General features: G+C 70.9%; 53 protein-coding genes and 1 riboswitch (1 of these 54 cut by a window edge). Of the genes, 27 read left to right on the top strand and 26 right to left on the bottom strand.

Annotation, left to right across the window (positions count from 1 at the left end; all coding sequences use genetic code 11):
• The 3 genes in view from qcrC to qcrB are tightly spaced (each overlapping or abutting the next) and all read left to right on the top strand, a layout consistent with a single transcriptional unit that may run on beyond the window.
• A protein-coding gene (gene qcrC, locus IEY82_RS21210; RefSeq protein WP_189125924.1) for a cytochrome bc1 complex diheme cytochrome c subunit crosses the window boundary here: on the top strand, positions 1 to 649 show its 3' portion. It extends 161 nt beyond the left edge of the window; the window shows 649 of its 810 coding nt (coding positions 162–810); the start codon falls outside the window, past its left edge; its stop codon occupies positions 647 to 649.
• Entirely contained in the window at positions 646 to 1,758 is a 1,113-nt protein-coding gene (gene qcrA, locus IEY82_RS21205) for a cytochrome bc1 complex Rieske iron-sulfur subunit (RefSeq protein ID WP_189125923.1), read from the top strand. Before qcrC ends, qcrA begins: the two co-directional genes overlap by 4 nt.
• A complete protein-coding gene (qcrB, locus tag IEY82_RS21200) occupies positions 1,755 to 3,410 on the top strand; it encodes a cytochrome bc1 complex cytochrome b subunit (protein WP_189125922.1) in 1,656 nt (551 codons plus the stop codon). Before qcrA ends, qcrB begins: the two co-directional genes overlap by 4 nt.
• Positions 3,411 to 4,037: 627 nt before the next feature.
• Here qcrB and IEY82_RS21195 read toward each other — a convergent pair.
• The 5 genes from IEY82_RS21195 to IEY82_RS21175 all read right to left on the bottom strand — a co-directional run bounded on the left by IEY82_RS21195 (position 4,038) and on the right by IEY82_RS21175 (position 10,580).
• Positions 4,038 to 4,325 (bottom strand): Lrp/AsnC family transcriptional regulator, encoded by a 288-nt coding sequence (locus IEY82_RS21195; protein WP_189125921.1) that lies wholly within the window; start codon positions 4,323 to 4,325, stop codon positions 4,038 to 4,040.
• A 46-nt stretch (positions 4,326 to 4,371) separates the two neighbouring features.
• Positions 4,372 to 6,093, bottom strand: coding sequence for a DEDD exonuclease domain-containing protein (locus IEY82_RS21190; RefSeq protein WP_189125920.1), 1,722 nt, complete (start codon positions 6,091 to 6,093; stop codon positions 4,372 to 4,374).
• An 82-nt stretch (positions 6,094 to 6,175) separates the two neighbouring features.
• On the bottom strand, positions 6,176 to 9,130 hold the full coding sequence (locus IEY82_RS21185) for an FtsX-like permease family protein (protein WP_189125919.1): 2,955 nt from the start codon (positions 9,128 to 9,130) through the stop codon (positions 6,176 to 6,178).
• Positions 9,127 to 9,939 (bottom strand): ABC transporter ATP-binding protein, encoded by an 813-nt coding sequence (locus IEY82_RS21180; protein ID WP_189125918.1) that lies wholly within the window; start codon positions 9,937 to 9,939, stop codon positions 9,127 to 9,129. The genes IEY82_RS21185 and IEY82_RS21180 overlap by 4 nt, the downstream gene beginning before the upstream one ends.
• Positions 9,936 to 10,580, bottom strand: a complete 645-nt coding sequence (locus tag IEY82_RS21175) for an ATP-binding cassette domain-containing protein (RefSeq protein ID WP_225263574.1) — start codon at positions 10,578 to 10,580, stop codon at positions 9,936 to 9,938. The genes IEY82_RS21180 and IEY82_RS21175 overlap by 4 nt, the downstream gene beginning before the upstream one ends.
• 234 nt (positions 10,581 to 10,814) lie before the next feature.
• Here IEY82_RS21175 and IEY82_RS21170 point away from each other — a divergent pair, with 234 nt between their 5' ends.
• Positions 10,815 to 12,014 (top strand): sensor histidine kinase, encoded by a 1,200-nt coding sequence (locus IEY82_RS21170; protein WP_189125916.1) that lies wholly within the window; start codon positions 10,815 to 10,817, stop codon positions 12,012 to 12,014.
• Positions 12,011 to 12,661: a response regulator transcription factor gene (locus tag IEY82_RS21165; protein ID WP_189125915.1), complete on the top strand. Its 651-nt coding sequence runs from the start codon at positions 12,011 to 12,013 to the stop codon at positions 12,659 to 12,661. Before IEY82_RS21170 ends, IEY82_RS21165 begins: the two co-directional genes overlap by 4 nt.
• Here IEY82_RS21165 and IEY82_RS21160 read toward each other — a convergent pair.
• On the bottom strand, positions 12,651 to 13,712 hold the full coding sequence (locus IEY82_RS21160; RefSeq protein WP_225263577.1) for a phosphotransferase family protein: 1,062 nt from the start codon (positions 13,710 to 13,712) through the stop codon (positions 12,651 to 12,653). The genes IEY82_RS21165 and IEY82_RS21160 overlap by 11 nt on opposite strands.
• A gap of 142 nt (positions 13,713 to 13,854) precedes the next feature.
• Here IEY82_RS21160 and IEY82_RS21155 point away from each other — a divergent pair, with 142 nt between their 5' ends.
• Together IEY82_RS21155 and IEY82_RS21150 are read left to right on the top strand one after the other, a co-directional pair.
• The gene (locus IEY82_RS21155; protein WP_189125913.1) at positions 13,855 to 15,177 is read left to right on the top strand and encodes an NYN domain-containing protein; all 1,323 of its coding nucleotides are present in this window, start codon (positions 13,855 to 13,857) and stop codon (positions 15,175 to 15,177) included.
• Positions 15,178 to 15,283: 106 nt separating this feature from the next.
• A complete protein-coding gene (locus tag IEY82_RS21150) occupies positions 15,284 to 16,237 on the top strand; it encodes a C40 family peptidase (RefSeq protein ID WP_225263579.1) in 954 nt (317 codons plus the stop codon).
• A 7-nt stretch (positions 16,238 to 16,244) separates the two neighbouring features.
• On the opposite strand, the gene IEY82_RS21145 is transcribed toward IEY82_RS21150, so the two are convergent.
• The gene (locus tag IEY82_RS21145) at positions 16,245 to 17,123 is read right to left on the bottom strand and encodes a LysR family transcriptional regulator (protein WP_189125911.1); all 879 of its coding nucleotides are present in this window, start codon (positions 17,121 to 17,123) and stop codon (positions 16,245 to 16,247) included.
• A gap of 70 nt (positions 17,124 to 17,193) precedes the next feature.
• Between IEY82_RS21145 and IEY82_RS21140 the strand changes: the two genes are divergently transcribed.
• Together IEY82_RS21140 and IEY82_RS21135 are read left to right on the top strand one after the other, a co-directional pair.
• Positions 17,194 to 17,886 carry a class I SAM-dependent methyltransferase gene (locus tag IEY82_RS21140; protein WP_189125910.1) on the top strand — a complete coding sequence of 231 codons (693 nt, stop codon included), beginning with the start codon at positions 17,194 to 17,196 and terminating at the stop codon, positions 17,884 to 17,886.
• Between the two features lie 265 nt (positions 17,887 to 18,151).
• A riboswitch (cyclic di-AMP (ydaO/yuaA leader) is annotated at positions 18,152 to 18,307 on the top strand.
• A 58-nt stretch (positions 18,308 to 18,365) separates the two neighbouring features.
• A complete protein-coding gene (locus tag IEY82_RS21135) occupies positions 18,366 to 18,956 on the top strand; it encodes a C40 family peptidase (protein WP_225263581.1) in 591 nt (196 codons plus the stop codon).
• A gap of 163 nt (positions 18,957 to 19,119) precedes the next feature.
• On the opposite strand, the gene IEY82_RS21130 is transcribed toward IEY82_RS21135, so the two are convergent.
• The 3 genes from IEY82_RS21130 to IEY82_RS21120 form a co-directional block, all read right to left on the bottom strand.
• Positions 19,120 to 19,533: a DMT family transporter gene (locus tag IEY82_RS21130; RefSeq protein ID WP_189125909.1), complete on the bottom strand. Its 414-nt coding sequence runs from the start codon at positions 19,531 to 19,533 to the stop codon at positions 19,120 to 19,122.
• Between the two features lie 73 nt (positions 19,534 to 19,606).
• Positions 19,607 to 19,927, bottom strand: a complete 321-nt coding sequence (locus IEY82_RS21125) for a DMT family transporter (protein WP_189125908.1) — start codon at positions 19,925 to 19,927, stop codon at positions 19,607 to 19,609.
• Between the two features lie 86 nt (positions 19,928 to 20,013).
• Positions 20,014 to 20,457, bottom strand: a complete 444-nt coding sequence (locus IEY82_RS21120) for a MarR family winged helix-turn-helix transcriptional regulator (protein ID WP_225263583.1) — start codon at positions 20,455 to 20,457, stop codon at positions 20,014 to 20,016.
• A 124-nt stretch (positions 20,458 to 20,581) separates the two neighbouring features.
• Between IEY82_RS21120 and IEY82_RS21115 the strand changes: the two genes are divergently transcribed.
• The 4 genes from IEY82_RS21115 to IEY82_RS21100 all read left to right on the top strand — a co-directional run bounded on the left by IEY82_RS21115 (position 20,582) and on the right by IEY82_RS21100 (position 24,590).
• Positions 20,582 to 21,421 (top strand): gluzincin family metallopeptidase, encoded by an 840-nt coding sequence (locus IEY82_RS21115; RefSeq protein ID WP_189125906.1) that lies wholly within the window; start codon positions 20,582 to 20,584, stop codon positions 21,419 to 21,421.
• A gap of 12 nt (positions 21,422 to 21,433) precedes the next feature.
• Entirely contained in the window at positions 21,434 to 22,894 is a 1,461-nt protein-coding gene (locus IEY82_RS21110; RefSeq protein WP_189125905.1) for a M48 family metallopeptidase, read from the top strand.
• Positions 22,891 to 23,976: a glycosyltransferase family 4 protein gene (locus IEY82_RS21105; RefSeq protein WP_189125904.1), complete on the top strand. Its 1,086-nt coding sequence runs from the start codon at positions 22,891 to 22,893 to the stop codon at positions 23,974 to 23,976. Before IEY82_RS21110 ends, IEY82_RS21105 begins: the two co-directional genes overlap by 4 nt.
• Positions 23,977 to 24,251: 275 nt before the next feature.
• The gene (locus IEY82_RS21100) at positions 24,252 to 24,590 is read left to right on the top strand and encodes a hypothetical protein (protein WP_189125903.1); all 339 of its coding nucleotides are present in this window, start codon (positions 24,252 to 24,254) and stop codon (positions 24,588 to 24,590) included.
• Between the two features lie 168 nt (positions 24,591 to 24,758).
• Here the strand turns inward: IEY82_RS21100 and IEY82_RS21095 are convergent, their stop codons facing one another.
• From IEY82_RS21095 to IEY82_RS21085, 3 genes are read right to left on the bottom strand one after another with little or no spacing between them, the layout of a single operon-like run.
• Positions 24,759 to 25,676 (bottom strand): carbohydrate ABC transporter permease, encoded by a 918-nt coding sequence (locus IEY82_RS21095; RefSeq protein ID WP_189125902.1) that lies wholly within the window; start codon positions 25,674 to 25,676, stop codon positions 24,759 to 24,761.
• Positions 25,673 to 26,545, bottom strand: a complete 873-nt coding sequence (locus IEY82_RS21090; protein ID WP_189125901.1) for a carbohydrate ABC transporter permease — start codon at positions 26,543 to 26,545, stop codon at positions 25,673 to 25,675. The genes IEY82_RS21095 and IEY82_RS21090 overlap by 4 nt, the downstream gene beginning before the upstream one ends.
• Entirely contained in the window at positions 26,545 to 27,831 is a 1,287-nt protein-coding gene (locus IEY82_RS21085; protein WP_225263585.1) for an ABC transporter substrate-binding protein, read from the bottom strand. Before IEY82_RS21085 ends, IEY82_RS21090 begins: the two co-directional genes overlap by 1 nt.
• A gap of 265 nt (positions 27,832 to 28,096) precedes the next feature.
• Between IEY82_RS21085 and IEY82_RS21080 the strand changes: the two genes are divergently transcribed.
• Positions 28,097 to 28,864: a DeoR/GlpR family DNA-binding transcription regulator gene (locus tag IEY82_RS21080; RefSeq protein WP_189125900.1), complete on the top strand. Its 768-nt coding sequence runs from the start codon at positions 28,097 to 28,099 to the stop codon at positions 28,862 to 28,864.
• 30 nt (positions 28,865 to 28,894) lie between these two features.
• On the opposite strand, the gene IEY82_RS21075 is transcribed toward IEY82_RS21080, so the two are convergent.
• The gene (locus IEY82_RS21075) at positions 28,895 to 30,700 is read right to left on the bottom strand and encodes an AMP-dependent synthetase/ligase (protein ID WP_189125899.1); all 1,806 of its coding nucleotides are present in this window, start codon (positions 30,698 to 30,700) and stop codon (positions 28,895 to 28,897) included.
• 147 nt (positions 30,701 to 30,847) lie between these two features.
• Between IEY82_RS21075 and IEY82_RS21070 the strand changes: the two genes are divergently transcribed.
• The 7 genes from IEY82_RS21070 (at position 30,848) to IEY82_RS21040 (ending at position 36,614) form a co-directional block, all read left to right on the top strand.
• Positions 30,848 to 31,615, top strand: coding sequence for a metallophosphoesterase family protein (locus IEY82_RS21070; protein ID WP_189125898.1), 768 nt, complete (start codon positions 30,848 to 30,850; stop codon positions 31,613 to 31,615).
• Positions 31,616 to 31,683: 68 nt separating this feature from the next.
• On the top strand, positions 31,684 to 32,121 hold the full coding sequence (locus IEY82_RS21065) for an SRPBCC family protein (RefSeq protein WP_189125897.1): 438 nt from the start codon (positions 31,684 to 31,686) through the stop codon (positions 32,119 to 32,121).
• A 1-nt stretch (position 32,122) separates the two neighbouring features.
• On the top strand, positions 32,123 to 33,322 hold the full coding sequence (locus IEY82_RS21060; RefSeq protein WP_189125896.1) for an ArsA family ATPase: 1,200 nt from the start codon (positions 32,123 to 32,125) through the stop codon (positions 33,320 to 33,322).
• Between the two features lie 34 nt (positions 33,323 to 33,356).
• Positions 33,357 to 33,767, top strand: coding sequence for a DUF5304 family protein (locus IEY82_RS21055; RefSeq protein WP_189125895.1), 411 nt, complete (start codon positions 33,357 to 33,359; stop codon positions 33,765 to 33,767).
• Positions 33,768 to 33,780: 13 nt separating this feature from the next.
• The gene (locus IEY82_RS21050) at positions 33,781 to 34,713 is read left to right on the top strand and encodes an ROK family glucokinase (RefSeq protein WP_189125894.1); all 933 of its coding nucleotides are present in this window, start codon (positions 33,781 to 33,783) and stop codon (positions 34,711 to 34,713) included.
• Positions 34,714 to 34,731: 18 nt separating this feature from the next.
• Positions 34,732 to 35,427 (top strand): endonuclease/exonuclease/phosphatase family protein, encoded by a 696-nt coding sequence (locus tag IEY82_RS21045; protein ID WP_189125893.1) that lies wholly within the window; start codon positions 34,732 to 34,734, stop codon positions 35,425 to 35,427.
• 38 nt (positions 35,428 to 35,465) lie between these two features.
• Positions 35,466 to 36,614, top strand: a complete 1,149-nt coding sequence (locus IEY82_RS21040) for a hypothetical protein (protein WP_225263587.1) — start codon at positions 35,466 to 35,468, stop codon at positions 36,612 to 36,614.
• Positions 36,615 to 36,748: 134 nt separating this feature from the next.
• Here the strand turns inward: IEY82_RS21040 and IEY82_RS21035 are convergent, their stop codons facing one another.
• Both IEY82_RS21035 and IEY82_RS21030 read right to left on the bottom strand, forming a co-directional pair.
• Positions 36,749 to 38,074, bottom strand: coding sequence for a cytochrome P450 (locus IEY82_RS21035; protein WP_189125892.1), 1,326 nt, complete (start codon positions 38,072 to 38,074; stop codon positions 36,749 to 36,751).
• Between the two features lie 278 nt (positions 38,075 to 38,352).
• Positions 38,353 to 38,994 (bottom strand): MauE/DoxX family redox-associated membrane protein, encoded by a 642-nt coding sequence (locus IEY82_RS21030; protein WP_189125891.1) that lies wholly within the window; start codon positions 38,992 to 38,994, stop codon positions 38,353 to 38,355.
• 428 nt (positions 38,995 to 39,422) lie between these two features.
• Here IEY82_RS21030 and IEY82_RS21025 point away from each other — a divergent pair, with 428 nt between their 5' ends.
• From IEY82_RS21025 to IEY82_RS21015, 3 genes are all read left to right on the top strand, one after another.
• Positions 39,423 to 39,968 (top strand): TlpA family protein disulfide reductase, encoded by a 546-nt coding sequence (locus IEY82_RS21025; protein WP_189125890.1) that lies wholly within the window; start codon positions 39,423 to 39,425, stop codon positions 39,966 to 39,968.
• Positions 39,969 to 40,066: 98 nt separating this feature from the next.
• Positions 40,067 to 41,797: an ABC transporter ATP-binding protein gene (locus tag IEY82_RS21020; protein WP_225263589.1), complete on the top strand. Its 1,731-nt coding sequence runs from the start codon at positions 40,067 to 40,069 to the stop codon at positions 41,795 to 41,797.
• Positions 41,794 to 42,237 carry a S26 family signal peptidase gene (locus IEY82_RS21015; protein ID WP_189125888.1) on the top strand — a complete coding sequence of 148 codons (444 nt, stop codon included), beginning with the start codon at positions 41,794 to 41,796 and terminating at the stop codon, positions 42,235 to 42,237. Before IEY82_RS21020 ends, IEY82_RS21015 begins: the two co-directional genes overlap by 4 nt.
• Here IEY82_RS21015 and IEY82_RS21010 read toward each other — a convergent pair.
• The 4 genes from IEY82_RS21010 to IEY82_RS20995 all read right to left on the bottom strand — a co-directional run bounded on the left by IEY82_RS21010 (position 42,221) and on the right by IEY82_RS20995 (position 46,459).
• Complete coding sequence (locus tag IEY82_RS21010) at positions 42,221 to 43,984, bottom strand: AfsR/SARP family transcriptional regulator (RefSeq protein ID WP_189125887.1); 1,764 nt, start codon at positions 43,982 to 43,984, stop codon at positions 42,221 to 42,223. The genes IEY82_RS21015 and IEY82_RS21010 overlap by 17 nt on opposite strands.
• A gap of 870 nt (positions 43,985 to 44,854) precedes the next feature.
• A complete protein-coding gene (locus tag IEY82_RS39255; protein WP_268241131.1) occupies positions 44,855 to 45,022 on the bottom strand; it encodes a helix-turn-helix domain-containing protein in 168 nt (55 codons plus the stop codon).
• Positions 45,023 to 45,186: 164 nt separating this feature from the next.
• Entirely contained in the window at positions 45,187 to 45,654 is a 468-nt protein-coding gene (locus IEY82_RS21000) for a hypothetical protein (RefSeq protein ID WP_189125886.1), read from the bottom strand.
• A 46-nt stretch (positions 45,655 to 45,700) separates the two neighbouring features.
• A complete protein-coding gene (locus IEY82_RS20995; RefSeq protein ID WP_189125885.1) occupies positions 45,701 to 46,459 on the bottom strand; it encodes an alpha/beta hydrolase in 759 nt (252 codons plus the stop codon).
• A 147-nt stretch (positions 46,460 to 46,606) separates the two neighbouring features.
• Between IEY82_RS20995 and IEY82_RS20990 the strand changes: the two genes are divergently transcribed.
• Positions 46,607 to 47,308, top strand: a complete 702-nt coding sequence (locus tag IEY82_RS20990) for a lysophospholipid acyltransferase family protein (protein ID WP_189125884.1) — start codon at positions 46,607 to 46,609, stop codon at positions 47,306 to 47,308.
• A 14-nt stretch (positions 47,309 to 47,322) separates the two neighbouring features.
• On the opposite strand, the gene mmuM is transcribed toward IEY82_RS20990, so the two are convergent.
• The 4 genes from mmuM to IEY82_RS39250 form a co-directional block, all read right to left on the bottom strand.
• The gene (gene mmuM, locus IEY82_RS20985) at positions 47,323 to 48,189 is read right to left on the bottom strand and encodes a homocysteine S-methyltransferase (RefSeq protein ID WP_189125883.1); all 867 of its coding nucleotides are present in this window, start codon (positions 48,187 to 48,189) and stop codon (positions 47,323 to 47,325) included.
• A gap of 80 nt (positions 48,190 to 48,269) precedes the next feature.
• Complete coding sequence (locus IEY82_RS20980; protein WP_189125882.1) at positions 48,270 to 50,525, bottom strand: arylsulfatase; 2,256 nt, start codon at positions 50,523 to 50,525, stop codon at positions 48,270 to 48,272.
• A gap of 114 nt (positions 50,526 to 50,639) precedes the next feature.
• Entirely contained in the window at positions 50,640 to 53,027 is a 2,388-nt protein-coding gene (locus IEY82_RS20975) for a VIT domain-containing protein (protein ID WP_189125881.1), read from the bottom strand.
• Positions 53,024 to 53,761 (bottom strand): helix-turn-helix domain-containing protein, encoded by a 738-nt coding sequence (locus IEY82_RS39250; RefSeq protein WP_225263593.1) that lies wholly within the window; start codon positions 53,759 to 53,761, stop codon positions 53,024 to 53,026. The genes IEY82_RS20975 and IEY82_RS39250 overlap by 4 nt, the downstream gene beginning before the upstream one ends.
• 109 nt (positions 53,762 to 53,870) lie before the next feature.
• Between IEY82_RS39250 and IEY82_RS20965 the strand changes: the two genes are divergently transcribed.
• Both IEY82_RS20965 and IEY82_RS20960 read left to right on the top strand, forming a co-directional pair.
• Positions 53,871 to 54,338 (top strand): Dps family protein, encoded by a 468-nt coding sequence (locus IEY82_RS20965; protein WP_189125880.1) that lies wholly within the window; start codon positions 53,871 to 53,873, stop codon positions 54,336 to 54,338.
• A 128-nt stretch (positions 54,339 to 54,466) separates the two neighbouring features.
• The gene (locus IEY82_RS20960) at positions 54,467 to 54,808 is read left to right on the top strand and encodes a YbaB/EbfC family nucleoid-associated protein (RefSeq protein WP_189125879.1); all 342 of its coding nucleotides are present in this window, start codon (positions 54,467 to 54,469) and stop codon (positions 54,806 to 54,808) included.
• 27 nt (positions 54,809 to 54,835) lie between these two features.
• Here the strand turns inward: IEY82_RS20960 and IEY82_RS20955 are convergent, their stop codons facing one another.
• Together IEY82_RS20955 and IEY82_RS20950 are read right to left on the bottom strand one after the other, a co-directional pair.
• Positions 54,836 to 55,795 carry a WXG100-like domain-containing protein gene (locus tag IEY82_RS20955; RefSeq protein WP_189125878.1) on the bottom strand — a complete coding sequence of 320 codons (960 nt, stop codon included), beginning with the start codon at positions 55,793 to 55,795 and terminating at the stop codon, positions 54,836 to 54,838.
• A 15-nt stretch (positions 55,796 to 55,810) separates the two neighbouring features.
• Positions 55,811 to 56,209 (bottom strand): hypothetical protein, encoded by a 399-nt coding sequence (locus tag IEY82_RS20950; protein WP_189125877.1) that lies wholly within the window; start codon positions 56,207 to 56,209, stop codon positions 55,811 to 55,813.
• Positions 56,210 to 56,518 lie beyond the last annotated feature (309 nt).

The raw sequence follows: 56,518 nt of genomic DNA, 5'->3' as shown, positions 1-56,518 counted from the left end.
GAGGAGCCTGTTCCAGGCCCACTGTGCCAGCTGCCACGGACTCAACGCCCAGGGCACCTCCACCGGGCCCACGCTCATCGGCGTGGGCGCGGCGGCCGTCGACTTCCAGGTGAGCACCGGCCGCATGCCCGCGGCCAACCCGGGCGCCCAGGCGCCCCGCAAGCCTGTCGCGCCCTGGGTCAACGAGGAGAAGATCCGCCAGCTCGGCGCCTACGTGCAGTCGCTCGGCGGCGGCCCGCAGGTGCCCGGCAAGGAGCAGGTCGACCCGGCGAAGGGTGACGCGGGCAAGGGCGGTGAGCTGTTCCGCGCCAACTGCATCCAGTGCCACAACTGGGCGGGCGCGGGCGGCGCCCTGACCCAGGGCAAGTACGCGCCCAACCTGAACGAGTCCTCGCCCACGCAGATCTACGAGGCGATGATCACCGGTCCGCAGGCCATGCCGGTCTTCAACGACACGACGATCACCCCCGAAGAGAAGCGCAGCATGATCGCCTACATCACCCAGGTCCGCGAGCAGAAGGACCCCGGAGGCTTCGGCCTGGGGCGGATTGGCCCCGTGACCGAGGGTCTCGTAGGCTGGATCGCAGGCATCAGCGCCATGGTTCTCGCCGCCATCTGGATCACCGCGAAGAAGCGACAGAAGTCATGACAGACAACGAGCACGAGATCGAGCAGCCGGACGAACGCGTTCCCAAGCGCGTGATCGGCACTCCCGCGCCGGGCACCTCGATGCTCGGCGACGAAGTCCCCGTGGTGGAAGAGGGCGACGTCCCGGGCGTCACGTTCCAGGATGAGCAGAAGGCGCGCAAGGCCGAGAAGGTCGTGGCGCTCTGCTTCGCGGTCACCTTCCTCGCCGCGATCGCCTTCATCATCTTCTACGTGGTGATCCAGGTCGGCAGTCCTGAGGCGACCGGCATGTCCAACCTCGCGCTCGGCGGCACGCTGACGCTCGCGCTGCTGGGGCTGGCCTTCGGCATCGTGGTGTGGGTCCGCCAGATCATGCCGAAGTACTCCTTGATCCAGGAGCGCCACGAGATGGCCTCCGACGAGGACACCCGCGAGGTCGTCTCCGACACGTTCGTGCAGGGCGCGAGGGAGAGCGGGTTCGTCAAGCGCCCGCTGCTCCGCCGTACGCTGCTGCTCGCCGCCGCGCCGCTGGGCCTGGTCCCGCTGGTGCTGCTGCGTGACCTCGACAACTCCAAGATGCCCGCCTCCAAGTTCAGCGAGACGCTGCGCCACACCGTCTGGGGCGAGAAGACCAAGGAGGGCAAGCCACTCCGGCTCATCGTCGAGGGCACCGGCCAGCCCATCCGGGCGGCCGACTTCAACTCGCCCGGCGGCATCCTGTCGGTCGTGCCCGAGGGCTACGAGCACGACCTCAACGCACTCGCCAAGGCCACCCTGATCCTGATCAAGTTCAGGCCCGACGAGATCAAGTCGGGCACCAACCGCAACTGGACGCACGACGGCATCGTGGCCTATTCCAAGATCTGCACGCACGTGGGCTGCCCGGCGGCCCTCTACGAGCAGACCACCCACCACATCCTCTGCCCCTGCCACCAGTCGACGTTCGACGCCGCCGACGGCGCCAAGGTCATCTTCGGCCCGGCCGCCCGGCCGCTGCCGCAGCTGCCGATCTCGGTCGACGAGCAGGGATACCTCATCGCCCAGGGGGACTTCAACGTGCCGGTCGGCCCCAGCTACTGGGAGCGCGGCGACGCTGAGGCGGAGGCCAGGTCCAAGGGAGGCCACGCATGAGTGACCTGACAGCGGTCCCCAAGGCCATCGCGGGTCCGTCGAGCTACCTCGATGACCGACTCGGAGCAGGCAACTTCCTCAAGCGCAACCTGCGGAAGATCTTCCCGGACCACTGGTCCTTCCTGCTCGGTGAGATCGCCCTCTACTCCTTCATCATCCTGCTGCTGACCGGTACGTTCCTGACGTTCTGGTTCCAGCCCAGCATGACCGAGGTCGTCTACAACGGCTCCTACGCGCCGCTCAAGGGCGTCATGATGTCCCAGGCCTACGCGTCGGCGCTGGAGATCAGCTTCGACGTCCGCGGCGGCCTGCTGATGCGGCAGATGCACCACTGGGCCGCCCTGATGTTCGTGGCCGGCATGATGGTGCACATGCTCCGGGTGTTCTTCACCGGGGCCTACCGCAAGCCGCGCGAGCTCAACTGGGTCATCGGTGTCCTGCTGCTGACGCTGGCGCTGGCCGAGGGCCTGACCGGCTACTCCCTGCCCGACGACCTGCTCTCCGGCGCGGGAGCGCGGATCACCCAGGGAGTGATCGTCTCCCTGCCGCTGGTCGGCACCTACCTCTCGTTCTTCCTGTTCGGCGGCGAGTATCCGGGCACCGATATCATCCCCCGGTTCTACTCCCTGCACATCCTGCTCATCCCAGGCATCCTCCTGGCGCTCATCTCCGCCCACATGGTCCTCATGTGGGTGCAGAAGCACACGCAGATGCCCGGCAAGGGCCGCAACAACCGCAACGTGGTCGGCGCGCCGTTCTACCCGGCCTTCATGGCCAAGGCCGGCGCCTACTTCCTGTTCACCTTCGCGGCGGTCGCGGGCATGGCGACGTTCGCCCAGATCAACCCGATCTGGTTGTTCGGACCCTATACACCGGCGGACATCTCGGCGGGTTCGCAGCCCGACTTCTACATGGGCTTCCTCGAAGGCTCGCTGAGACTCATGCCGGCCTGGGAGATCAACCTCTTCGGCACCGCCCACGCGGGCACACTGCCACTGAGTGTGATCATCCCGGCCCTGGTGCCGATGGGCATCATCATGACGGGCCTGGCGCTCTATCCGTTCATCGAACAGTGGGTCACGGGCGACCGGCGTGAGCACCACGTCGTCGAGCGTCCCCGCAACAACCCGCACCGCACCTCGATCGGCATGGCCGCCATCACGTTCTACGGCGTGCTCTGGCTGCTCGGCGCCAACGACGAGATCTCGGCGTTCTTCCACGTCAGCCTCAACTGGACGACCTATGTCGGCCGGGTGCTGGTCTTCGTGGGGCCGGCGCTGGCCTACCTCATCACCTACCGCATGTGCCTGGGCCTGCAGCGTTCCGACGCCGCGGTCGTCTCGCACGGTGTGGAGTCCGGTGTGATCAAGCGCCTGCCGCACGGTGAGTTCATCGAGATCCACACGCCGCCCGCTGACGACATCGAGGCGCACCTGCGTGGCAAGGAGCCGGTGCCCATGCTGCCGGTCCGCGAGGACACCTCGGGCATCCCGCCCAAGGGGATGCGCGGTCCGCTCGGCAAGCTGCGTGCCCGTATGTCCAAGGCGTACGGGGGCGAGAAGATCCCCCTCGACGAGGGTCATCCTCACGAGGAGATCGAGGAGCACGCCGGCGTCGGCTCGGAGGGCGAGGACCGGTCGCTGACGCGCTGACGCGCTGAAGCGGCCTGTCCGGTCGCACCCTGATCGGTTTCACCAGCGCGGGCTCGGACATCATGTCCGGGCCCGCGCTGCGTCGTCTCCGGACCGTCGCGCCCGTATGCGCGGGGGCCTTGCCTACCACGGCCGGGGGCACCGCGGGCCTTGCCCTGCCACGGCCGGTGTGCGGAGGATCGCCATCCGCCGGAGATGGCGGCGGCGCCGGGATCGGGGATGGCGGCGGCGCCGAGATCAGGGATCGGTGACGTGCGCTCACGGACGACGGGTCGGTCTGCGGCGGAGCGACCGGGACTGTGCTGGTTACTCGATGGGGTGGCCGGGGCAGGGAGGATCGCCGCCTGCTGGGATGGCCGCCGGGTGGTCGATGCGATGTCAGGGGGACCGGACCAAGCGCCGGTGGTGCCGTGGCGCGGCCCGGTCAGAGAGCGGAGCTTTGCTGCGGCGCGCCCGGTCAGAGGGTGATCGCGTGCCGTGGCGCGCCCGGGTCTGAGAGAGGATCGCGTGCCGTGGCGCGCCCGGTCTGAGAGAGGATCGCGTGCCGTGGCGCGCCCGGTCAGAGGGTGGATTGTGTGTCGTGGCGCGGCCCGGTCAGAGAGGATCGCGTGCCGAGGGCGGCCCGGGTCAGTCTGACTCGGCGAGGCCGATGGAGAAGGCCGCGTCGAGGTCGTGCCTGGAGTAGGTGCGGAAGGCGATGTGCGTCTCGGTGTGCAGGACACCGGCCACCTTGTTGAGGCGGCCGGGGATGACCTCGGCGATCTGCTCGTAGGCGGCGACCCGGACCATGGCCAGCAGGTCGTACTCGCCGGTGATGGAGTAGACCTCGCTGACCCCGTCGATCTCGGCGATCGTCTGCGCGACCTCCGGAATCCGGTCGACTTCGGCCTTGATGTGAACGATAGCCGTGACCATGGCACAACCCTATCGGTTCGCCGAGGGCGCCGCCCATCTCGGTGGCTCAGCGAAGGGGACGGTGCTCTCGGGACCGGGAGGTGAGGGACCGGTAGGCGAGGTCGATGCGGGCCTTGTGGCGGGCCGCGCCGTGGGCGGGCAGGCTCCACTCGCCGTCGACCTCGACCAGCCGCACACCCGGTGACTCGAGCCAGCGCAGGATGCACTCGGTCTCCTCGGCGCTGGCCGCGTGGACGGGACCGGGGCCGGGGATGACGGTCTCGGCGGTGGCGACCAGGGACTCGACGTAGGGCGTGGGGTGGGCGCCCCTCGGCATGACACCGGCCGCGGTGAGCCGGCCGTATCGGACGACGTGGATGTCCCAGCCACCGTCGAAAGCGGGGCTGGCGGCAATGAGCTGCGGAATCCTGGTGATCGAGGTCAGCCGTTGCATGCGGGCCGCCGCGCGGACGAAGGCGGCCAGCCGGTCGCGGTCGACCGACGCCTCTTCGTAGCGCTGCTCCACCGACAGGCGCTCCATGCGGGCCGACACCGCCGAGAAGACCGGCGTGGCGTCGAGCGTCATGGCGCGGCGGGCGCTCTCGACGTGGATCGCGTAGTCGGTCTGACTCTCGCGGCCCTCGCACGGGGCCCCGCAGCTGCCCATCTCAAGCAGCACGCAGGCCGAGCGGCGGGTGCGCAGGGTGACGGGCTGGGTGCACTGGCGCAGCGGCACCGCCTCGTGCAGCGCGATGCGGGCCTCGTCGGCGGTGCGGCTGTTGCTGAACGGCCCGAGGTAGGCGGCGCCGTCGTCCTTGACCTCGCGGACGATCGACAGGCGGGGGAACGGCTCCTGGGTGAGCTTGAGCCAGACGACCTTCTCGGGGAAGCGGGACCTGCGGTTGTAGCGTGGCTTGGCGCCACCGATCAGGCGCAGCTCCCTGACCTCGGCCTCCAGCCCGGTGGAGCAGACGATGTGGCGGACGCGCTCGGCGATGCCGACCATCTCGCGGATGCGCGGCCGGGTCTCGCCGGCCGTGAAGTAGGAGCGGACCCGGTTGCGCAGGTTGGTGCTCTTGCCGATGTAGAGGACCTCGCCGTGCGCGTCCTCGAAGAGGTAGACCCCGGGGGAGTGGGGCACCGACTCGGCGAGGTGACGCTTGCGCTGCTGCTCGGGCGTCGGAGCGCGGACGAACGACTTGAGCTCCTCCAGCGTGTGGACCTCGAAGGAGCCCGCCCGCTCGATCAGCCCGTGGAGCACGTCGACGGTCGCCCGGGCGTCCTGCAGGGCGCGGTGGCACGGCTCGGTCGCGCTGCGGAAGAACCTGGCCAGGGTGGCGAGCTTGCTGTTGGGCGTCTCGTCACGGGTGAGCACGCGGCGGGACAGGTCGACGGTGTCGACCACCGGGTTGGCCGGCGGCGGATAGCCGTGGGCGGCACAGGCCGCCTTGACGAAGCGGGTGTCGAAGCCCGCGTTGTGGGCGACCAGCGTGGTGCCGTGGATGAACTCCAGGAAGCTCGGCAGCACCGACTCGATCCGGGGCGCGGCCACGACCATGGCGTCGGTGATGCCGGTGAGCACGGAGATGAACGGCGGGATCGGCCCGCCGGGGTCGACCAGCGTGGAGAACTCGCCCAGCACCTCGCCGCCCCGCACCTTGACCGCGCCGATTTCGGTGATCATGTGCTCGGCCGGCGACCCACCGGTCGTCTCGAGGTCGAACACCACGAACGTGACGTCACTCAGCGGGGTGCCGAGCTCGTCGAGTGTGCCTTGAACCGCGTCCACGAACCAAGACCCTAGAGAGAAGGACCGACAGTTGCGCCTTCCGCCCCCATGACCGGTGCCCGCCGAGCCGCGGCGCCGGCTCTCAGGACTGGGCGTCGCGCAGGCGCTCGACCTTGACCCCGCGCAGCAGCGACTCGGAGACGACGGCCGCCGCGAGCAGGCTGGCCAGCAGCGCGGCGCCGATGACGAGCGCGACCGGGCCGGGCGCGATCTCGTGCGGCAGCGGCGGGGTGAGCGGCGGTCGCGCGAACTGCGGCACCCGCGACAGCGCGACCCGGGCCGCGAGCAGCCCGGCCGCCAGCCCGGCCAGCGTGCCCGCCGCCATCGTGATGACCTGCTCCAGCATCAGGGACAGACGCAGCGCCGCCACGCGCGCGCCGGACGCCTCAAGCGCGGCCAGCTCGTAGCCGCGCCGCCGGGCCGCCGTGTGCAGCGCGAGGACGGTCCGGCCGAGCGCCAGCGCCGCCGCGGCCAGGGCGGACACCAGCAGCAGCGTGAGCGCCAGCCCTGGCCCCTCGCCGGCGTAGCCCGCCACGAGATCGTCCACCGTCCGCGCCGACACGACGGTGACGCCCTGCTCGCGCAGCGCCCGCTCCAGCGCGGTCGGGTCGGCCGCGGTCGTCCAGATCTCGTACGTCGCTCCGGCGTGCACGCCGTAGGCGATCCGGTCGGCCTCCTCCAGGTCGACCAGGACGCCCGGGCCGTCGAGACCGGGGGCCGCGACGGCGTTGGCGACCCGTTCGGAGGGTACGGCGAACAACTGGTCGAGCCCCGGCGACAGCCGCCCGTCCGTCGCGCCGACCACGATCGCGGGCAGCACGCCGCCGTGTGTGGCCGGGCGCAGGGTCTGGTTGTCGATCGTGGAGGCGGTGAAACCGCCGTCGGTCCGTGCCGGGTCGCCGTCCACGGTCCAGGCCGGTGGGTCCAGGGTGGTCCAGCCGCCCGCGTCGCGTACGGCCAGCCCGGTGACCTGGAGCTGCAGGAAGGGGCTCGCCTCCTGGTCCGGCGGGCCGATCAGTTCCACGTGCACGGCGCGCAGCTCGCACGGGGAGTCGGCGCAGGCGGGAGGCAGGTTCCAGGCGTAGTCGCCGCCCTTCGCCCCGCGCAGCAGCCCCAGGGGGACCGCCACCGGCTCCGCCTCACCGGGGATCCGCAGGGTGACGCGCAGTCGCGAGGTGTAGCCATCGGGCGGCCGGTCGTGGCGCAGGCTCACGCGTAACCGGTGGCCGCGCAGCCACACGCGCGGAGATCGGGTGCCGGTCAGCGCGGCGGCGGCCTTGGCCAGCGAGGTGCCGCCGGCCAGCTCGGGGTCCCAGTGGCCGACCATCGCCAGTCGTACGGGGTCGGTCGCGACCAGCTGCGGCGGGCCGGGCAGCTTGATCACGGGCGCGGCCAGCGTGGCGGTCGGGTCGGCCTTGTCGAGGGCAGCGGTCAGCGCGCGCGGCTCCATCGGGCGGATGGTCAGGGCCGTGGGGGCGCCGTTGTGGAACGCCGCGACCTGGCGGTAGTCGCCCTGCGTGGCCGTCCAGGCCGACACGGCGAAGGTGGCCAGCCCGAACGCGCTGCCGAGCACGATCACACTGCCCGCGGTGACCGGGCCCCGGGCGACCTGCCGCAGCGCGAGGAACGGCCCGATCCCGCCGTACCGCCTGGTCAGTCCGAACAGCCGCCGGCTCAGCAACGGCAGCGCCCGCCCGGCGAGCAGCCCCGTCCCGAGCGCGAGCAGGCCGGGCACGGCCAGCGCGCTCGAACTCTGGCCGGACACGTCCGTGATCACCCCGGCCGCCAGCAGCTCGACCAGCCCGACCGCGGCGACCGCCAGCACGACGGCGTCCAGCACCCACCCCCGGGCGCTCCCGCGCGGGGTGCGGCGCCACTCCTCGGTGACCGGGCGCGTGGCCGTGCGGTAGGCCGCGAACGCGGCGGCGAGCACGCCGCCCAGCGTGGCGGCGATGCCGGCCGCGAACGTCTCGGGCGGAAGGTCGACCGGGATGTCCCGGGGGAGCAGGGCGCCGATCATCAGCCCCGCCGCCACCCGTCCGAGCACGAGGCCCAGCGGAACCGCCGTGGCCAGCAGCAGCAGCGGCTCCGCCAGCGCGAACAGCCAGACCCGCAGCCTGCCGTGACCGCGCAACCGGGCCAGCGCGATCTCCGGGCCCCGCGCTCTCACCAGGTCGCCCACGGTCTGGAACAGCAGCAGCCAGCCCAGGCCCACCAGCTGGGCGACGACCAGCAACGCCGGCACGTCCAGCGCGTCGGTCTGCGCGGTCATCGCCTTCAGGGTGTCGGCCATGCGCGAGAAGACGATGTCGTCGGTGTCGCGGCCCGCCGCCTCGGCGGCGGCCTGCATGCGCGCCAGCGTGCCGAGGTCGGCGCCGGTGAGCCGGCGCGGGTCGGCGTAGACGATGCCGTAGTCGGTCCAGCGGGAGCCGAGCGCGTGGGTGTCGAAGCGGGTCTGCGGCACGGTGAACAGCGCGTCGGTCCGTCCGGTGCCGAACAGTGTCCGGCCGAACCAGTACGTGTCGTCCGCCGGGCCGGGCCGGTAGAGGCCCACCACGCGCAGGGGGGCGGGCACGAGCTTGCCGGTGTCGGGGTCGCTGGTGACGATCGACGACAGCAGCACCTCGTCGCCCACCTTGAACCCGGACGCCTCGGAGGCCAGCACCTCCCCGCTCGCCGCGGGGCAGCGGCCGACGGCCCTCGGCAGGTGCTCGCACTGGCCTTCCTGCCACATCAGCGGGAGGACGCGCTCGTCACCGGGACGGCCGCTGGTGGTCTCCATGCCGAACACGGGCGGGGTGGTGAAGCCGGCGCCCGCCACGAACGCGGCCACGCTGCCCTTCACATCGAGGCCGGTGGTGGCGTAGCGCCAGCCGCGTCCCTCGGCGGGCGCGGTGTCGATCGCGTTCCGGACGATCGTGGTGCGCGCGGCGGCCGTGTAGACGGGCCCGACGGCGGCCGTCGCGATCGGCACGACGGCGATGAGCAGGACGATCAACGCGAGCGCCCGGCGCTCCCACAGGCCGCGCAGGATCACGTGTCGGTCCTCCGCAGCACGACGCCGTCCTCGATCGGCTCGATTCTGGCCATCGAGCCGGGCGGCAGCAGGTGATGGTACTCGGGCGGCACCTGCACCGCGCCCTCCCGGCCCACGACCACGAAGTCCTCGCCGCGTCTGCCCTCCGCGCCGACCCGGCCGTCCCTGATGGTCACGGTACGGCTCAGAGCCTCGCTGACCGCGACGTCGTGGGTGACCACCACGGCGGTCGTGCCGTCCCGCTCCGCCGCGTCCTTGATCAGGTCGATCACCCGCGCGCCCGAGCCGGCGTCGAGCTGGCTGGTGGGCTCGTCGGCCAGCAGCAGCCGGGGCGCGTTGGCCAGGGCGACGGCCACGGCCAGGCGCTGCTGCTCGCCGCCCGACATGCGCCCGGCCGGCCGGGCGCCCATGTCGCCGAGGCCCACCCTGGTCAGCAGGTCGCGCACCCTGCGCCGGTCGGTCCTGACCGCGCGCTGGGCGAACGCGACGTTCTGGGCGGCCGACAGGTAGCCGATCACATTGCGGGCGGGGTTCTGCAGGACCATGCCGATGTGCGTGGAGCGCAGCCGGTCGAGCCTGCGCTGGTCGAGGCGGCCCACCTCGACGCCGTCGAGCCAGAGTCGCCCGGCGCTCGGCCGCAGCAGCCCGGCCAGCAGCCACAGCAGGGTCGACTTGCCCGCGCCGGACGGGCCGAGCAGCGCCACCGTCTCGCCCGGATCGATGACCAGGTCCACGTCGCGCAGCGCGACGACCTCGACGTCCTGGGCCGTGTAGATCTGCACGATGCCGTCGCAGCGCACCGCGCTCATCGGCGCGCCGTCTCGCGCAGCTCGATCACCCGGTCGCAGCGCCCGGCCACCTCGGGGTCGTGCGTGGCGATCACCAGCGTGGTGCCGTCGCCGGTCACCGCGAGCAGCTCGTCGAGCACGGCCGCACGGTGCGTGGGGTCCTGCTCGGCCGTCGGCTCGTCGGCCAGCAGCACCTGGGGGCGCAGCGCCAGCGCCCTGGCCACGGCCACGCGCTGCTGCTGGCCGCCGGACAGCTCCTCGACCAGATGGTCGGCGAACCGGGCCACCCGCAGCCGCTCCAGCGCCGCGGCCGCCGCCCGCACGGCCTCTTTGGGGCGATGGCCGGCGGCCCGCAGGGTCACCTCGATGTTCTCGGCCGCGGTGAGGAGGCTCAGCAGGCCGTACGACTGGAAGACCAGGGCCAGCCCGGCGCGCAGCCCCGGTCGTTCGTCCAGTGGGACGCCGCGCACCAGGACGCGGCCCGACGCCGGCGGGAGCAGCCCGGCCAGCGTGGTGAGGAGGGTCGTCTTGCCGGAACCCGACGGCCCCATCAGGGCCACCCGCTCACCCTCGGCCAGCTCCAGCGAGAGATCTTCGATGATCGTCCGGCCGCCCGCGCGGCAGCTCAGGGCCTCGCAGGAGAGCGCTGTTCCGAAGATCACGCGCGGATCATCCATCAGCCGCGCTCTTGACGTCAACGGTCAACGCGGTTGCAACCGCCTTGCAAGTGCGGCTCATAGCCTCAATGGGGCAAGCACTGAGCCGCGAGATTCCGCTTGTCCAGCGCAGGGGCATGGGCAATCGACAGGAATCCCGCGGCTCGCCACGTCCGGCGGAACGCGGCATCGACTTTGGTCGCTGTCGGCGGCCCGGCGCGGCCCGTAACCTCAGTACCCGTGACCGAGCGGCGCGAGCACGAATACCACTGGGCGCTGCCCTCCGTCCTGCTGGGCGACGACACGGACGGCAGGCCGGCCCGGCGCTCGACGCGCGACTGGATCGTCGACCTCGCGATGTTCGTCGCCGCCTGCGGCATCACCCTGCTGACCGCGTCCGAGCTGCCCGGCGTGCCGGGCCCACTGGTGGTCGTCGAGCAGGTCGCCGGCGTGCTGGCGTGCGCGGCGGTGTGGCTGCGGCGCAGGTGGCCGCTCGGGTTCGCGCTCGTCGTCACCGCGCTCTCGTCCTGCCTGGCGCTGGTCGGCGGGGCCGCGGTGGTCGGCCTGTTCACGGTGGCCGTCCACCGGCCGTTCCGGATCTCCGGCCCGTTCGCCCTGTTCAACCTGGTCATGCTGGTGCCGTACGTACTGCTCAGGCCCGATCCCGAGCTCGGCCGGGCCGGAGAGCTGGTCCTCGGGGTGGCCATCGTGCTGACCGTGTTCGCGTGGGGCATCGTGGTGCGGGCCAGGCGGCAGCTGGTGTGGTCGCTCAGGCAGCGCGCCGCCATCGCGGCCGGGGAGGCCAGGCGGCTGGAGCGTGAGCGGATCGCGAGGGAGATGCACGACGTGCTGGCGCACCGCATCTCGATGCTCAGCCTGCACGCGGGCGCCCTGGAGTTCCGGCCCGACGCCCCCGCCGAGGAGATCGCCCGGGCGGCGGGCGCGATCCGGGACAGCGCCCACCTGGCGCTGCAGGACCTGCGCGAGGTGATCGGCGTGCTGCGCCATCCCTCCTCCGCGCCGGACGACCCGGTGCCCGACCGGCCCCAGCCCACGCTCGGCGACCTGCCCGCGCTGGTCGAGGAGTGCCGGCGGGCGGGCATGGAGGTGACGCTGTCGATGACCGGGGCCGATCCACCGCAGGTGCCGCAGGGGCTCGGCCGCAACGCCTACCGCGTGGTGCAGGAGGCGCTCACCAACGCCCGCAAGCACGCGGGCGGGTCGCCGGTCACCGTCACCGTGTCGGGCGCGCCCGGCGAGGGCCTGACGGTCGAGGTGCGCAATCCGCTCCGGGCCCAGCAGAGCTCGCGCATCCCCGGCGCGGGAGCCGGGCTGATCGGGCTGGTCGAGCGGGTCGAGCTCGCGGGCGGCCGGCTGAAGTACGGCGCCGCCCCCGGCGGTGACTTCCGGTTGAGAGCGTGGTTACCGTGGACGCCGTGACGATCAGGGTGCTCATCGTGGACGACGACGCGCTCGTGCGGGCCGGGCTGTCGATGATCCTCGGTGGCGCCGCCGACCTCGCGATCGTCGGCGAGGCGGACGACGGGGCGCGGGTGCCGTCGCTGGTGGCCGAGCACCGTCCCGACGTGGTGCTGATGGACATCCGGATGCCCGGTGTCGACGGCCTCACCGCCACCGAACGGCTGCGGGCCACCAAGGCGCCGCCCGAGGTGCTGGTGCTCACCACGTTCCACGCCGACGCCCAGGTGCTGCGCGCGCTGCGGGCCGGGGCGGCGGGATTCCTGCTGAAGGACATCCCGCCGGCCGAGCTGGTCGGGGCGATCAGGAAGGTGGCGGCGGGCGAGCCGATCCTGTCGCCGGTGGTGACGCGGCAGCTGATCGCGCACGTGTCCGAGGGCGGCGCGGGCGGCCGGGCCGACCGGGCCCGCGCCCTGCTCGGCAGGCTCAGCGAGCGGGAGCGGGAGGTGGCGCTGGCCGTCGGCCGGGGTGGGTCCAACGCGGAGATCGCGCGGGAGCTCTACATGAGCGTGGCGACGGTCAAGGCGCATGTCTCGCGCATCTTCACCAAGCTGGCGCTGAACAACCGGGTGCAGATCGCGCTGCTGGTCTACGACGCTAACCTCTGAGCATCCGCTCCAGGGTGGGCCGGTGCAGCACCAGGTCGTCGGGGTCGTCGGGCCTGGGCTGTTCGCCGAAGTGGATCCTGCGCTGCCAGACGCGGGCCATGATGATGCCGTGCCGGAGGGCCGCGTACAGCTCGTAGAAGTCCATGTTTTTAGGGGTGTATCCGGTTAGCTCGCGATACTTCTGGCAAACGGCGTCGCGTTCCATGAAACCTGGAATCCCAGGCATGTTCAGCGCCTCGGTGAGGTCCCGGAAGAAGCGGTGCAGGAAGATCATCCAGGCCAGGTCCAGCTCGCGTGGTCCGACCGCCGCCATCTCCCAGTCGAGCACCCCCACCGGGGTGAAGTCGTCGTACACCACATTCCCGATCCGGGCGTCGCCCCAGCTCAGCACGTCGGGCCCCGGATCGCCCGGCCAGTGCGCCTCCAGCCAGTCGAACGCCCGCTCCAGCAGCGGGATGGGCCGCTCGCCGTGCGCCCACGTGTAGTAGGCGCGCTGCGCGTCCATGTGCGCGCGCAGCCCGCCCCGGCCGAGCACGCCCAGGTCGTCCGCCGTGAACGGGGCATCGTGCAGCGCCGCCACGATCCCCACCGTCGCGTCCTGCAGGGCGCGCCTGCGCGCCGGCGCCGCGTCCAGCAGCCAGCCCTCGAACGTGTACGGCAGGACGTCCGGCGGCACCTGTCCGTCGAGGCGCTCCATGACGAAGAACGGCGTGCCGAGCGGCGCCGGATCCGGCTCGAACCAGAGCGTCCTCGGGGCCGGCACCCCGGCCTTCTCCCTGGCCAGGCGCATGATCTCGAACTGGGCGCGCAGATCGTAGGAGGGGAAGACGGGCACCGCCTCGGCCGACGGCGCCAGCCTGGCCACGCAGCGGCCGTGCCGTCCCTGGAGGGAGACGGTGAAGAAGAGGGTCTCGCTGGACATGCCGTTGCTCGACGGCCGCGACAGCTCGGAGACGGCGACCGGGGTCCCGATCCGGCGGCGGAGCCAGGCGTCCAGCCGGTGACGGAGTTCGTCCAGGTCACGGGTGGATGTGCGCAGCTCCTCCGTCACGGCGGACCTCCTTGGCGAGCACCGGGTCAGGTACGAGTCGTATACCTCAACCAAGCGCTTGTCCATGCAAGGGTCGCCGTTACGGTCAGGTACACGGCAGCCGTACCCTTGTCTGAAAGGGCATGTCACGAAGGGACAGAGGATGAGTTCAGCGGGTGAAGGCCTGTCTCGCCCGCTTCCCGAGCAGGTGCGGCTCAATGTGGTCGACCTGGCGGCCCAGGTTCTCGGTTCGATGCCCCCTGTCTCCGTGCCGCCGCCGTTGCGCGGCATCGCCAAGTTCGACCCGCGCAAGCGCGCCAAGCTGGGCAGCGCTCCCATCGCCGCCCAGCTGGAGAACGACAAGGAGTTCCGCGAGGCGGTCGCCGAGTCGGTGACCGCGGGCTGGCCCGAGCTCGTCGCCTCGCTCGCCGAGGGCAACGTCCCGCCCGCCGCCGATCCCGTGCTGGTCGCCGCCACCGCCTACCTGACGCGCCCGCCCGGCTGGGCCGACATGGTCGAGGCCGCCCGGGCCGACCTGGAGCAGTCGGCCGTCGCGGCCGAGGGCTCCGAGCGCGAGGAGGTCGTCACCCGGCTGCGCGAGCAGCTGGTCGCCCAGAAGAGCTCGGCCAAGGAGGAGGCCGACCGGCTGCGCGAGCAGATCAAGGCCGCCCGGGTGGAGAACTCCGACCTGCGCCGCAGGCTTCACGAGGCCCGTGAGCGGGCCAAGGCCGCCGTGCGGCGGGCCGAGGAGATGGAGCAGGCGGCCGAGGAGGCCAGAACGGCCGCCTCCGCCGCGGGCAACGCGGGGGAGTCCGAGCTGCGCCGGCTGCGCGAGCGGCTGGCCGACGTGGAGAAACAGCTCGAAGCCTCGCGCCGGGCCGCCCGCGAAGGCCGCAGCATCGAGGACGCGCGCGTCAGGGTGCTGCTCGACGCGCTGCAGGACGCCTCGGCCGGGCTGCGGCGGGAGCTGGCCCTGCCGACCACGATCAGCAGGCCCGCCGACTCGGTCGCGGGCGTCGCGGGGGAGCGGCCCGGAGTGCGCGGCGTCCCCGCCCGCGCGCTGTCCGACGACGACCCGCAGCTGCTCGACCAACTGCTCGGGCTGCCGCAGGTGCACCTGATCATCGACGGCTACAACGTGACCAAGTCCGGCTACGGCACGCTCACGCTCGCCGACCAGCGCAACCGCCTCATGACCGGGCTCGGCGGGCTGGTCGCGCAGACCCGGGTCGAGGTCACCGTGGTCTTCGACGGGGCCGAGCTCAACGCGCCGGTCCAGGTCGTCGCGCCGCGCGGCGTGCGGGTGCTCTTCAGCGCGCCCGGCGAGATCGCCGACGACCTGATCCGCCAGCTCGTCCGCGCCGAGCCGCCCGGCCGGGCCATCGCCGTGGTCTCCTCCGACCGCGAGGTGGCCGAGTCCGTGCGCCGGATGGGAGCCAGACCGGTTCCGGCGAATGTGCTGCTGCGCCGCCTCGGCCGCGCGTAGATTACGAATCTGACGTTTAGGTGAGTTCACACCCACCACTTCTGTACTATTTCGCCCCAGAGTGGATCCCCTGGGAGGCGACGCTGTGAGGTTAGGCCGGGTAACGGTGGCCGCGGGTTTCACGATCGGGCTGCTGTTGTCTCCCACGGGTGGAGCGCTCGCCGATCCTCGGCCCACGGTCGCGCAGGCGAAGGCCAAGCTGGCGAAGCTCAACGACAAGGCCGACAAGGTCGTCGACCGCTACAACACGGCGACCGAGAAGCACAAAGAGGCCCAGACGCGCTACACCCGGCTCAACACCGGTTACAAGCGCAAGCTCGCCACGGTGGCCGAGCTGCGCTCGCAGGTGATCTCGATGGCCGTCGACACCTACAAGCTGGGCGGCGACATCACCTCCTGGCCCTCCATGGCCGGGACCGACGACCCCACCTTCCTGCTGGGCGGGCTGGCGCTGGCCGGGCAGATCTCGCAGGAGCGGGCCCAGAAGCTGACGGCCTTCGACAGGGAGAACCGCGGACTCAAGGCCGAGCGCGACAAGGCCGAGGCCGCGCTGGCCGAGGCCGACAAGGAACGCGACGCGGTCCAGAAGGAACGCTCGGAGGTGCTCAAGCTCGTCGCCCAGCAACGCAAGCTGCTGGACAAGCTGAACGCCTATAACGCCGGCAACCCCAACAGCACCGGCATCAAGTACAACGGCCCCGCTTCGGGCAACGCCGCGGCCGTGCTCAGGTACGCCTACGCGCAGGTCGGCAAGCCGTACGTGTTCGGCGGCACCGGCCCGCGCGGCTACGACTGCTCAGGACTGACCCAGGCCTCCTGGCGCGCGGGCGGCGTCACGCTGCCGCGCACCACCTGGCAGCAGTGGGCCTGGGGCGCCAGCCGGAAGGTCTCCCTGGACGCCCTGCAGCCCGGTGACCTGATCTTCAGCGAGGGCCTGGGACACGTGAGCATCTACGCGGGCAACGGCCAGATCGTCCACGCCCCGCAGACCGGCGACGTGGTCAAGGTCGTCAGCCTCTCGGCCTACGGCCGCCGGCTCGTCGGCGCCGTACGCCCCTGAGCGGCCCTCAGCGGGCCAGCAGAGCCACGAAGGCGGCCACGGCGGGGGAGGGCGTGGCGGACGGCAGCGCGGCCAGCACGCGGCGTGAGGGCAGGCGCGGGGAGGGACGCAGCAGGCGGATGTCGGCGCGGAGCGCCGCCCGGCCCGCGATCGACGGGTAGAGCATCACCCCCACGCCCGCCGCGACCAGCCCCTGCCTGCCGTTCCAGTCGTCGCACAGGTGGCTGACCCGTGGCGGGCCGCCCAGGGCGGTGGTGAGCTGCGAGAGGGGCCCCAGGCAGTCGGGGTGGGTGCCGTCGATCCAGGCCTCGTCCGCCAGGTCGCGCAGCCGTACGCGCTCGCCCCGGGCCAGCGGATGGGTGCGGGCGAGCGCGACGTGCAGGTCGTCCTCCATCAGCGGCGCCAGCTCGACGCCCGGCCCCGGCTCGGGGTCCCAGGACGTCAGCAGCGCCACGTCGGCCTGTCCGGCCAGCAGCCCGGCGTACGGGTCGTCCGGGCCGCCCCGGACCGTCAGGGAGAGCTCGACGCCCGGGTGCAGCGCGGCGAAGGCGCGGAAGCGGTCGGGCACGTAGGCGGTGGCCGCGCTGGGGAAGGCCGACACCCGCACCCGCCCCGCGCCCGCCTCGGCGAAGGCGCGCAGCCGGGTCTCGAACAGCGTGACCCCGTCGAGGATCTCCGCCGCCTGGTCGAGCGCCGCCCGCCCGGCGTCGGTGGGCCGCACCCCGCGCGGCAGCCGGTCGAACAGCCGCACGCCCGCCCGCCGCTCCAGGGTGGCGATCTGCCGCGACACGGCCGGCTGGGTCATCGAGAGCTCCCCGGCCGCGGCCGAGAAGGAGCCGAGCCTGCCCACCTCGTGCAGCACCCGGAGCGACCAAAGGTCAAGCATGCATGGAGCTTATGCCTTTCATGCCGAACCCGCAGTAGTGCGCATGCCTCGGCCAGTGGATGCTCGGCACATGGAGACGATCGACGACCATCAACTGGACTGGCTGGACGAGGTGCTGCCCGGTGGGCCCGTCCGGATCCTCGACGCCGGGTGCGGCGACGGCGGGCTGGCCGCCGCGCTGGCCCGGCACGGGCACGAGGTCACCGCCCTGGACATCTCGGCCGAGGCCGTCGCGGCGGCGCGGTCGGCCGGGGTGCCCGCCGTGCGGGCCGACCTGGCGAGTCATCGGGACGACCCGTTCGACGTGATCATCCTGTCGCTGTCGCTGCACCACATGAGCCCGCTGGAGGCCGTGCTCGACCGGGCGGCCGCGCTGCTGGCCCCCGGCGGGACACTGGCGGTGGACGAGTTCGCCTGGGACCGGGCCGGCGCGGCGGACGCCGCCTGGTTCTACGACGCGGGCGCGCTGCTGGCCGCCGCCGGGCTCGCCGACTTCCCGCGCGGGCCCTGCCCGGACCCGGCCGGGCGCTGGCGGGCCGCCCACGCGGGATACGCGCGCGGTGACGCCATGCTCGCCGGGATCGCCGCGCGCTTCCGGATCGACGACGTACGGCGTCAGCCGTACCTGTCCCGCTACCTCGGCGGCAGGTTGGTCTCCGGCGCGGAGGAGGTCGCCGGAGAGCTGTGGCGGATCGAACGCGAGCGGATCGCGGCCGGGACCCTCCAGCATGTGGGGCTCAGGGTGACAGCGCGACAGAAGTGACATTTGGGACCTGACACACAGGCGTTTCGTCAAGTGTGAGGAGGGTCACATTCTCATAACAGAACCCCCTGATAAACAGGGGTTCATCACCTTACTGGCACCTTTATCGGACCTTTACAGCTTGACTCTGCCTTTGCCTGTTCGTGACTAAGCGGCGTAGGTTCTGGCGTCGCGGCGAACACGCCATGTTCGCCGCCCGCCGACATCGGTCCGCCGATGTGGTCGAGACAAAGATCCGCCGGTCGCCGTCCGCCTCGAACGCGAGGCCGGTGACCTGCCGAATCCGTGCAGCCAGGAGGCACGGAACCGGGGACCCAGCGATCCTTCGTGGATCAGGGGTGAATCGGCGCGCATCGCGCCGTAGGGCGACTTCCAGGCCCGAATCCGTCAGCTAACCCGGTAGGCGTTCGTGGAAGATCCAAGGAGAAATCCTGTCTACCTCGCAAAACCCCCGTCTGTCCCGCCTTGCCCTGAGTGGCGTGGCCCTCACGATGACCGTGACGGCCGGCGGCCTGGTGCACCCCGCTCAGGCCGAGGTGGCGACGGCGAGCGGCTCGGCCCTTTCCCCTGCGACGGCCGCGACGGCCACGACGGCCACGACGGGCGCCACGGTGCGGACCACGGCGCCCGCGCGGACCAACGCCGGATCGGTCACCGTCGCGTCCGGGAAGAGCAAGACCGCGAAGAGATCGAAGGGCGCACGGCAGCAGGCGAAGGCCCGCACGGCCGTCGCCGTGGCCAGGAACCAGATCGGTGACCCGTACCGGTACGGCGCCACCGGACCCGGTTCGTTCGACTGCTCCGGCCTCGTCCAGTACGCCTGGAGGAAGGCCGGGGTGACGATCCCGCGCGTGACGAACAGCCAGTACGCACGCATCAAGAAGAAGGTCTCCTGGAAGAACCTCCAGCCAGGAGACCTGATGTTCTTCCGCGGGCTCGGTCACGTGGGCATGTACGTCGGCAAGGGCAAGATGATCCATTCGCCGAGGACCGGCTTCACGGTACGCGTCGAGAAGGTCAGCGGGTGGCGCAAGTCGTCGTTCGTGGGGGCGGTACGTCCCGGTCTGTGACCTGTAGGGCTGAATGGGAGCTGGCGGAATCTCAGCGGTCTGTCGCCGACTTGTCGTTCGCGGCAGACCGCTGGGATTCGCTCCGCCGAGTGACTCCCGGCCGCTCAGGAGGGAGACCCGGCTTCGGGTGAGTGTCGGCGGTGCGACCGCGAACCTCCTGGGGTCACCAGCCGGTCACGGTTCGCGCGTCAGACGTGGACGTGGCTTTCCCGGCCTCGGGCTCGGGGCTGTCCGCGAGCTTCAGCCAGACGACCCCCGCGATGATCACTGCCAGCCAGAACGCTCGCGTGGGAGTGAGTGACTCGTCGAAGAACACCGGGCCGAGGACGGCGGCGCCGACGGCGCCGATGCCCGCCCAGACGGCGTAGCCGATCCCGACGTCGATGTTCCGGAGAGCGACGCTGAGACAGAAGAGCGTCAGCAGGAAGAACACGACGGCGGAGATGGACCAGCCCAGGACGGTGAATCCCGCGCTGCCTCCGACGCTGAGCGCGTAGCCGACCTCGAATGCTCCGGCCAGCAGTAGCACGAGCCACGCACCGGCCTTGGAACCGTGCTGTGCGCCTGTCGCGGTCATGGGGGTCAGTCCTTTCGTGACGCGGGAGTGCGGGGCGAGGGGGTGGAGCGCGGTGGGCATGCCGGATGGCTCATCAGGCCGCTCCACTGAGTTGCAGCCCGACGACGCCGGCGATGACGATGAGGATGCCGAGGAGCTTCCTCCCGTTCAGACGCTCCCCGAGCAGCAGTGCGCCGACGACGACGATCCCGACGCCTGCCACCGAGGTCCAGAGGGCATAACCGACGCCGACGTCGAAGGTGAGAAGTGCCAGGCTGAGGAAGAAGGTCGCGATCGCGCCGCTGACCAGGGTCGCGGCGGTCCACCACAGGTGGGTGAAGCCCTTCGCCTTGCTTGCCGAGAGGGCCACCGCGATCTCGAAGATCACGGCGACTCCCAGGTAGAGCCAGCTCATGGGTGTTCCTTTCGGGGTAGATCTCTGCATGTACATACATATGAGAACGCGTGATTCGGCCCCCGCGACCGGACGCGGGGGGACCGTCAGGGGACGACCAGGGTGCCGAGGTCGCTCAGAGCGCGGCTGAGCCGGCTCGCGTCGAGCTGCGGATAGTGCGCCGCCACGTGGCCGAGGAGTTCGCGAACCCGCTCCTCGTAAGGGCCGTGCACCTCCCGGACCAGGCCCTCTCCCTGCTCGGTGATGACCGCGTAGACTCCGCGCCCGTCGTCAGGGCAGATGTCGCGGCGAGTCAGGTTCTTCGCCTCCAGGCGACTCACCAGGCGTGTGACGGAGCTCTGGTTCAAGCCGACCCGCTGGGCGAGGTCGTTCACGCGCAGCTCCTTGTCGGGAGCCTGGGCGAGGTGCGTCAGCGCACGGTACTCCGTGAGCCCGACCCTGTGGGTGTCCAGGAGCCACTTGCCCAGACTCGCATCCACCGCCGACGTGAACGCGGCGACCTGGGACCATGCCGAACTGAGGCTGCCCATGGACGCGGAGTCTGAGACAGATGACTGCATGTGCATGCATCTAACCTAGCATGATTCTCGGGTCACGCGGGCCCGGCCGGGACCGGAGGGTCGAGAACCCGCGGGCCCACTACCATCGGTCAACGTGTCCGCGCAGGTGAGCCGTCGAGCCGTGCTGGCGGCCGCGCTGCTCCTCGCGCTGCCGTCCGCGGCCGGCCCGTTCGGTCCGCCCCCGGGGGCGGTCATGTCCCCGTCCGAGGGCCTGCCGCCCGAGGCGCGCGGGATCTGGCCCGGCGCGCGCGTCTCGCACGGCGTGCGGGCGGTCGTCGCCGGGCATCCCGGCGCCGACCGCGAGCTGCTCGGAGACCTGGCCCGCAGGGCCGACCTGGCCGGCGCGCGGGTCGCGGAGGTGCTCGGCCAGCCGGTGCGTCCCGTCGTGCTGGTGCCCGGCTCGGCCGGGGAGGCGGCGCGGCTGGCCGGGGTCGCCGAGGTGGACGGGCTGGCGGCCGTGGCGGACGCGGGCCGGGTGATCGTGGTGCCGGAGAACTTCGCGCGGCTCACCCCGACCGGCCGCGACGTCGTCCTGACGCACGAGCTCACCCACCTCGTCGCGGGCACCGAGGGGCTACCCACCTGGCTGTACGAGGGGTTCGCCGACTACGTCGGCTACCGCGACGCGGGGCTGGCCGTGCCGGTGGCCGCCGCGGAGCTGGCCGAGGAGGTGCGGGCCGGGCGGCCGCCCCGCGAACTTCCCGGGCCGGCGGCGTTCGCGCCAACGGACGACACCGAGCGCCTGGCCCGTTCGTACCAGGAGGCGTGGCTGGCGTGTCGCTTCCTGGCCGAGCGATCCGGCGAAGGGACTCTGGTGAGGCTCTACCGTGATGCCCAGAGGGCAGGAGTCGACCGGGCGCTGGCCTCGGCGGGGCTCTCGGTCGGGACGTTGACGGCACAGTGGCGCGCGTACGTGCGCCGGCAACTGGCGTAAGGGGACGCGCGCATGGACGATCGGCAGGACACCAAGGACGCCAAGGACGCACCGGAGGCCAGGGACGCACCGGGCGCGAAGGACGTACCGGGCGCACCGGAAGGGCCCGCCGGCTCCACCGCCGTTCCGTCCGAGCCCGACGGCGCGTCGCGCGAGAACCCTGGGCCGGCCGGAGCGGGCGGAGATGGAGAAAGCGGAGACGGAGCGGGCGGCGACGGAGAGAAGCGGCGGCTGCGCTGGGAGGCGGGCGCGGCGCTGGCGGTGCTCGGCGCCGTCATCGTGGCCGTCGTGGCGTTCACCACTCCGTGGCAGGCCCTGGCGGCCGGGGCCCCGGACGTGACGCCCGACCCGGCGCGTGACTTCACCGCCGCCCAGATCGCCCGGGCGGCCGCGTTCGACGCCGCCACCAGCGTCCCGAGCTACCTGTCCTACGGGCTCGGCATCCTGTTCGCCGGAGTGCTGGTGCTCACCCCGTTCGGCACGCGGCTGCTGGGCCGCCTCAAGGGGCCGTGGTGGCTGCGGGTGATCCTGGGCGTGCTGCTGCTCACCGCGCTCGTGCAGGCCCTGCGGTGGCCGCTGGGGATGTGGTTCGAGGTCCGGCTGCGCGAGTACGGCCTGTCCACGCAGGACTGGGCGGCGTGGACAGGTGACCGGCTCAAGAGCATGGGCGTCAACATCGTGCTGCTGTCGATCATGGCGCTGGCCGTGGTGGCGCTGGCGCGCAAGGTGAGGCGGTGGTGGATCCCGGCCGCCGCCGGGGCGTTCACGCTGACGGTGGTCGCCTCGTTCGTCTACCCGGTGGTGTTCGAGCCGCTCTTCAACGACTTCCACTCCATGCCCGAGGGCTCCCTGCGCACCAACCTGCTGGCCATGGCCGAACGGGACGGCGTGCCGGTCGAGGACGTGCTGGTCGCCGACGCCTCACGCCGCACGACCGCGCTGAACGCCTACGTCTCCGGGTTCGGCGCCACGCGCCGGATCGTCGTCTACGACACGCTGCTCAAGGCCCCGCAGGCCGAGGTCGAGCTGGTCGCCGCGCACGAGCTGGGGCACGCCGCGCGCCGCGACGTGCTCAACGGCACGCTCGTCGGCGCTCTGGGCGCCGCCTTCGGCGCCGTCCTGCTCTTCCTGGCCTTCGACCTGGTACGACGGCGCGCCAAGGTCGCCTCGCTGGCCGACCCGAGGGCGGTCGGCGTGCTCCTGGGCCTGATGAGCCTGGCCGGCGTGCTGTCCGGCCCCGCCCAGAACGCCATCAGCCGCCACGTCGAGGCCCGGGCCGACGTGCACGCCCTGGATCTGACGAAGGATCCGGTGACGTTCGTCGCGATGCAGAAGCGCCTGGCGGCCACCAACATCTCCGACCTGTCCCCGGACCCCGTGGAGTACCTGCTCTATGCCTCACACCCCTCCACCCCCGAGCGCATCGCCCTGGCCCGCGCCTGGGCCGGGCTGAACGGCGTCCCGGCGCCGTGACCGGAGTGGTCATCGTCACGAACGACTTCCCGCCCCGGCCGGGCGGCATCCAGTCGTTCGTGCACGGTCTCGCCCTGCGCACCCCGGGCGTGGTCGTCTACGCCTCCGCCTGGCCGGGGTGCGCCGAGTTCGACCGGCGTCAGCCGTACCAGGTCGTCCGTCACAGCGGCTCGCTCATGCTGCCCACACGCGACGTCGCCCGCCGGGCGGCCTCGCTCGTCGCCGAGCACGGCGCGCGGTCCGTGGTGTTCGGCGCGGCGGCCCCGCTCGGGCTGCTCGCGCCCCGGCTGCGCGCGGCGGGCGCGCGGCGGGTGGTGATGCTGACCCACGGCCACGAGGCCGCCTGGGCGGCCGCTCCGGGGTTCCGCGCGGCGCTGCGCCGGATCGGTGAGCACGCCGACGTGGTGACCTACCTCGGCGAATACACTCGCAGCCGGCTCGTGGCCGCGATCGCGCCGGACAAGCTGGTGCGCCTGGCGCCCGGCGTGGACACCGGCCAGTTCCGCCCGGGCGCGCCCAGGGCCGAGCTGGGTCTCGGCGACCGGCCGGTGGTGGCCTGCGTGTCCCGGCTCGTGGCGCGCAAGGGCCAGGACACTTTGATCAGAGCCTGGCCCGAGGTGCTCAGGGCGGTGCCCGGCGCGGTGCTGCTGCTCGTGGGTGGCGGCCCCTATCTGGGCAGGCTGCGCAGGCTGGCGGGAGGCCAGGAGTCGATCCGCTTCACCGGCACCGTCCCGGCGGCCAGCCTGCCCGGCTACTACGCGGCGGCCGACGTGTTCGCCATGCCGTGCCGCACCAGGATGCGCGGGATCGACGTCGAGGGGCTGGGCATCGTGTTCCTGGAGGCGTCGGCGACCGGCCTGCCGGTCGTCGCGGGCGCCTCGGGCGGCGCCCCCGACGCCGTGCGCCACGGCGAGACCGGCCTGGTGGTCGACGGCACCGACGTGGGTGAGGTCGCCGGGGCGCTGGCCGAGCTGCTCGGCGACCCGGAGCGGGCACGGAAGATGGGCGCGCGCGGCCGCGACTGGATCGTCCGCGAATGGACCTGGGACCTGGCCGCGGCCCGCTTTCGCGCGCTGCTGTGACACCCCACGACCTCACCAGGGCCGGTGGTACGGCATCCGGGCACCGCAGGGTCCCTCAATCGTCACTACAACATGCCCACGGAACGCCACGAATCGTGACATGAAGGCCCAGCAACGGCAGCAAGCCACAGTTACGGATTGCGCGAATCGTCACTTATGGCACATCTATTTCCCGAATGAGCGGGAAAGAATCTCACCGAGCTGGTGCACCAGGCTCGTACAGGCACGACCACACAATAGGGGAATTGTTGGTGAAGCAGTTAAACGGTAGGAAAGTGAAGACCGGGATCGCGGCCGTGGGGCTGGCCGCGGGCATGCTCCTTACGCCGATGCCGGCATCCGCGGCCTCCGGCGACGTCGCGGCCATGGGATGCCAGACGACCTCCGCGGTGCTCACGTACACCAGCGGTGGGACATGGAGCAGGAACTGCAGCGGCACCTACTCGATCGGCAGGAGCGCCACCAGGTTCTCCGCCGGCGGCTGGTCCGGCTACGTCACCTACCCGGCCTGGCCCGACGGCCATCGCGAATTCTGCGATTTCCAGAGTTTCTCCATAGGATCCACCGTCACCTCGGTCACCCTCTATGCCACGAAGGCCCCGTGGTGCCCCTGACCTCGGTCAAGGGGATCGGCTCGGACATCGGCGGGGCCTTGTTCGCAAGCTGAATTCACCCAGAAATAGCAGTGCCGTCCCGCATTTCCGCTGAAGCGTTACAGGAATGGCCGCGAGCTCAGCTCGCGGCCATTCCTGTGCGCGGCGGCCGCCCGGCCGGCCCGAAGGCTAGCCCTTGGTGGAGCCGAGCGTGAGCCCGGCGACGAACTGCTTGTGCAGGAGCTGGAAGACGATCAGCGTCGGCAGCGCCACCAGCACCGACCCGGCCGCCAGCAGGTTGTAGTCGGTGAAGAACTGCCCGCGCAGGTTGTTCAGCGCCGAGGTGACCGGCAGCTTGTCGCCCGAGGACATCAGCACCAGCGCCCACAGGAAGTCGTTGTACATCCAGGTGAACTGCAGCGTGGACAGCGCGGCCAGCACGGGACGGCACAGCGGCAGCGTCAGCTGCCAGTAGCGCCGCCACACGCCGGCCCCGTCGACCAGCGCCGCCTCGTTGATCTCCTCCGGGATCGTGCGCATGAAGTTCGCGATCACGAACACGCAGAAGCCGAACTGGAACGCGACGTGGATGAGGATCAGCCCGAGGTAGGAGTCGTACAGCGCCTGCGAGTCCGACAGCCACGCGGGCAGCGGGATCATCGTGTAGAGCGTGTAGAGCGGCGTGAGCAGCACCTGCGGCGGCAGCAGGTTGCCCGCGGTGAAGACGATCAGCAACGTCCTACGGCCCGGGATGCGCAGCCGGGCGATCGCGAACGCCGTGAACGACGCCAGCATCAGCGTGATCAGCACCCCGGGCACCACGATGACGAGCGTGTTGAGGTAGTAGCGGGGCAACTCGGCCTGGCTCCACGCCTCCCCGTAGTAGTCGAGGGTCAGGTGCTCGGGCAGCGAGAGGTAACCCAGCCGGGCCGTCTCGTCGTACGGGCGGAGCGAGGCGTAGACCGCCAGCGCGAGCGGCGTCAGCCAGCCCAGCGCCACCATGGCGAGGAAGACGTGCAGCAGCACCCGCAGCGGGCGCACCGGGCGGCGCGGCGGCGCGGCCGGCCGCCGCGACGTCCTGGCCGGTACGGGCGCGGTGAGCGTCATCGTTCCTCCCTGAACAGCTGCGACAGGTACGTGACGATGAACCCGAGCGAGATGGCGAGCAGGATCACCGCGATGGCCGAGCCGAACCCGATCCGGCTGGCCTCACCCACGATGTTCTCGGTGACCAGCACGGACAGCAGCTCCAGCCCGTTCCTGCCCCGGTTGATGGCGTAGACGATGTCGAACGCGCGCAGCGCCTCGATCACCGTGATGACCAGCACGATCACGTTGATCGGCCGCAGCGTCGGGAACACCACCCGGAAGAACGTCTGCGACTCGCTCGCCCCGTCGATGGCCGCCGCCTCCTTCAGCGCGGGATCCACCGCCTTGAGCCCGGCCAGATAGATGATCATCACGTACCCGACGTGCCGCCACCCGGCGGCCACCATGACCACCCAGATGTTGATCGAGCGGTCGCCCAGCCAGTCGACGGTCAGCCCGGTCACCGCGTTCAGCACGCCGTAGTCGGAGGAGTAGACGAGCTGCGCGATGAACCCCACCACCGCCAGCGACAGCACGACCGGCATGTACAGCGCGCTCTGGTAGACCCGCGACAGCCGCAGCCGCCGGTCCAGCAGCACCGCGCAGAACAGCCCGAACGGGGTCGCGATCAATCCGAGGAAGCCCAGCCAGAGCACGTTGTTGCGGACGGCCGACCAGAACGGCGGATATTCGCCGGCCAGATCGGCGTAGTTCTCCCCGCCGATCCACTCGATGGGGCCGATGCCGTTCCAGTCGGTGCCGGACAGGCCCACGCTGGCCAGCGTGGGCCCCCATATGAGGCCCACGTTGACGACGATGGCCACCCCCAGCCCGATGACCAGGATGGTCACGTCGCGGGCGGAGTAGCGACGGGTCTTGACTGCCATCAGCGGAAGATGTTGGCCTTCTGCTTCTCGATGCCGGCGAGCAGCGAGTCGATCTCGTTGGGTGCGCCGACGAAGGACTGCAGTGACGGGATCATCACGGTCGAGGCGAAGTCGGGCCGCGTGTCGCGGTCGAGGAACTGCGCGATGTGCGACGCCTTGGACACCAGCTCGGCGCCCCGCTTCTGCAGCGCGCTGTAGCCGGAGGTGTCGGCCTTGGAACTGGCCGCCAGCGTGCCCGGGTCCAGCTTGGTGGCGATGTTCTGCGACGCGCCCTGCGCGAGGTGCTTGAGCAGCGCCTTGGCGCCCTCGACGTTCTTGGCCTTGGCCGAGATCATGTAGCCGTCGATGGGGGCGTCGATCGAGTCGGTCCCGTACGCGGGGTTGATCTCGGGGAAGGTGAAGAAGTCGATGTCGTCGCGCTCGCTCTCCGGGAACTGCTGGGCGACGAACATGCCGAGCAGGTACATCCCGGTCTTCTTCTGCTGCAGCGACTGCGCTGCCTCCTGCCAGGTGCGTCCCAGCGCCGCCGGCTGGTGAAACTCCATCAGCCCGCGCCAGGTGTCGAAGACCTGCCTGACCCGGGGGTCGGTCCACGACTCCTTGCCGGCCATGAGCGAGATGTGGAAGTCGTAGCCGTTGGTCCGCATGTTGATGATGTCGAACGTGCCCATCGCGGGCCAGCCGTCCTTGTCGGCGAACGCGACCGGGATCAGCCCGTCGGCCTTCATCTTCCTGGCCAGCGCGGTGAACTCGTCCAGCGTCGCGGGCGGCTCGTACCCCTTCTCCGCCCAGAGGCTCTTACGGTAGAAGACCGCCCACGGATAGTAGGTGAAGGGCACGAAGTACTGCTTGCCGTCGCTGCCGGTGGAGGCCGCCTTGAAGGCGGGCGTGTAGTCGCCGCCGATCTCCCGCCACACGTCGGAGATGTCGGTCGCCAGCCCCTGCTCGGCGAAGAACTGCATCCGGTAGCCGGCGAACCAGGTGAACACGTCCTCCGGGGTGCCTCTGAGGTAGCGGTTGATGTTCTCCTGGAACGTGTTGTGGTCCACGGTGTTGATCTTCACCTGGGCCGAGGTGAAGCTCTCCAGCACCGAGGCGAGAGACTTCTTCGGCACCTCGTCGGAGGCGTTGGAGCCGATGGTGACGGTCCCCAGGCTGTTGCCGGAGGCCTTACCCGGTGTGGCGGGCTGGTCGGAGCCGCAGCCGGCGAGGACGGCGGGGACACCGAACGTGGCGGCCGCGCCGAGTAACAAGTTGCGGCGGGAGATGGGCATGCGTTGGTTCACGGTGGTTCCTCCTTGCCCGGACCCTCAAGTTCCCCCGAGTTCGCTCACCTTCCTTCATCGAAAAGCCAACATTTCGGACTGTCAACGCACGATTTCATGACGAATCGCTGGCAAGCGCCGCCAAGGTCCTGCACAACCCGCCACGTGCGTTCACGATTCACCAGGGCTCCGGACATGTTCCCCAAGCTCAGACCTTGCCCCGACGCGGGGGCGTGTCATGATTCCCCCAACGGCATGTCGGAAAGTGTTGGGATCTGGTGATGCGATGCTGGCCCCGCAGCGGCAGCAGGCCATTCTGGAGCTCGTCCGTCTGAACGGCGGTGTCAGGGTCGTCGACCTCGTGCGCGAGTTCGGCGTCTCCGACATCACCATCCGCCGCGATCTCGAAGTGCTCGCCGAGCGGGGGCTGCTGGCCAAGGTGCACGGCGGTGCCACCGTGATCGGCACCGGGTCCACCGACGAGCCCGGTTTCGCCGCCAAGTCGGTGCAGCAGGAAGAGGAGAAACAGGCCATCGCGCGCCGCGCGACGAGCATGGTGCGGCCCGGCACCGCGGTGGCGCTCTCGGCCGGCACCACCACCTACACGCTCGCCCACCGGCTGGCGAACACCCCCGGCCTGACCGTGGTGACCAACTCGGTCCGGATCGGCGACGTCTTCCTGCACACCGGCCGGCCGGACCAGACGGTCGTGCTCACCGGCGGCGTACGCACCCCGTCGGACGCGCTCGTCGGCCCCGTCGCCGTGGCCGCGATCCGCCTGCTCAACGTGGACGTGCTGTTTCTCGGCGTGCACGGGATGACGGTCCGGGCCGGGTTCACCACGCCGAACATGATGGAGGCCGAGACCGACCGCGCGCTGGTCGAGGCGGCGAGCAGGCTCGTCGTGCTGGCCGACCACACCAAGTGGGGGACGGTCGGGATCAGCACCATCGCCCGGCTCGGCGAGGCCGACGTGCTCGTCTCCGACGCCGGCCTGCCCGATCCGGCCCGGAGCGTGCTGGCCGAGCACGTCGGCGAGCTGGTCATCGTGTGACCGCGCGGCCCCGCGCGACAGGTGCCGGGCTCAGGAGTAGAGAGCCTCGATGTCGGCGGCGAAGTCGCGCAGGACGACGTTGCGCTTGATCTTGAGGGTGGGCGTCAGGTGACCGCTCTCCTCGGTGATGTCCGTGTCCAGGATCGCGAACTTCTTGATCTGCTCCGCCTTGGACACCGAGGCGTTGGCCCGGTCGACCGCGCTCTGCACCTCGGCCAGGATGAGCGGGTCGGCGCGCAGGCCGGAGGACGAGGCTCCGTCCCGGCCGTTGGCCGCCTTCCACTGCTCCAGCGCCTCGGGGTCCAGGGTGATCAGGGAGGCGACGAACGGCCGGTCGTCGCCGACGACCATGGCCTGGGAGACCAGCGGGTGGGCGCGCAGCGCGTCCTCCAGCGGGCCCGGCGCGACGTTCTTGCCCGCCGCGGTGACCAGGATCTCCTTCTTGCGCCCGGTGATCCGCAGGTAGCCGTCGGCGTCGAGTTCGCCGACGTCGCCCGTGTGGTACCAGCCGGAGTCGTCGGTCGCGGCCTGGTCGTTGTTCCAGTAGCCGTCGAAGACGTGCCGGCCCTTGGCCAGGATCTCGCCGTCCTCGCCGATCCCGATCGTCACGCCGGGCAGTGGCTTGCCCACGGTGCCGATCTTGTTCGCGCCGGGCATGTTCACCGTGCAGGGGGCGGAGGTCTCCGTCAGGCCGTAGCCCTCGAAGATCTCGATGCCGATGCCCCTGAAGAAGTGGCCGAGCCGCTCGCCGAGGGCCGAGCCGCCGCAGACCGCGGCGCTGAGCCGGCCGCCGGTGGCCGCGCGGATCTTGCCGTACACGAGTCTGTCGAACAGCGCACGGCGCAGCCGCAGCCCGAGACCCGCGCCACCGGAGCTCTCGGCCCGGCTGTAGGCGACGGCGACCTCCACGGCCTTGGCGAAGATCTTGCCTTTGCCGCCGGCGACGGCCTTCTGCTCGGCGCCGTTGTAGACCTTCTCGAAGACCCTCGGCACGCCCAGCAGGAACGTCGGCTTGAAGTCGGCCAGGTCGGGGGCGACGTTCTTCATGTTGGGGGTGTGCGCCAGGATCGCGCCCGCCTCGATGATGGCGACCTGGATCATCCGGGCGAAGATGTGCGCCAGGGGCAGGAACAGCAGCGCCGCGGGGGCCTGCCCGCCGAACAGCGGCTCCAGCGGCCCCTTCACCACGTTGCGGGCGGTGAACAGCAGGTTGTCGTGGGTGATGCGGCACCCCTTGGGCCTGCCGGTGGTGCCCGAGGTGTAGACGATCGTGGCCAGGTCGGCCGCGCCCACCCCCTCCCGGCGCCCGGCCAGAACCTCGTCGGCCACCGCGGAGCCGTCCAGCGAGCCGTCCAGCGAGCCGTCCAGCGAGCCGTCCAGCGAGCCGTCCAGCGCGGCCTCGACCCGCCAGACGTCCTTCAGCTCCGGCGCGGCCTCGCGCACGGTCGCCTCGTGCGTGTCGAGCTCGACGAAGACCGCCTTGGCCGCGCTGTCGGACAGGATCCAGCCGACCTGGTCGGCGGAGGACGTCTCGTAGATCGGCACGGTGACGGCGCCGATCGACCAGATCGCGTAGTCGATGAGCGTCCACTCGTAGCGGGTGCGCGACATAAGCGCGACCCGGTCGCCGTGCTCGACGCCCGCCGCGATGAGCCCCTTGGCCAGGGCGGCGACCTGGTCGCGCAGCTCGCCGGCGGTGACGGCCGGCCAGGCGTCGCCGACCTTGCGGCGCATGACCACGACGCCGGGCTCCCGCTCGCCACGCTCGAAGATCGTGTCGGGCAGACTCGCGGTGGCAGGCACATCCACCAGAACGGGGACGGAATACTCGCGCACGGATCAGCTCCTCCGGGTGCACGCATGGGGACGGCCAGGACGTTACCGGGATAAGTTACGCACCGGTAGCTTCGTCATCCAGGCGTCATCCAGGCGTTATCAAGGCTGTTCATCACGCTAGCAGCCGATACTCGTAGGATTCCCCGCATGAGGGTCCACGTCGTCAGTGATGTCCATGGCAGTGCCGAGGCGCTCGCCAGGGCCGGAGACGGCGCCGACGCGCTGGTCTGCCTGGGCGACCTGATCCTCTTCATCGACTACGACGACCACGCGCAGGGCATCTTCGCCGACCTGTTCGGCGCCGAACGGGCCGCGGAGTTCATCGGGCTGCGCACGGCCAAGAGGTTCGACGAGGCCAGGGCCATGTCGGCGCGGCTGTGGGCGAGTCTCGACGGTGATCCGCGCGAGCACATCGAACGCAACGTGCGGGCCCAGTACGCCAGGCTGTTCGCCGCCATGCCCGAGCCCGCCTACCTCACCTACGGCAACGTGGACATCCCGCGGCTGTGGGGCGACTACCTTCGCGACGGCCACCAGGTGTTCGACGGCCAGAGCGTGGAGATCGGCGGCCTGCGGTTCGGCTTCGTCGGCGGCGGCCTCAAGACCGAGTACCGCACGCCGTACGAGATCAGCGACGAGGAGTACGCCGCGAAGGTGGAGGCGGTCGGCGAGGTCGACGTGCTGTGCTGCCACATCCCGCCCGCGGTGCCCGAGCTGCTGTACGACGTGGTCGCCCGGCGGCTGGAGCGGGGCAGCGAGGCCACGCTGGAGGCGATCCGCCGCACGCAGCCGCGCTACGCGCTGTTCGGCCACGTGCACCAGCCGCTAGTCCAGCGCACCCGCATCGGCCGCACCGAATGCGTCAACGTCGGCCACTTCCGCGGGAGGGGCGTTCCGTACGTCCTCGAATGGTGATCCGACCTGCGCCAGGGCCGGGGCGGGCAGTCCACCGCGAGGGGCGAATTCTGCACTACGGTGTTCGCATGGCTGATCGCACCACTTCGAGCATCACCGTCGACGCCGATCGCGCGGGCGTGATGGCGGTCATCGCGGACTTCCCGGCCTACCCCGAGTGGGCCGGCCAGGTCAAGAGCGCCGAGATCCTCACCACCGGAGCCGACGGCCGCCCCGAGACGGTGCGGTTCGTCCTCGACGCGGGAGTGATCAGCGACACCTACACGCTCGGCTACACCTGGCACGACGACGAGAGCGTGAGCTGGCGGGTGGTCGAGCCGGGCAAGATGATCTCGGAGCTGGCCGGGAGTTATCTGCTGGCCGGCTCGGGCAGTGGCACCGACGTGACGTACGAGCTCGCGGTCGATCTCAAGGTCCCGATGATCGGCATGATCAAGCGCAAGGCGGAGAAGGTGATCGTGGACACCGCGCTCAAGGGCCTCAAGAAGCGCGCCGAAGGTCGCTGAGGTGAGTCCCCGGGTCCTGCTCTTCACCGGGAAGGGCGGCGTCGGCAAGACCACGGCCGCCGCGGCCACGGCCACGCTCGCGGCCCGGCGCGGCCTCAAGACGCTGATCGTCTCCACCGACACCGCCCACTCGCTGGCCGACGCGCTCGGCGCCGAGCCGGGCGAGATCGCGCCGGGCCTGCACCTGCACCAGGTCGACACGCAGAAGACGATGGAGCGCCACTGGGGCGACCTGCGCGACTACGCCAGGGGGCTGCTGGCGGAGCTGGGGCTCGACGAGATCACCTCCGAGGAGATCACCGTCCTGCCGGGCGCCGAGGAGGTCATCGCCCTGCTGGAGCTGCGCGAGCACGCCCGGTCGGGCACCTGGGATGTCATCGTCGTCGACTGCGCCCCCACCGCCGAGACGCTCCGGCTGCTGGCGCTGCCCGAGGCGCTCGACTGGCACATGACCAGGCTGATGCCCATGGGCCGCAGGCTGATGAAGTTCGTCTCGCCGCTCGTGCGCGGCGTGGCCCACGTCACCGCGCCCGGCGACGACGTCATGAACGCGGCCGAGCGCTTCCACCGCGGCCTGCTGGAGGTGCGCGAGCTGCTCACCGGCGACCACGCCTCCGTGCGTCTGGTGCTCACGCCCGAGGCCGTGGTGCTCGCCGAGGCCAGGCGCACCCTAACCTCCCTCAACCTGTACGGCTACCGCGTCGACGCGGTGATCGCCAACCGGGTCTTCCCCGCCGGGGGCGCCGACGAGTGGCGCGACCAGTGGGTGGCGGCCCAGTCCCGGCTGCTCGACGAGGCCCGTGAGTCGTTCGCGCCGCTGCCCGTCCACGTCGTCCCCTACCTGCCCGCCGAGCCCGTGGGCAAGGACGCGCTGGCCGCCGTCGGCGAGGTGATCTACGCCGGCTCCGACCCGTTCGCCGCCCCCGCGGTCGAGCCACCGCTGCGGTTCTCGGCCGACGAACTGACCCTGTCCCTGCCCGGCGCCGACCGGGCCGACGTCGACCTGGCGCGCAAGGCCGACGAGCTGATCGTCACCGCGGGCCCCTACCGCCGGATCCTGGCGCTGCCGTCGGCGCTGGCCCGCCGCGGGATCAGCGGCGCGGTGCTCCGCGACGGCGTCCTCCGGGTACGGTTCAGCTCAGGAGCCGAATCCGACATAGCGAGCGGAGCAGACGATCCCGATCGGACGCGACGTGAGTGAGGAGGGTGAGGGACCCATGGCCAGGGAGGGGCAGATGACCGAGAGCAACGACCGGGACCCGATCGGGTCCGTCGCCGACGAGGCGCGTAAGCTGTTCGACACGATCCAGGGACGTGCCACCCGCCAGGTCGGCAGGACCGTGTTCAAGTCCTTCACCGGCGGTGGCGGGCGCAGGGACACGGACGTGTGGAGCGAGGCGGTGGCCGAGCCCCAGGAGGAGTACATCTGCCGCGCCTGCCCGGTCTGCCGGGCGATGGCCGCGCAGCGCGAATCCGGCGGCGACGTGGCCGGGCATCTGGTGGCCGCGGGCGGCGAGTTGTTCGCCGCCTTCCGCCAGACCATCGACACGTTGAGCAGGCCGGCCCCCCGCAGGCCTCGCGACGACCGCGATCGCCGCGACGACGACCACGGTCGCGACCACGTCGAACACATAGACCTGGGATAGGGGAACATCCGACATGCTCACGATCGGTGTGGACATCGGCGGCACCAAAGTCGGGGCGGGGATCGTCGACGACGAGGGCCGGATCGTCCAGGAGGCGTTGCGGCCGACTCCCGCCGACCGGCCCGACCTGGTGGCCGAGACGGTGGCCGACGTCGTCCGCGAGCTGGCCGAGGGCAGAGAGATCGAGGCCGTCGGCGTCGGCGCCGCCGGTTTCGTCGACGAGACCCGGTCGATGGTGCGCTTCGCGCCCAACCTGGCCTGGCGCGAGGAGCCCCTGCAGAAGAAGATCAGCGGTCTGGTCGGCCTGCCCATCGTGGTGGAGAACGACGCCAACGCCATGGCCTGGGGCGAGACCAGGTTCGGCGCCGGCCGGGGCCAGTCCCACGTGGTCTGCGTCACGCTCGGCACCGGCATCGGCGGCGGGCTGGTGTTCGACGGCAGCCTCTACCGGGGCCGCTGGGGCATGGGCGCCGAGCTCGGCCACATGCAGGTGCGGCCCGGCGGCCGGCCGTGCGGCTGCGGCCAGACGGGCTGCTGGGAGCAGTACGCCAGCGGCAACGCGCTGGTCATCGAGGCCAGGGAGCTCGCCGCGGAGCGGCCCGAGGACGCCCGGATCCTGCTCGGCCTGGCCGGCGGCAAGATCGAGGGCGAGGAGGTCACCGAGGCCGCGCGGCGCGGCGACGCGGTGGCGCTGGCCGCGTTCGACACCCTCGCCGACTGGCTCGGCCAGGGCATGGCCGACCTGGCCGCGATCCTCGACCCCGGCTGCTTCATCGTGGGCGGTGGCGTGTCCCGGGCGGCCGACCTCTTCCTCGACCGGGCCCGCAAGGCGTTCGCCGAGCGGCTGACCGGCAACGGGCACCGGCCGCTCGCCGAGATCCGCCTGGCCGAGCTGGGCGCCTCCGCCGGGGTGGTGGGGGCGGCGGACCTCGCCAGGCTGCGCTGACGGGGCAGGATTCCGTCCGTGACCGTGAGGGTGGGCACCTACAACGTCCGAGGGTTGAGAGACAGCGTTCCCGCGCTGCTGCGTGTGATCACCGCGATGCGGTGCGACGTCCTGTGCCTGCAGGAGGCGCCGCGACTGCTCAACTGGCGGGCCAGGCGGCAGGGGCTGGCCGAGGCGGCCGGGCTGCGGGTGGTGGCCGGAGGACGGCTCGGCGGGGTGGCGGTGCTCGCCGCACCCCGCGTCAGGGTGCTGCACGCCGAGAGCCACGTGCTCCGGGTCTTCGTGGGCCTGGAGATCCGCGGCCTGGCGATCGCGGTCGTGGAGGTGGACGGCGCGCGGCTCGCCGTGGGCTCGCTCCATCTCGACCTCAACGGCGCGGCCCGGCTGCACCACGCGACCGAGGCGCTGACGTTACTGGAGAGAGCGGCCTCCTGGTTCGGCGCGGCGGTCGTGCTGGGCGGCGACTTCAACGAGCGTGATCACGAGCCGACCTGGCGCTATCTGGCGGGGCGGCTCGTCGACTGCTACCCGCGCGCGCCCACGGGCGACGGACTGACGTTCACCGCCAGGCGCCCGCAGGCGCGCATCGACGCGGTGTTCGCCGCCCCGGAGCTGACGGTCGTCTCGTGCGGCGGCGCCGACGCCCCGGCCGCCGATCTGGCCGAGGCCACCGACCATCTGCCGGTCGTCGCCGAGTTGCGAATTGACACCTAACGGCAGGGCGGCGGGCCGCCAGCCCGTAGCATTTGTTCATGACCCGTCGCTTTCGGCGGCGTGCGCTCACCTTGATCTTGGCGACGTCCGTGGCCTTGTCCCAGGTCACGCTCGCCGCGCATGCCGATCCACGCCCCGCCTCGATGGACTCGATCGAGGCCTGGCAGCAGTCGACGAGCGTGCGCCTGGACGCCGACGGCTCGCTCTCCGACGTGCTCGCGCTCGCCTCGGGCGACGTGTGGGCCGTCGGCCAGCAGGAGATCTGGGACGTCTGGAAGAACCGCGGCACCATCCGCCACTGGAACGGCGACAGCTGGTCGGAGGTGCCGGTCCGCGACGCCACCACCGCGGGCAATCTGCGCGGCATCGCCGCCGCCTCCCCGAACGACGTGTGGGCCGTGGGCGACGGCCGTGACGGCCTGCCCTATCTGGCCCACGGCGGCATCACCGGGTTCGACCGGGTCCGGGCCGACGGGCTGCGGGCGGGCGACTGGCTGGGGGGCATCTCCGCCGAGCCCGGCCGGGTCGTGGCCGTGGGCAGCGGCACCAGCCGCGACCCGGCCAAGGGCAACGCCGTCGCCGGGCTCATCGTGACCGGCCAGAACGGCCGCTGGACCGTCCAGGAGACCGCGGACCAGGGTGCCCTCTACGCGGTGTCCGCCGGGTTCGCCGTGGGCGACACCGGCACCCGGCCGTTGATCGTGCACCGCTCCGGCGACGCGTGGAAGACCATGAAGGTGCCCGACATCCCGGGCGGCTACCTGCGTGACGTACAGGTCGACAGCGCCAAGCGGGCGCTGGCGGTCGGCGGCGTCTACCACGGGCCCGACGACGTCGAGCCGCTCGTGCTGTCGTGGAACGGCAAGCGCTGGCAGCGGATCGAGCTGCCCGGCACCGACTCGCGCCTCTACGGCGTGACCGGTGACGGCAAGGGCCGCTACTGGATCTCCGGCTACGACCCGTCGCACGCGGCGAAGCCGTTCATGCTGCGCTGCGAGAAGGACGACTGCGCGATCATCCGGGGCGGAGCCGCGCGGGGCAGGAACAGTGTCCGGCTGCAGGCGGTCACCTACCTCGCGGGCAAGGGCGCCGTGTGGGCGGTCGGGCACGCCGTCGACGCCACCGATCGCTACACCGACGTCGTGGAGTCGTTCGGGCCGCGCGAGCCGCTGCCGGCCGACTCCTAGGTGACCGGTGTCGCAGCTTGGAGTGATCACGCGTCCAGTTGGTGGCAGCCGCGGGCACGCCCCTACCGCGGTGGTACGCGGCTGAACCTCCGAGGCGCGGACATTCCCCGACAGGGGTGGAATGCTCAGAGGTGTCAGGTGCTCGCCCGGCGGGGCCGGAAGCGCGCTTCCAGTCCGCTGGGCACGAACAGAGCCTCCGGAGCAGGCAACGCCTCGGTGACGTTGATCGCCTCAATGTCGTACGCGGCGGCCAGCCAGGCGATCGTGAGGGTCAGCTGAACCAGGCCGAGCTGGTTGCCGAAGCAGATACGCGGGCCGGCGCCGAACGGGAAGTACGCTCGCCCCACATAGGGACGGTCCCGTTCCAGCCAGCGTTCCGGCCGGAACTCGTGTGGATCGTCCCACCAGCGTGGATCTCGGTGCACGTGGTGGGCGCTGAACATCACCTGCTCGCCGCGCCGGAGGCGGAAACCGGCTAAGCCGGTGTCTCGCTGGACCCACCGCCCCATCAGCCACGTCGGTGGGAAGGCGCGCAGCAGCTCATTGAGGAACGCCGCGGTGTAGGGAAACTCCGAGACCGCCACTGACTCGCCGTGTCTCGCCGCCCGGACGACCTCTCCCTCGGTACGGACCCGCTCCAGGTGCTCAGGCCGGAGCGCGAACTGCCGTACCGCCCACGCCAGAGTGGCACCGGGGACGCCGTGCGAGGCGCGCAGAACGACGTCCATCAGCCGTACGACGGCGGCCCTGTCGAGGGCGGCTCCCCGACCGGCCAGGAGTACATCGAGGAGATCCCGCGGCTCCGCCCCGGCGAGCCCCGGCGACCGACCGGCCACGTGCCGTTCGAGCCGCGCCATCGCCCGTCGCTTCGTCCTCTTGGCCCGAAGGACGCTCGGTAGCGGGAGCCATCGCGGCAGGCTCAGGGAGCTCGCCATGAGCCGGACGGACGCGCTCGCGCCGGCGTCGATGGCGTCGGCGATCCCCGTCACGTCGTCGCCGTGGCCTCCCAGGCAGTAGTCGGCGACCGCGAATCCGGAGAACGCTTTCATCATCGGAAAGACCTCGACGGCCCGGCCGCCGGAACCGCGGACCAGGGTGTCCAGGTGATCAAGGAAACGCGCGCCGTGTGCCCCGGCGGCCGACCTGCTGACCCCCCGCCAGCCCTTTCTGCGCGCGAGCATGTTCGACTCCGTCTCCTGCGCCTGCTCCTCCCACGGGGTCCGGTCGCCGGAGAACAGCGAGCCCTCGGTGCGGAAGTCGGTGTTGGTACGCAGGAAGAGGTCGTGGATGACGTCCGGATGCGATACCACGACCGTCGTCGGACTGAACCGGAACACATCACCGAACTCTCGTTGACAGCGGGTGATGAAGCCGAGGCGGTCACGCTCGTACTCGTAGGTGGTGTCGAGCAGCCGACGTCCAGTAGGACCTGGTATCTGGCTGAGAGCTGGTGCGGTCATGGCGGCGCCACCTTTCCGTTCACACGGGGGTAGGTGGCTGGGGGAGAACCAGCCGCCCACCCCAGAGGTCTCTAGTGGAACCACCAGTAGCGGCCGCCCATCTTGCCGTTGTTCAGCCCGATCAGGGTCGCGGTCCGGTAAGCCAGTTTCCGCATGGTGCGTCCTTTCCAAGATAGCGATGGGGTGAATGAGAGATCGTTTTCGTTCGTGCCTGCGCCACAACATTCACCATCCGAGATGGCAGCGGCCAGGGCAATAACCGGACATTGAGCAGACACTCAGATGGACCGAGCGTCTCTCACCGGGTGTGGCGTGCGAGGAACTCCGCTGCCGATCGGCAGGTCAGGTGAGCCTCCTATCAGGTCGGCCACGTCGTCGAACCGTACAGCGAGCAGTCCGGCCACCAGACCCGCGACCACCGCCACCACCACACCAGCGGGCTGGACGACGGTGGGTTCTGCCAGCACGGCCGTGCCTGCGCCGACGGCAGCCACGGTGAGCAGCAGCAGGTTTCGCACGGCATGGCCATGCCCGAGCGGTTCCTGGCTATCTCCGAAACAGCGGCACGGCGCACGGTCGCCCCGGCGCAGCGACATCATGATGGCGACGGTGAACGTGGTCAGCAGCAGTGCAGCGCCCGCGAAGGCGAGCAGTGCGACGGTGGTGAGCGCCGTCCACCAGGGGCTGAACAGGCCAGCGATGAGCCCGGCGAGCACAGCGACCTCCGCGGCAACCACGGTGGCGGCCAACCAGGCCCGCCAGTGCGTTGGAAACAGTCTCAAGGGGCCCGCAGACGTGGCGAAGGCGCGGAATGAGCCGCGTCCGGTCTTGCTCGCCAGCGACGCTCCGAATACTGCGCACAACGACACAGCACACCCCAGCAAGACATACATTTCAGCCTCACCATCGGACTCGTTCACGATCGTATCCCTGCCCGAGACGTGGGCAACGCCTTCGGACGACCCGTATGGCGGGGCCGGTGGGCGACCCCGCCACGGTCGTAAGCAGGTGACTACTCACGGACCCGCCACCTGATCGTCAGCAGCGTGGATCGACGCAGTGGGCGCACTTGTAGAAGGGGTAGGTATTGGTTGAATACGAGCAGATGCGGATATCGCAGCATCCGATCCAGCCAGCCTCTGCCTCCTTATTGGGGACCAGCAATCTGAGGATCACGTCGCTGGCCCGGCCGAACATTCTATTCATGTGTACCTCCCGTACACCTCGACGAGTTGTTCGGCTCGACCGTAGATACACCGGCGATAGGGCCGATACACGAGAACATGTGCGTGGCCTATCGCCCGGGCGGTTACGGTCTGGCACCGGTCATGGCGAAAGGGGAAGAGTCGTGTTAAGTCTCGTCGCGCTCGTCGGTGTGCTGACGGTGCTCAATCTGTTGCTCACGTTCGGAGTGATCCGTCGCCTACGGGAACACACGGATCTTCTCGCCCGCGGCACCACACCCGCAGCCTCGATGGACGGTCCTGATATGCCGGCGGGTCGGCGAGTAGCCGAGTTCGACGGCACCACGACCGAGGGCGAGCCCCTTGGGCGCGACCTGCTCGCGGGCGAAACGTTCGTCGGCTTCGTGAGCCCTGGCTGCACCCCCTGCGACGAACGCATGCCCGAACTCATCGAGACCGCGCGAGCCTGGCCCGGCGGCCGGCAGGACACCATGATCGTGGTGTTCGGAAGGCGTGCAGCCGCCGCCGAGTACATCGAGAGACTGACCTCGGTCGCGAAGGTCGTGGTCGAAGCACCTAACGGGCCAATAGCAGCGGCCTTCGGTGTGAAGGGGTTCCCGATCTTCGGCGTGGTGGACCAGGCTGGGTGGGTGCTCCGGTCGGGAATGGAGCCCGGCATGCACTTGCTCCGGGGAACGGCGCCCGCGTGACTCTGCGTTCTCCTCGCCCAGGCGGGGTTGATCAGGCCATCGGCCTGGCTTGGCGCGCTGGGCCGGGCAGGCTGCTGACGTACGTCGGCCTCACAATCGTGAGCGGCGCCCTCCCCGTCGCGATCTCGTGGCTGACCAAGCTGCTCCTCGACCAGATCGCTTCCGGCCGGGTCGCCGTGGCGTCGCTCACCGGTCTCGGCGCCGGCCTGGCGATCATCGGTGCCTTGTCCACCGTCCTGCCGCGCGCAACCCAGTACGTCGGCGAAGAGCTCAGTCGCGCCGTGGCACTGGTGGCCGACGACCGCCTCTACGCGGCCGTCAACTCCTTCGTCGGGCTCCAGCGTTTCGAGGAGCCGGTCTTCCTGGATCGCCTGCGCCTGGCCAAGGAGTCCGGCGGCATCGCCCCCGGCAGGGTCGTGGCCGCCGCGCTCTCCTTCATCCGGGCCGTGATCAGCGTGGCCGGATTCATGGGCTCGCTCATCGTCATCAGTCCCGTAATGACCGTGGCGGTGCTGGCAGGCGCGGTACCGATGGCGGTGGCCGAGTTCTTGCTGTCCCGGCGGCGGGCTCAGATGTTCTGGCAGATCGGGCCGATGCAGAGACGGGAGATCTTCTTCGGCTCCTTGCTGGCGAACGTGGACGCGGCCAAAGAAGTGCGACTGTTCGGCATCGGCGACTACCTGCGCGGCCGGATGCGGGCCGAGCGGCTCTCCTCGAACGCGGCTCAGCGCCGTACCACCCGGCGCGAGCTGCTGACGCAGGGCGGCCTCGGCCTGATCAGCGCGACCGTGTCCGGCATCGGGCTTGTCTGGGCCATCAGAGCGGCCGGCTCGGGGCTGATCTCCGTGGGTGACGTCACGATGTTCGTCGCCGCGGTCGCGGGCGTGGGACTCGCCCTCGGAAACCTCGTCACCGAGGCAGCGGGCGCTCACTACCAGCTCCTGATGTTCGCGCACTACCGCCATGTCGTGAACGCCGGGCCGGATCTCCCCACACCGCCGCGTCCGCGTCCGCTGGCGCGGCTACGCAGCGGGATCGAGTTTCGCGACGTGTGGTTTCGGTACTCGATCGACCATCCCTGGGTGCTGCGCGGCGTCGACCTGTTCATCCCCCACGGCCGCGCGCTCGGGCTGGTCGGGCTGAACGGCGCGGGCAAGAGCACGATCGTCAAGCTGCTGTGCCGGTTCTACGATCCGGACCGGGGCGCGATCCTCTGGGACGGCGTGGATGTGCGCGACGTGCCCCCGGAGGTGCTGCGCCGCAGGATAAGCGCGGTGTTCCAGGACTACATGTCCTACGATCTGACCGCCGCGGAGAACATCGGACTCGGGGATCTGCGGGCTCTCGACGACCAGCCCCGCCTCACGGCCGCGGCCCGCGATGCCGGAGCTCACCCCGTCCTGGCCGAACTGCCCCACGGCTACGACACGTTGCTGTCCCGGCAGTTCTTCAGTGAGGAGGACAAGAACGACGTGAGCACGGGTATCTTCCTGTCCGGCGGTCAGTGGCAACGAGTCGCGCTCGCCCGGGCGATGCTCCGCGGCCACTGCGACGTGATGATTCTCGACGAGCCGAGTTCGGGACTCGACGCCGAGGCCGAGCACGAGATCCATCAGCATCTGCGGCGATATCGCGAGGGTCGAACCAGCGTGCTCGTGTCCCACCGGCTCGGTTCCCTGCGAGAAGCGGACGCGATCGCCGTTCTCCAGGACGGACGGGTGATCGAGCACGGAACCCATGACGATCTTGTCGCGCGGGGTGGCGCGTACGCGCGGCTGTTCACCCTGCAGGCGCAGGGCTACCACACCAGTGTGAGCGTGATCCCATGACCGGATGGATTTTCACCGTCCTCGGCGGCGCCCTCACACTCTCCGCCGTATACGTCCGGCGGCGGTTCGTCGCGGTGACGATCGAAGGCGAGAGCATGGCTCCCACGTTCACCGGGGGCGAGCGTGTGCTGGTGAGACGGCGAGGCGTCGCACGATTGCGCCGGGGCGATGTCGTCGTGGTGCGATGGAAGCCGCCGCCGGATGTGAACGGCGAAGAGCACGAGGGACACAAGTTGCTGGTCAAACGAGTGACGGCGGTGGCGGGCGACCCCATCCCCGCCGACGTGGCCCCCGCCGCCGACCGGCCCGCGCGCTCCCCGGTGCCCGACGGCGCGTTCATCGTGCGTGGCGACAACGCCGCTATCAGTCTGGATTCCCGTACGTGCGGCCTCTTTGGCGCCGACAACCTGCTGGGCATCATGATCAGGCGCTTGGCATGAGCCAGGCTGGGCGGCACGCCGGCGTCGTGGCGACCCTCCGGGAGAGCAGCCGGTACAGCTCCGACAACCGGTACTGGTCACGCTGGTCGAAGCTCAGCAGCTCCACCTCGACCAGCCGGTCCATGGCCCGCCCGACCGCACCGACGGGCATCCAGAGGCTCCGGGCGACGTCCGCCACCTGGAAGCTCGCGACCGGTAGCGATCCGAGCCGCTCGAACACCCGCACCGCGAGCCGATCCACCGGGCGCTCACTCGCCTTGAGCACGTCGTACGGGCCCAGCAAGCTGGCCAGGACCGATAGGTCACCCGCTTCGAGCTCGTCCAGTCGGCACCTATCGTCCACCAGCAGCTCGACCAGCTCGCGGATCGGCCGGCCGGGGCGTGCGGCCAGCCGCGCGGCCGCGATTCGCAGCGCCAGCGGCAGCCGATCGCACAAGCGCACCAGCTCGGCGGACGCGTCCGGATCCTCCCGCAACCGCGCCGGATCGCAGTGCAGGGAGAGCAGAGCCAGGGATTCAGCCTGGCCGAGCTCGCGCACCCGGAGGTGCAGGGCGCCGTCGAGCGTCGAGAGCATCGGGCAACTCGTCAGCAGGACGGTGCAGCGAGGAGTGGACGGGATGAGCGGGCGAACCTGAGCGGCGTCGGTGGCGTTGTCCAGCAGCACCAGCATGCGGCGGTCCGCCAGCCGTGACCGGTAGCTCGCGAGAGCGGCGTCGGGATCGGTCACACTCACGTCCAGACCCCGCAGGAGCCGGCAGAGCGGGTCGTCGCGTCCGCGGCCCGGTCGCAGATCCAGGTACAGTTGGCCGTCTGGATATCGATCCGCGACCCGATGAGCCGCACCCACCGCCAAGGCGGACTTCCCGCTGCCGGCCGGGCCATGCACGCCAACGACGCCGCCTGGGGCGCCGAGATGGTCGGTGAGTTTCGTGAGCTCTGCCGTGCGTCCCGTGACGGTGGGCTCCGGCGGTAGCTGGCGTGGCCTGGGCGTCGTCACCGAGGCGACGGCGCGGGGCTGGCGCAGATCCCGGCGCAGGATGGCCAGGTGAAGGTGCCGCAGTTCCTCGGCGGGCTCGATGCCCAGCGCTTCGGTCATCGCGGTGCGTGCCCGGGAGTAGGCGTCGAGCGCACCCTCGAGGTCGTCGGTGGCGTAAAGTGCGCGCATCAGCAGCGCCCACGCTCGTTCTCGCAGAGGGTGCTCCGCGACCAGCGAGCGAAGCGGCCCCGCTGCGAGGGCCGGTCGGCCGGACATCAGCAACGCCTCGCAGCGGTCTTCCTCGGCCGAATGCCGCTGCGCGCTGATCGCGACATCGCGAGCGGTGATGACCGGTCCATGCGGGACGTCCTCGAGCAGCCGTCCCCGCCAAAGGGCAAGCCCTGATTCGAGGTGCCGCAACGCCTCTTCGGCGTCTCCCTTCTCCAGAGCCGCGTGGCCGGACGCGATCCTGTCCTCGAACACCTTCAGGTCGAGCTCTCCCGCCTTGACACACAGCTGATAGCCGAACGGGCGGACGATCAGGCGATCGCGCTCCGCCGGCGGGAGCGTCGCCCGCAGCCGAGCGGCATACGTCCGGAGGTTCGCCGTCGCGGATTTGGGTGGAACGGCACCCCATAATTCCTCGATGATCTCGTGAAAGGGAACCACCGAATTCGTCCTCACCAGCAGAATGGAGGTGAGCGTCCGCTGTTTCGGGGTTCCCAGCGCGAGCAGCTGTCCATTGGCCCGCAGCACCAGCCCGCCCAGCACTCTGAACTCGACTGAACCAAGAATCGCCGTCCCCCAAACCGCCTACGGCCGCACGACAAAGACGGCCGTTACCCTTATCGAACTCCCGGACCGTGCCATTCATCACGGGCCACGACCAAATCCTCTTGTGGTCCCCCGTTGCCCTTGTCCCCCCGCCTCATCGAGCGAATCTTGGCAACCGCCCGGTGAGCGCGCCGACAGGCCAGGGGCCGCGTGTTCCCGCATTGTTCGTGCAAGAACACGTCCGATCCGGAACTCTCACGCCTCGCGGGAGCGGTACGCGGCCACCGAGGCCGGCGCGCCCGCGATGAGCGCGAGCACGACGCCGACGTGTTCATCGGGTAGCCCCCCTCTGGTAGGTCGATGGGTTCACTGTGGGAGGGACGCCACGACCGGGCCGTCACCCTAGGAGCGGCTTTCGCACGTACGTAGAAACGCGTACGGTCCGTGACATCCTCCGAGCTGCCCGCAGCCGCCCTAGTCGACGTAGCCGGCCGGGGCGGACGCGTCGACTCTGAAGAAATGCAGCGCGCCTCCCTGTGACTGGTCGAGGGGAGCCACGGCGGAACTCGCGTTCGATTTCGACGGCTGAGATGCCACTACCAGAGCCGACGACAGGATGCCGGCCATCACGACCGTCCATCGCCGCGCTCTGATCTGGAAAGTCATCCTGACTCCGATTCTGGAAATCGTGCTGGTTAGCGCCCCTTCAGCAGAGGCACACCATCCGCACGGTCTGGGTCCTCATGGCCCCGGCTCGCACGGCAAACAGACGAGCCGCGTGAGCACCAGGGCTTGGCGTCTTCTCCTTCACCAAATGAGGATGAAGGCCGGAGCCTGACCGCGTCTTTCGGGAGAGTGCACAGGTCTTTAGTCAGCGCGCGCGGTTGCGCACTTCTGGCGGAACTGGCGCGGCGACAGGCCATAGGCGCTGCGGAATGCCTGGCTGAAATGCGCGGAGCTGGTGAACCCCGACCGGGCGGCGATCGCGCTGATCGGGTGGGCGGCCAGCCGGGTCAGCCAGGCCACCACTGAGATCCGCCGGCACCGTGAACTGCGGCGGGATGGCGGCCTATCGATGCGGATTTCTCCCTGCTGGCCGCCGCCGTCAACCTCGCGCGCCTGGTCGGCTCCTGAGCCGCGTGAGGCGCTCTGCCGGCCGGCCCCTGGGAGCGCGCGGCCGCAGCACGACCAGGGCGCGGCTAGAGCACGGCCCCGTCGTCCCAGCCCGAGTCGTTGGGCGGGCCGTCGCCCATGCGCACCACCAGCGCCACGAAGCCGCCGATGAACGCCGCCACGGCGGTGAACAGCGCCCAGCCCTCCATCCGCCAGCCGGCCATCGCCGCCACCAGCAGGTAGGCGGGGCCGCCGAACAGCGCCACCCAGGCGAGCTTGGTGGGCAGGTCGAGCTTGGGCAGCGGCGGCGGCGGAGGCGGCTGGAAGTGCCCCTCGTCGTCGTCGGACGCCGGGGCGCGGCCCTCGTCGCCGTCGTCCTCGGGGCCGTCCTCGGCTTCGGCGGACTCCGGGGGCTTCACCACGCGGCGGACCGGCTCGACCGGGAGATTCTCGCTGTCGGGCCATGGCTGATCGGCCGAGTCGCGCTCGGCCGTGTCGTTGAAGGACGCGACGATCTGCCGCCAGACCTCGTCCTCGTCACTCTGGGGCGTCACCTAGATCGGCCTCTCCGCAGCGATCGCGACTTCCCCCTGGGTGCGATCAGTCCCTCCGCAAGGGTACCGAGGCATGGGTCCTGATGAAGTCGAGGCTCCCGGCAAAGATCCTGGAGGCATCGTTGTCCAGAGTCGCAACATGGTAGCTATCGGTCAGCTCCTCGATCGTGGCCTGCGGGATCCTCTGACGAATGATCGCCACGCCGGTCGGTTTCACCACATGGTCGTCGGCGCTGTGGTAGACGAGCACCGGCTGCGTGACCCTGTCCAGGTCCGCCTGCACCAGTGACCACAGCGCCGGCAGTGAGGCGGCGGCCTTGACCGGGGTGCGGTCGTAGCCCACCTCGGTCACGCCGGGTTTCTTGATGTCGTTGGCCACGCCGGGCACCGACGACAGAAACCATTTCAGCACCGGCGCCAGCTTGAGCAGCGGCACGTCGTTGGTGATCGACGGGTTCGCCAGCACCAGGCCCCTGATCGCGTCGCCGTGCACCTCGGCCAGGCGCAGCGCGAGGGAGCCCCCCATCGACAGGCCCGCCACGAACACCTCGGCGCAGCGGCCCTGGAGGTCCTCGAACGCCTTCTCCACCTCGGCGTACCAGTCCTCCCACCGGGTATGGTTCATCTCCTGCCAGGAGGTGCCGTGGCCGGGCAGGCGTGGCAACGAGACGCTCAGGCCGTGATCGACCAGGTATTCACCCCATGGCCGCAACGACTGCGGCGAGCCGGTGAAACCGTGGCACAGCAGCACGCCGATCTGACCCGCGTCATGGTGGTAGGGTTCCGCGCCTGGCATGAGCGGCATAACAGCTCCTCTTAGGGATTTCATCCCGGATTGGCCCGATCGTCGCACGATCCTGGGGCTTTGTGCGAGAGGTGGTGTATGAGCATCGGTCCTGAGATGCGAAGATGACTCTGCTCGCCGAGAAAGCCGTGAATGTGAGGTGGCCGGGTGTTCTACTGGGTGGTCAAGGCCATCTTGGGGCCGATCCTCCGCATCGTCTTCCGGCCCTGGGCCGAGGGTGTCGAGAATGTGCCCAGGCAGGGCCCGGCGATTCTGGCCGGCAACCACCTGTCGTTCGCCGACCACTTCTTCGGGCCGCTCCAGCTACGCCGCAAGGTCATCTCGCTGGGCAAGTCCGACTACTTCACCGGCCGCGGCGTCAAGGGTTTCCTCAGCCGCCTGTTCTTCAGCGGAGTCGGCACCGTGCCGATCGACCGCTCCGGCGGCAAGGCCAGCGAGGCCGCCCTGCGCACCGGCCTGCGGGTGCTGGGCGAGGGCAACCTGCTAGGCATCTACCCCGAGGGCACCCGTTCACCCGACGGCCGCCTCTACAAGGGCAAGACCGGCGTCGCCCGGCTGGCGCTGGAGTCGCGCGCCCCGGTCATCCCGTGGGCCATGGTCAACACCTTCGAGATGATGCCCCCCGGCCGTCCGATGCCCAAGCTCGGCATCCGGCCCGGCGTCCGGTTCGGCAAGCCGCTCGACTTCTCCCGCTACTACGGCATGGAGGAGGACCGGCTGGTGCTGCGCGCGGTGACCGACGAGATCATGTACGCGCTCATGGAGCTGTCGGAGCAGGAGTACGTCGACAAGTACGCCGCCAGCGCCAAGGTCGAGATGGAACGGACCGCCCGGGCTCACAAGGGCTGACCTGCCGAGGCCGTTCAGGACAGGTGGGCGCGGATCTGCCGGATGAAGCCGGGATCGGTGCGGCAGCAGCCGCCGATCAGCGAGGCGCCGGCCCGCTCCCACTCCTTGGCGGCCTGGCCGTACTCCACGGGGTCGGCCAGGCCCAGCCATCGGCGGCGCCCGGCGTCCCACGTCTCGCCCGAGTTGGGGTAGACGACGACGGGCAGCCCGCCGGTGAGCGAGGCGATGAGACCGGGGATGTGCCGCGGCGCGGTGCAGTTGGCCCCCACGGCCACCACCTGGGTGCCGCCGGCGAACAGGGCGGCGGCCTCGCTGATCGGCGTGCCGTCGTTGAGGTGCTCGCCGTCGCGGCAGGAGAAGCTCACCCACGCCTTGACCGACGGCGTCTCGCGCAGCAACCGGGCCAGCGCCCGCGCCTCCGGGTAGGACGGGATGGTCTCGCAGGCCAGCAGGTCGGCCCCGGCCGAGGCGAGGATCTCCCAGCGCGGCCGGTGCCAGGCCAGCAGGCCGTCCTCGTCGAGGTCGTAGACGCCGGTGTATTCGGACCCGTCGGCCAGGAAGGCGCCGTAGGGGCCGACCGACGCGGCCACCAGGCCGCCACCGGCCTCGTCGCGGGCCTGCGCGGCCAGCTCCACCGACAGCCGGATGAGCCCCTCGGCCCGGGGCATGTCCAGCCCCCGGCGCGCGAACCCCTGGAGCGAGGCCTGGTAACTGGCGGTCGTGGCCACGTCGGCCCCGGCCGCGAAGTAGTCGGCGTGGACGCGCCGGATCAGGCCGGGATCCTCCAGCAGCAGCCGCGCGGACCAGAGCTCGTCGCTCAGGTCGGCCCCGAGTGCTTCGAGGTGGGTGGCCAGCCCGCCGTCCAGGACAAGTGTGCTCACCTCTCCAGCCTAGGGGCCGCACGGGGCCGTTCCCGCTCCGGCGGCCGCCGGGCGAACAGGCCGCCGGCTCCGGTCGGCGCCTATTCGTACTTCAGACCGATCTCCCTGACGAGGTCGACGAAGTTGTCGCCGGCGTCGGGGGCGAAGTCGCCCGGGGTGTAGACCACCTCGTCGAGCACCCCGGTGAAGGCGAACGGGCCGTGACGCTCGTACACGTCCCAGGACACGGGGGAGCGCCGGTCGACGCCGACGTCGATCCCCTCCATGGGGCAGAACGCCGCGAGCATGGGCAGGCCGGTCAGCGTGCCGCGCGGCTCGCCGTCCACGGTCACGGACACGTCCCACCGCCAGCCGCCCGGCGCGGTGACCTCCACCCTGATGTGCCCGCCGGGGGCGCCCGCGTGGAGCAGGCGCAGCTCGCCGTAGCCGTTGTGGGCGAACACCAGCTCGTCCTCGACGTAGAGCAGGTAGCCGCCGCCCTGCCCGCCGTGCGCCACCAGCACGCCCCTGCCCGGGGCGCCGATGCGGGCCTCGACGGTGAACGAGCGCCACTGGACGAGCTGCAACGCCTGCCACCGCTCCAGGGTGTGCGTGCGCGGCGTCAGCCGTACGGGCTGGGGGGCGCGATGCCACGGCGGCCGCAGCAGGTAGCGCAGGCGCGAGCCCTCGTCGAGCGGATACACCTGCCCGGCGTGGGCCGCCTCCTCCCAGGCCGCGGCCAGCTCGCGCACCTTCTCCGGCCGCTCGGCCGCCCTGTCGCGCAGCTGGGTGGGGTCGCTCGGCCGGTGGTACAGCTCCCACTCGTGCTCGCCGAAGGGAGTCAGCGGGGCGTGCCGGGTGACGATCTCCCACTCGCCGCGCAGGTAGCCGCGGTGTCCCTGCAACTCGGCGAGCTGCTCCTGATGATCGTGTACGGCCTCGGCGTCGTGCAGGGCCTTCACCAGGGAGGCGCCCTTCCTGGGCCGGCCCTCGGGCGCCTCGATCCCGGTCAGCTCGATCAGGGTGGGCAGCACGTCCGTGACGTAGCCCCACTGGCCGCGACGCTCTCCCCGCTGCGGCAGGCCCGCCGGCCAGGAGATGAGGAACGGCACGGCGTGGCCACCCGCGTGGGTGTTGCGCTTGTACAGGCGGAAGGGCGTGTTGGAGGCCATCGCCCAGCCGCGCGGGTAGTGCGAGAGCGTGCGCGGGCCGCCGATCAGGTCGAGCCGGGCCAGGTCGGCCGCGGGGTCCTCCCGGTCGTGGCGGCTGTTGGCGGACAGCAGGGTGCGCAGGTACTGGGTGGTGCCGTGCTCCTCGCCCTCCCTGGACGCGCCGTTGTCGGAGGTGAAGACGAAGATCGTGTTGTCCAGCTCGCCCAGCTCGGCCAGGGTCTCGCGCAGGACGCCCACGCTGCGGTCGATCCCGGTGATCATGGCGGCGTAGACCTCCATGTAGCGGGCGAACACCCGTCGACGGTCGGGGGAGAGGTCCGCCCAGGCGGGGACGTCGTCGCCCGGCTCGGCGTTGCGGGGTGGCAGCTCGGTGCCGGGCGGGAAGAGGCCCAGGTCGAGCTGGCGGGCGAAGCGGCGTTCGCGGATCGCGTCCCAGCCGTCGTCGTACCTGCCCCTGTGGCGCGCGATGTCGCCCGGCGGGGCCTGAAGCGGGGCGTGGGCGGCGCCGTGGGCCAGATAGAGCAGGAAGGGCGTCCGGGCCGTGCTCGCCTGCCTGACCATCGCGACGGCCTCGCGCGTGAGGTCGTCGGTCAGGTGGTAGCCGTCGGGGTAGCGGTCCACCTCGACGGCGGAGTTGTCGCGGATGAGGCGGTGCGGGTGGTGGAAGTCGGTGAACGCCTCCAGGAACCCGTAGAACCGGTCGAATCCCCGCTGCAACGGCCAGGCGTGCCGGGGCCCGGCGTCTGACATGTCGGAGTCCTTGGTCAGATGCCACTTGCCCACGGCCATGGTCTGCCATCCGGCCGCCCGGAAGAGCTCGGCCATCGTGAAGGCGTCCGGAGCGAGCTCCCCGGCGTAGCCGGGGAATCCGGGGTCGGAGTTGGCGATGTGCCCCACCCCGGCCAGGTGCGGGTCGACTCCGGTCAGCAACGCGGCCCGGGTGGGCGAGCACATCGGCGTGACGTGGAAGTCGGTCCACTGGACGCCCTGCCCGGCCAGCTCGTCCAGGTGCGGAGTGGGGATCTCGGAGCCGTAGCAGCCCAGGTCGCCGAAGCCGACGTCGTCAACGAGGACGATCACGATGTTCGGGGCGCCGGGACCGGGTGTGGGCCGCGTCGGCCACCACGACTCCGACCCCGCGAACGTCCTGCCCACCCGCCCGCCGAAACCCTCATACGCGATCATTTCCGGAGTATAGGCATACCGGCGATTCTGGCCAGAGTCCCGGCGTCGAGCACCTTCACCTCGCCGGCGCCGATCTCGATCAGCCCACGCCGCTCGAACGACCGCAGCGCCCGGTCAGGCGCGTTTCCAGAAGGGGCGGCGCGGCTGCTCCGGAGCCGATCCGCCGTGCGGTGCGCCGCCGGTGAGGGCGGTGAGCACCTCGATGGCGTGCGCCCGCAACGCCCGCGGATCCGCCCCCGGCCGCTCGGCCGCCTCCAGCTCGCGGGCCAGCGCGGAGAGCTCCGCGTGGTCGCCCAGGTAGGCGGACAGGGCGGCCAGCCGGGAGCCCAGGTCGGCCAGGTAGAACACGTCGGCCACGGGCAGTGCCCTGAGCCGGTCGAGCTCGGCCGTCAACTGCCCGCGGACGGCCTCCAGGCCCTGCGGCGCGCGGCGGGCCGGACGGGGCGGCACGGGAGGCGCGAAGGCGGGCCCGCGCGGCCCCACGGAGCCGCCGGCCGAACCGCCCATCGGCCCGCCCATCGGCCCGCCCGCCGGCCCGCCCGCCGGTCTGCCGGCCGGCCCGCCTCCCGGCCTGCCCGACGGCGCGCCACGGAAGCCCTCGTCCTCCAGCGCCGCCTCGAAGCTCGCCGGCCTGGCCCGGAACGCCGGGGGCGCGGCCATCACCGCGGCCTGGGCCACGAACCCGGACATCGGAGGCGGGGCCGTGGGCATCTCCCAGCCGCTCGGCGGCTCGACCGGCTGGATCACCCGGTGCTCCGGCCCGCCCTCGGCGACCTGCCGGGTGTCCACCGCCACGTAGGCGGTGAAGCGGCACAGCACGCCGTACTCGAGCGAGACCCGGACGATCTCGGACTCCAGCTCGTGCTCGCCCATGGCGTAGCGGTCCTCCAGCTCGCGCAGGTGGGCGCGGGCCCAGACGGCGCGCAGCGCGGGGTTGTCCACCACCGTGCCCACGACCTGCCGCTCCCACGGCGCGCCCGCCGCCAGGCCGCGTACGGTCACCGAGTCGCCGGAACGGCGCCGGCCGTACACCCGCAGCGGCACCCCGGGGAACATCGACCCCAGATGGGTCACCGTGCCCGGCTCCACGTCGAGCCCCTTGAGCGACAGGTCCGTCACCACGGGCGCGCCGATCCGGCGGTGGATCTGCTCCATGGCCGCGTCGAGCCGGTCCTCCGACTCGACCAGCTCGCACCGGCCCGCGCCCAGCCCGGCCAGCCGGCCCAGGAACCCGGCGTTGACCGCCCGGTCGATGCCGACCACGTGGACGCGCATGGCCGACAGGGCGCCGCCCGCCCGCTCCAGGATCTGGTCCTCGTTGCCCACCTGGCCGTCGGTGACCAGGACCAGCACCCGATCCCTGCCCTCGGTGGGCGCCAGCAGCGCGACGGCCTCGCGCAGCGGCTCCAGCAGCTCGGTGCCGCCGCGGGCGTCCACGCGGGCCAGATGCTCGACGGCCCGGTAGCGGTTGCGGTCGGAGCCCGCCACGAGCCCGTCGAACGCCTGCTCCACCACCGAGTCGAAGGCCAGCACCGCGAAGCGGTCCTCGGCGGCGAGCGTGTCGACGATGCGGGCTGCGGCGCGCCGAGCCGCGACCATCTTCCAGCCGCTCATGCTGCCCGACCGGTCGAGCAGCAGCACGAGGTCGCGCGGCGTCCGGGTGGCCTGCGCCTCCGGTGGCACCACGGTCAGCGCGAACGTCCCCTCGTCGTCGAGCTGCAACGACGTGGACGTCTCGAACGACAGGCGCAGGATGAAGTCGCGGTCGAGGCGTTCGCCGGGGCGCAGCCGTACGGTGTGGCCCTCCTCCTCGACCACGTGCAGGCTGGAGGCCAGCTCGCGCAGGTCCAGCCCGGCCGGGTCGACCGTCGCGGCGAGCGACAGGCGCACCGGGTCGGGGAAGCCGGGCAGCAGCACCGGGGGAGTGACACGCGAGGCGTCGGGCACCGCGTCGGTGTCGGGCACGGTGCCGGCGCCCGCCGGCGGGCCGTCGAGCGGGACACCCGGCACGTAGCGGGGCGCGACGACCAGCGGGAAGCGGAAGGTGGCCGCGCCGTCCTCGTACGGCAACGGCTGGCTGAGCGACAGCCGGACCGTGACGCGTTCGCCGGGCAGGATGTTGCCCACCCTGATGGTGAACACGTCCGGCCGCTCCTCCTCGGCGATCGCGGCCCTGCGGCCCTCGCGCAACGCCTGGTCGTAGTCGGCTCTGGCCTGGCCGCGCTCCTTCAGCTCGCCCTCGATGACCCGGTCGTCGGCCTCCATCCTGAACGCCGTCACCGCCGCCCGGTCCGGCAGCGGGAAGACGTACGTGGCCTCCAGCGTGACGTCGAACGGGTTGCGGAAGCCCTGCGCCACCTCGACGCCGGCGACGAGACCGGAGATGCCGGCCGTCACGTCGACGCTCTCCAGCGGCAGGTTGCCCCGTTCGGTGCGCAGCGCGCCGAACCCCGCGTCGGGCACCGGCCGGCACCGCTCCGGCGCGAGCGTGGTGATCTTCATAGCAGCTCCCTTTCGTCGAGCGCCGCCAGCAGCGGCCCGGCCGCGGTCAGCACCGCCTGGATGTCGTCTGAAGTCGGGATGCGGCCGGCGCCGTCGAGCACCAGCGTCACCCCCGTCGCGAGCCTGACTCCCCGCACCAGCCCACCGGCCGTGTGCCCCGCCCCGTCGCCCGAGATCCGCACGCCGTCGCGCGCGCCGTCCGGCCCGGACGGACTTTCCGGGCCGGGTACGTCATGCGCCGGTGGAGCGCCCGAGCCGTCGGCGTCGTACGGCGGGCGGGTCCAGAACCGGGAGCGGGTGACCGCCGAACCGGCGCCAGGTGACTGCGGCGCCTCCCGAGCGGGTGCCGGCACCGGAGCCCCGGCCCCCGGAGCCCCGGCCCCCGGAGCGGCGGGTGCCGGAGCGGCGGGCGCCGGGGCGGTGGGGAGCGGCAGGGCCGCCGCCTCCAGCATCGAGTCGGTCGCCCCGGCGAGGGCGGTCTGGATGTCCGCGATCGACCTCCCGGCCGCCTGGAGCCGCTTGACGGCGACCAGTTGCAACAGGTGGCGGCGGCCGTATCGGGCGACCCGGCCGCGCCGGGACAGGGGTGGGTCGACGAGGCCGATGGTCGTGTACCACCTGATCAGGCGCTCGCCCGGCACGTCGCGGACCCGGCCGTTGGCCGGCTGGGCGTGGCCGCGCAGCAGGTCTGCCGCGCGCTCGGCCAGCTCGCCGATGGTCCAGGTGTCGCTCATACCCTCACAGTGACACTGTCACTGTTGCAGTGTCAACCGGATGATTAGAGCGCCCGATTTGGTGCATATAGAGACGAGCATGTTGTCGAACCAACGGGGAGGAAACGACATGGCTAAGATCACGGGCCCGCTTTCGGGTGACGCGAAGAACACGGTCGCGGAGGCCTTGCAGGGAGCCCTGGTCGATCTCATCGACCTGTCGCTGGTCGCCAAGCAGATGCACTGGAACGTGATCGGCTCGCACTTCCGCCAGGTCCACCTCCAGCTGGACGAGGTGACGTCACTGGCGCGGCGGCACGCCGACACCATCGCCGAACGGGCGGCGGCGATCGGCCTGAACCCTGACGGGCGCTCCACCACCCTCGGCAAGGCCACCAAGGTGACGCAGCCGGAGCGGGGCTGGATCGAGGACGGCAAGGTCGTGGCCAGTATGAGCGACATCCTCGACGGCATCGGCCAGCGGATGCGCGAGCGGGTCGAGGCGACCGAAGAGGCGGACCCGGTCACCCAGGATCTGCTCATCGCCGCCACCCAGGAGATCGACAAGCAACGCTGGATGTTCCAGGCCCAGCGCTGAGCCCGCCGAAGCCCGGGAGCCCGCGTGGCCCCGGGCTTTCGCCTGCCGGGGGCTTCCGGTGCCGTCCGGTTTCCGGGCGGCGCGTGGGCGCTGAACGTTCGCTCCGTGATCGGGTAGGGTCCGAGATCATGATGAAACGGGATGAATCAACCGGCGACCCCGAGCTCGACCGGCTCATGGCGGAGTTCAAGTCCAACTCCAAGGAGCTCTCCGGGGTCATGGAGCAGATCGGTGACGTGCGCGGGCAGGCGACGGGGGCCGGCGACAGGATCACGGTCCAGGTCTCGTCCTCGGGGGAGTTGACCTCCCTGCGCATCGATCCCAGGGCCATGAAGATGGGCTCGGAGGAACTGGCCGAGGCCATCCTCGACGCGGCGCGGCGCGCGACCGAGGACGCGGCGCGGCGTCTCATGGACCTCACCCGCCCCTACCTCGGCGAGGACGACCGGCAGGCGCCCCCGCGCCGGTAGCCGCCGCGGGACGCTTCGCGGGCTCTCCTAGTTCTTGGGCGGCCTCGGGAAGAAGGTACGCGTTCCGTGGACGATGAACTTCTGGTACATCTCCTCTTCGGTCAGGCCTTTCTCGGCCCCGGGCAGAGGGTTGTCTCCGTGCTGCACGTCCATGATCCCCGAGTACGAGATCGAAGCCAGGAATCGGGGCACGGTGGTGGCGGTGTTCAGGACCACCCCGTTCGGCAACTTGACGTCCTGGGCGAGGACCCGCACCCCTGGAATCTTCGCCATGGTCGCGAGGCCGCCGTCGATGACGCCGTTGAAGAGCACGGTGGCGATGAAGTGCTCGCGGAAGGCGGTGGCGTTGTAGCCGACCGACCTGACCTCGGCGCCGGACATGTCGGTCTTGATCCCGCCCAGGTAGTTGAGGGCCAGGGGGAACGCGACCTCCCCCGCGGCGTAGGCCGCGCTGTCGGCGGTCCAGTACATGAAGGTCGGCAGCAACATCTTGACGAACTTGCTGGACACCTCCTTGAGCAGAAGCGCCTGCCTCTTCATGACCGCCGCCAGGATCTTCCAGGTGAGCACCTGGTATCCGATCGTGAACATCATGTCCACCGTCATGATCCAGCACAGCACCTTCAGCGCCTGGTTCGTGTCCTCGACGACCTTCGCGTAGGCCCGGCACGCCTGGGCCATGTTGCGGTGCTTGACGGAGATCTTGTACACGGCAGGGCCGTACTCCTTCTCCCAGAATCTCTTGAAGGCGGAGACCGGTTCACCGGAGCTGTCCTTCCAGACCGCGGTGGCGGCCTTGTTCGCGTCCTGGAAGGTCTTGTCGATCCTGTCGGCGATGTCGTCGTGGACATTGGCCGCGTCCCGGATCCAGTCCGGGTCGCCGCTCAGATAAGAGATCCCGAACAGGAACTCTGGCGCCAGAATCCCGGCGGCGCCGGCGCCGGCCATACTGCCCAGCGCGACCTTGCTACCCAGCCCGAGGGGCATGACATCCCCTCCTGATCAGGTCGTCTCGACCTGGGTGGCCGGGACGCTGATGGGGTCGTTCGGACTCTCGCCGAAGTCGATGATCGCCCTCACGGATCCGATGTCGACCATGCTCGCCCAGTCGGCCGTCCTGACGTTCTCGCTCATCGCCACGATGGCCCGGCCGATGGCCTCATAGGCCTTGTCCATGTTCTTCGCGGCCATCTCCAGGTCACGGACCGCGGCCTCGTAGCCCGGGTGACCGTCCTGGCCCTTGCGGAAGATCCGTGCGGCCTCGTCGGAGGCCGGGTCGCCGAGGTGGCGGTCGATCGAGCGCAGCGTCATGAAGTTCTGAGCGATGTCCGTGCCGAACTCTTCGCCCACGTCGCGGATGAGCTTGCCGCTACGCTCCATGCTTTCGTGGTTGACATCCATAGCATCCCCTCCCCGAAGAAAAATGCGATCAATCCGCGAATCGTAGGTCAGAAGTTGCGGCGAAAGGTGTCGCGAACGTTAAGGTCTCCTCTCGCAGGCCATCGGTTGCGCAGGAATATGTCTTGCACGTTAACTCTTCTCTTCTTTTGTGGAAGGCCCAAAGTGCGAGAGATTCGCGGTCGCCTGGTGTGGCCGGCCGGTGGCGTTCAGCGTGATCTGGCGTGGAACCCCGGGCGTTCACGCCCGGGAGGAAACGACAGCGCGGGAGGGCCGCCAAGGCCCGAGCGGTGCGGTGACCGGTAGGCCGTG

Origin of the sequence: Nonomuraea cavernae (genome assembly GCF_014646355.1) — a bacterium.
Lineage (GTDB): Bacteria > Actinomycetota > Actinomycetes > Streptosporangiales > Streptosporangiaceae > Nonomuraea > Nonomuraea cavernae.
The sequence above is the reverse complement of the archived record's forward strand: the minus strand, read 5'-3'. Positions and strand labels throughout refer to the sequence as shown.

Coding starts and splice junctions, on each gene's coding strand:
- IEY82_RS21110 (WP_189125905.1), top strand. CDS start 21,434: ATGGACGATCGGCAGGACACCAAGGACGCCAAGGACGCACCGGAGGCC.
- IEY82_RS20965 (WP_189125880.1), top strand. CDS start 53,871: ATGGCTAAGATCACGGGCCCGCTTTCGGGTGACGCGAAGAACACGGTC.
- IEY82_RS21195 (WP_189125921.1), bottom strand. CDS start 4,325: ATGGTCACGGCTATCGTTCACATCAAGGCCGAAGTCGACCGGATTCCG.
- IEY82_RS21140 (WP_189125910.1), top strand. CDS start 17,194: ATGGAGACGATCGACGACCATCAACTGGACTGGCTGGACGAGGTGCTG.
- IEY82_RS21070 (WP_189125898.1), top strand. CDS start 30,848: ATGAGGGTCCACGTCGTCAGTGATGTCCATGGCAGTGCCGAGGCGCTC.
- IEY82_RS20950 (WP_189125877.1), bottom strand. CDS start 56,209: ATGGATGTCAACCACGAAAGCATGGAGCGTAGCGGCAAGCTCATCCGC.
- IEY82_RS21015 (WP_189125888.1), top strand. CDS start 41,794: ATGACCGGATGGATTTTCACCGTCCTCGGCGGCGCCCTCACACTCTCC.
- IEY82_RS21055 (WP_189125895.1), top strand. CDS start 33,357: ATGACCGAGAGCAACGACCGGGACCCGATCGGGTCCGTCGCCGACGAG.
- IEY82_RS20995 (WP_189125885.1), bottom strand. CDS start 46,459: ATGCCGCTCATGCCAGGCGCGGAACCCTACCACCATGACGCGGGTCAG.
- IEY82_RS21065 (WP_189125897.1), top strand. CDS start 31,684: ATGGCTGATCGCACCACTTCGAGCATCACCGTCGACGCCGATCGCGCG.
- IEY82_RS20980 (WP_189125882.1), bottom strand. CDS start 50,525: ATGATCGCGTATGAGGGTTTCGGCGGGCGGGTGGGCAGGACGTTCGCG.
- IEY82_RS21080 (WP_189125900.1), top strand. CDS start 28,097: ATGCTGGCCCCGCAGCGGCAGCAGGCCATTCTGGAGCTCGTCCGTCTG.
- qcrA (WP_189125923.1), top strand. CDS start 646: ATGACAGACAACGAGCACGAGATCGAGCAGCCGGACGAACGCGTTCCC.
- IEY82_RS21050 (WP_189125894.1), top strand. CDS start 33,781: ATGCTCACGATCGGTGTGGACATCGGCGGCACCAAAGTCGGGGCGGGG.
- IEY82_RS20955 (WP_189125878.1), bottom strand. CDS start 55,795: ATGCCCCTCGGGCTGGGTAGCAAGGTCGCGCTGGGCAGTATGGCCGGC.
- IEY82_RS21145 (WP_189125911.1), bottom strand. CDS start 17,123: ATGCTTGACCTTTGGTCGCTCCGGGTGCTGCACGAGGTGGGCAGGCTC.
- IEY82_RS20960 (WP_189125879.1), top strand. CDS start 54,467: ATGATGAAACGGGATGAATCAACCGGCGACCCCGAGCTCGACCGGCTC.
- IEY82_RS21120 (WP_225263583.1), bottom strand. CDS start 20,457: ATGGGCAGCCTCAGTTCGGCATGGTCCCAGGTCGCCGCGTTCACGTCG.
- IEY82_RS21040 (WP_225263587.1), top strand. CDS start 35,466: ATGACCCGTCGCTTTCGGCGGCGTGCGCTCACCTTGATCTTGGCGACG.
- IEY82_RS20975 (WP_189125881.1), bottom strand. CDS start 53,027: ATGAAGATCACCACGCTCGCGCCGGAGCGGTGCCGGCCGGTGCCCGAC.
- IEY82_RS21095 (WP_189125902.1), bottom strand. CDS start 25,676: ATGACGCTCACCGCGCCCGTACCGGCCAGGACGTCGCGGCGGCCGGCC.
- IEY82_RS21090 (WP_189125901.1), bottom strand. CDS start 26,545: ATGGCAGTCAAGACCCGTCGCTACTCCGCCCGCGACGTGACCATCCTG.
- IEY82_RS21130 (WP_189125909.1), bottom strand. CDS start 19,533: ATGACCGCGACAGGCGCACAGCACGGTTCCAAGGCCGGTGCGTGGCTC.
- IEY82_RS21180 (WP_189125918.1), bottom strand. CDS start 9,939: ATGAGCGCGGTGCGCTGCGACGGCATCGTGCAGATCTACACGGCCCAG.
- qcrB (WP_189125922.1), top strand. CDS start 1,755: ATGAGTGACCTGACAGCGGTCCCCAAGGCCATCGCGGGTCCGTCGAGC.
- IEY82_RS21155 (WP_189125913.1), top strand. CDS start 13,855: ATGAGTTCAGCGGGTGAAGGCCTGTCTCGCCCGCTTCCCGAGCAGGTG.
- IEY82_RS21035 (WP_189125892.1), bottom strand. CDS start 38,074: ATGACCGCACCAGCTCTCAGCCAGATACCAGGTCCTACTGGACGTCGG.
- IEY82_RS39250 (WP_225263593.1), bottom strand. CDS start 53,761: ATGAGCGACACCTGGACCATCGGCGAGCTGGCCGAGCGCGCGGCAGAC.
- IEY82_RS21125 (WP_189125908.1), bottom strand. CDS start 19,927: ATGAGCTGGCTCTACCTGGGAGTCGCCGTGATCTTCGAGATCGCGGTG.